The 57,671-nt window shown below is 70.5% G+C and carries 51 protein-coding genes and 1 riboswitch (1 of these 52 running past the window's edge); of the genes, 37 read left to right on the top strand and 14 right to left on the bottom strand.

Translation table 11 applies throughout. The features are described from left to right. The 16 genes from carB to HMPREF2863_RS07100 form a co-directional block, all read left to right on the top strand. A protein-coding gene (gene carB / locus HMPREF2863_RS07175; RefSeq protein ID WP_070639078.1) for a carbamoyl-phosphate synthase large subunit crosses the window boundary here: on the top strand, window positions 1-640 show its 3' portion. 2,687 nt of this gene lie to the left of the window's left edge; 640 of the gene's 3,327 nt are visible here — the last part of the coding sequence; its start codon lies beyond the left edge, outside the window; it ends in the stop codon at window positions 638-640. Further along, complete coding sequence (pyrF, locus tag HMPREF2863_RS07170) at window positions 637-1,602, top strand: orotidine-5'-phosphate decarboxylase (protein ID WP_070639076.1); 966 nt, start codon at window positions 637-639, stop codon at window positions 1,600-1,602. Before carB ends, pyrF begins: the two co-directional genes overlap by 4 nt. A gap of 144 nt (window positions 1,603-1,746) precedes the next feature. Next, window positions 1,747-2,061, top strand: coding sequence for an integration host factor, actinobacterial type (gene mihF, locus HMPREF2863_RS07165; RefSeq protein ID WP_070639075.1), 315 nt, complete (start codon window positions 1,747-1,749; stop codon window positions 2,059-2,061). A 95-nt stretch (window positions 2,062-2,156) separates the two neighbouring features. Beyond that, window positions 2,157-2,774, top strand: coding sequence for a guanylate kinase (gene gmk, locus HMPREF2863_RS07160; RefSeq protein WP_087133392.1), 618 nt, complete (start codon window positions 2,157-2,159; stop codon window positions 2,772-2,774). A gap of 89 nt (window positions 2,775-2,863) precedes the next feature. Continuing rightward, window positions 2,864-3,271, top strand: coding sequence for a DNA-directed RNA polymerase subunit omega (rpoZ, locus tag HMPREF2863_RS11540; protein WP_083315293.1), 408 nt, complete (start codon window positions 2,864-2,866; stop codon window positions 3,269-3,271). Window positions 3,272-3,275: 4 nt separating this feature from the next. After that, complete coding sequence (locus HMPREF2863_RS07150) at window positions 3,276-4,619, top strand: bifunctional phosphopantothenoylcysteine decarboxylase/phosphopantothenate synthase (protein ID WP_070639073.1); 1,344 nt, start codon at window positions 3,276-3,278, stop codon at window positions 4,617-4,619. A 31-nt stretch (window positions 4,620-4,650) separates the two neighbouring features. Then, complete coding sequence (gene metK, locus HMPREF2863_RS07145; RefSeq protein ID WP_083315292.1) at window positions 4,651-5,907, top strand: methionine adenosyltransferase; 1,257 nt, start codon at window positions 4,651-4,653, stop codon at window positions 5,905-5,907. A 96-nt stretch (window positions 5,908-6,003) separates the two neighbouring features. Beyond that, window positions 6,004-8,103 (top strand): primosomal protein N' family DNA-binding protein, encoded by a 2,100-nt coding sequence (locus tag HMPREF2863_RS07140; protein WP_168165771.1) that lies wholly within the window; start codon window positions 6,004-6,006, stop codon window positions 8,101-8,103. Between the two features lie 108 nt (window positions 8,104-8,211). Beyond that, the gene (locus tag HMPREF2863_RS07135) at window positions 8,212-9,219 is read left to right on the top strand and encodes an alpha/beta fold hydrolase (RefSeq protein WP_070639071.1); all 1,008 of its coding nucleotides are present in this window, start codon (window positions 8,212-8,214) and stop codon (window positions 9,217-9,219) included. Window positions 9,220-9,459: 240 nt separating this feature from the next. Beyond that, window positions 9,460-9,529, top strand: a riboswitch (guanidine-III (ykkC-III) riboswitch). A gap of 9 nt (window positions 9,530-9,538) precedes the next feature. Next, window positions 9,539-9,853 carry a DMT family transporter gene (locus HMPREF2863_RS07130; RefSeq protein WP_067191604.1) on the top strand — a complete coding sequence of 105 codons (315 nt, stop codon included), beginning with the start codon at window positions 9,539-9,541 and terminating at the stop codon, window positions 9,851-9,853. Between the two features lie 365 nt (window positions 9,854-10,218). Further along, entirely contained in the window at window positions 10,219-12,726 is a 2,508-nt protein-coding gene (gene leuS, locus HMPREF2863_RS07125; protein WP_070639069.1) for a leucine--tRNA ligase, read from the top strand. A gap of 28 nt (window positions 12,727-12,754) precedes the next feature. Further along, window positions 12,755-13,870: a DegV family protein gene (locus HMPREF2863_RS07120; protein ID WP_070639067.1), complete on the top strand. Its 1,116-nt coding sequence runs from the start codon at window positions 12,755-12,757 to the stop codon at window positions 13,868-13,870. Between the two features lie 39 nt (window positions 13,871-13,909). Next, window positions 13,910-14,965, top strand: a complete 1,056-nt coding sequence (locus HMPREF2863_RS07115; protein ID WP_070639065.1) for a ComEA family DNA-binding protein — start codon at window positions 13,910-13,912, stop codon at window positions 14,963-14,965. Between the two features lie 7 nt (window positions 14,966-14,972). Then, window positions 14,973-17,651 carry a ComEC/Rec2 family competence protein gene (locus tag HMPREF2863_RS07110; RefSeq protein WP_141756386.1) on the top strand — a complete coding sequence of 893 codons (2,679 nt, stop codon included), beginning with the start codon at window positions 14,973-14,975 and terminating at the stop codon, window positions 17,649-17,651. Between the two features lie 17 nt (window positions 17,652-17,668). Further along, window positions 17,669-18,691: a DNA polymerase III subunit delta gene (gene holA, locus HMPREF2863_RS07105; RefSeq protein ID WP_070639144.1), complete on the top strand. Its 1,023-nt coding sequence runs from the start codon at window positions 17,669-17,671 to the stop codon at window positions 18,689-18,691. 247 nt (window positions 18,692-18,938) lie between these two features. Beyond that, complete coding sequence (locus tag HMPREF2863_RS07100; RefSeq protein WP_070639062.1) at window positions 18,939-20,162, top strand: IS110 family RNA-guided transposase; 1,224 nt, start codon at window positions 18,939-18,941, stop codon at window positions 20,160-20,162. A gap of 308 nt (window positions 20,163-20,470) precedes the next feature. Here the strand turns inward: HMPREF2863_RS07100 and rpsT are convergent, their stop codons facing one another. Together rpsT and HMPREF2863_RS07090 are read right to left on the bottom strand one after the other, a co-directional pair. Continuing rightward, window positions 20,471-20,737, bottom strand: a complete 267-nt coding sequence (gene rpsT, locus HMPREF2863_RS07095; RefSeq protein WP_067191612.1) for a 30S ribosomal protein S20 — start codon at window positions 20,735-20,737, stop codon at window positions 20,471-20,473. Window positions 20,738-21,040: 303 nt separating this feature from the next. Continuing rightward, window positions 21,041-21,637, bottom strand: coding sequence for a type II toxin-antitoxin system PemK/MazF family toxin (locus tag HMPREF2863_RS07090; RefSeq protein ID WP_067191613.1), 597 nt, complete (start codon window positions 21,635-21,637; stop codon window positions 21,041-21,043). Window positions 21,638-21,712: 75 nt separating this feature from the next. Between HMPREF2863_RS07090 and lepA the strand changes: the two genes are divergently transcribed. Together lepA and hemW are read left to right on the top strand one after the other, a co-directional pair. Beyond that, window positions 21,713-23,569 carry a translation elongation factor 4 gene (gene lepA / locus HMPREF2863_RS07085; RefSeq protein ID WP_067191615.1) on the top strand — a complete coding sequence of 619 codons (1,857 nt, stop codon included), beginning with the start codon at window positions 21,713-21,715 and terminating at the stop codon, window positions 23,567-23,569. Between the two features lie 3 nt (window positions 23,570-23,572). Next, a complete protein-coding gene (hemW, locus tag HMPREF2863_RS07080) occupies window positions 23,573-24,853 on the top strand; it encodes a radical SAM family heme chaperone HemW (protein ID WP_070639059.1) in 1,281 nt (426 codons plus the stop codon). A 197-nt stretch (window positions 24,854-25,050) separates the two neighbouring features. Here hemW and HMPREF2863_RS12350 read toward each other — a convergent pair whose 3' ends face one another. Beyond that, complete coding sequence (locus HMPREF2863_RS12350; RefSeq protein WP_246828851.1) at window positions 25,051-25,770, bottom strand: DUF4870 domain-containing protein; 720 nt, start codon at window positions 25,768-25,770, stop codon at window positions 25,051-25,053. A 104-nt stretch (window positions 25,771-25,874) separates the two neighbouring features. After that, window positions 25,875-26,744 (bottom strand): DUF3097 domain-containing protein, encoded by an 870-nt coding sequence (locus HMPREF2863_RS07070; protein WP_070639057.1) that lies wholly within the window; start codon window positions 26,742-26,744, stop codon window positions 25,875-25,877. A 184-nt stretch (window positions 26,745-26,928) separates the two neighbouring features. On the opposite strand from HMPREF2863_RS07070, the gene hrcA reads away from it, so the two are divergent. The 11 genes from hrcA (at window position 26,929) to HMPREF2863_RS07015 (ending at window position 38,564) form a co-directional block, all read left to right on the top strand. Continuing rightward, a complete protein-coding gene (hrcA, locus tag HMPREF2863_RS07065) occupies window positions 26,929-27,942 on the top strand; it encodes a heat-inducible transcriptional repressor HrcA (protein ID WP_070639056.1) in 1,014 nt (337 codons plus the stop codon). A 103-nt stretch (window positions 27,943-28,045) separates the two neighbouring features. After that, a complete protein-coding gene (dnaJ, locus tag HMPREF2863_RS07060; RefSeq protein WP_067191909.1) occupies window positions 28,046-29,170 on the top strand; it encodes a molecular chaperone DnaJ in 1,125 nt (374 codons plus the stop codon). A 1-nt stretch (window position 29,171) separates the two neighbouring features. Further along, a complete protein-coding gene (locus HMPREF2863_RS07055; RefSeq protein ID WP_067191911.1) occupies window positions 29,172-29,924 on the top strand; it encodes a 16S rRNA (uracil(1498)-N(3))-methyltransferase in 753 nt (250 codons plus the stop codon). 61 nt (window positions 29,925-29,985) lie between these two features. Further along, on the top strand, window positions 29,986-31,056 hold the full coding sequence (locus HMPREF2863_RS07050) for a PhoH family protein (protein WP_070639142.1): 1,071 nt from the start codon (window positions 29,986-29,988) through the stop codon (window positions 31,054-31,056). After that, entirely contained in the window at window positions 31,046-31,519 is a 474-nt protein-coding gene (gene ybeY, locus HMPREF2863_RS07045; protein WP_067191912.1) for an rRNA maturation RNase YbeY, read from the top strand. Before HMPREF2863_RS07050 ends, ybeY begins: the two co-directional genes overlap by 11 nt. A gap of 10 nt (window positions 31,520-31,529) precedes the next feature. After that, the gene (locus HMPREF2863_RS07040; RefSeq protein WP_070639054.1) at window positions 31,530-32,861 is read left to right on the top strand and encodes a hemolysin family protein; all 1,332 of its coding nucleotides are present in this window, start codon (window positions 31,530-31,532) and stop codon (window positions 32,859-32,861) included. After that, complete coding sequence (gene era, locus HMPREF2863_RS07035; protein ID WP_070639051.1) at window positions 32,858-33,853, top strand: GTPase Era; 996 nt, start codon at window positions 32,858-32,860, stop codon at window positions 33,851-33,853. The genes HMPREF2863_RS07040 and era overlap by 4 nt, the downstream gene beginning before the upstream one ends. Before the next feature lie 159 nt (window positions 33,854-34,012). Continuing rightward, window positions 34,013-34,813: a hypothetical protein gene (locus HMPREF2863_RS12345; RefSeq protein WP_246828850.1), complete on the top strand. Its 801-nt coding sequence runs from the start codon at window positions 34,013-34,015 to the stop codon at window positions 34,811-34,813. 271 nt (window positions 34,814-35,084) lie between these two features. Then, window positions 35,085-36,821: a 2-isopropylmalate synthase gene (leuA, locus tag HMPREF2863_RS07025; protein ID WP_070639046.1), complete on the top strand. Its 1,737-nt coding sequence runs from the start codon at window positions 35,085-35,087 to the stop codon at window positions 36,819-36,821. Window positions 36,822-36,826: 5 nt separating this feature from the next. Continuing rightward, entirely contained in the window at window positions 36,827-37,696 is an 870-nt protein-coding gene (recO, locus tag HMPREF2863_RS07020) for a DNA repair protein RecO (RefSeq protein ID WP_083315291.1), read from the top strand. A gap of 13 nt (window positions 37,697-37,709) precedes the next feature. After that, window positions 37,710-38,564 carry an isoprenyl transferase gene (locus HMPREF2863_RS07015; RefSeq protein WP_070639044.1) on the top strand — a complete coding sequence of 285 codons (855 nt, stop codon included), beginning with the start codon at window positions 37,710-37,712 and terminating at the stop codon, window positions 38,562-38,564. A gap of 3 nt (window positions 38,565-38,567) precedes the next feature. Here the strand turns inward: HMPREF2863_RS07015 and HMPREF2863_RS07010 are convergent, their stop codons facing one another. Then, entirely contained in the window at window positions 38,568-39,644 is a 1,077-nt protein-coding gene (locus HMPREF2863_RS07010; protein ID WP_083315290.1) for an alpha/beta hydrolase, read from the bottom strand. A 62-nt stretch (window positions 39,645-39,706) separates the two neighbouring features. On the opposite strand from HMPREF2863_RS07010, the gene HMPREF2863_RS07005 reads away from it, so the two are divergent. Continuing rightward, a complete protein-coding gene (locus HMPREF2863_RS07005; RefSeq protein WP_070639042.1) occupies window positions 39,707-40,834 on the top strand; it encodes a quinone-dependent dihydroorotate dehydrogenase in 1,128 nt (375 codons plus the stop codon). A gap of 164 nt (window positions 40,835-40,998) precedes the next feature. On the opposite strand, the gene HMPREF2863_RS07000 is transcribed toward HMPREF2863_RS07005, so the two are convergent. Further along, window positions 40,999-41,613, bottom strand: coding sequence for a DUF3043 domain-containing protein (locus HMPREF2863_RS07000; protein ID WP_070639040.1), 615 nt, complete (start codon window positions 41,611-41,613; stop codon window positions 40,999-41,001). A gap of 103 nt (window positions 41,614-41,716) precedes the next feature. Here HMPREF2863_RS07000 and HMPREF2863_RS06995 point away from each other — a divergent pair, with 103 nt between their 5' ends. From HMPREF2863_RS06995 to HMPREF2863_RS06970, 6 genes are all read left to right on the top strand, one after another. Beyond that, a complete protein-coding gene (locus tag HMPREF2863_RS06995) occupies window positions 41,717-43,123 on the top strand; it encodes a dipeptidase (protein ID WP_070639038.1) in 1,407 nt (468 codons plus the stop codon). A gap of 167 nt (window positions 43,124-43,290) precedes the next feature. After that, window positions 43,291-43,683: a HesB/IscA family protein gene (locus HMPREF2863_RS06990; RefSeq protein ID WP_067190617.1), complete on the top strand. Its 393-nt coding sequence runs from the start codon at window positions 43,291-43,293 to the stop codon at window positions 43,681-43,683. A gap of 412 nt (window positions 43,684-44,095) precedes the next feature. Continuing rightward, window positions 44,096-44,947, top strand: a complete 852-nt coding sequence (gene coxB, locus HMPREF2863_RS06985) for an aa3-type cytochrome oxidase subunit II (protein WP_070639136.1) — start codon at window positions 44,096-44,098, stop codon at window positions 44,945-44,947. Next, entirely contained in the window at window positions 44,947-46,659 is a 1,713-nt protein-coding gene (gene ctaD, locus HMPREF2863_RS06980) for an aa3-type cytochrome oxidase subunit I (protein WP_067190613.1), read from the top strand. The genes coxB and ctaD overlap by 1 nt, the downstream gene beginning before the upstream one ends. Next, a complete protein-coding gene (locus tag HMPREF2863_RS06975; RefSeq protein ID WP_067190611.1) occupies window positions 46,656-47,057 on the top strand; it encodes a cytochrome c oxidase subunit 4 in 402 nt (133 codons plus the stop codon). The genes ctaD and HMPREF2863_RS06975 overlap by 4 nt, the downstream gene beginning before the upstream one ends. A gap of 855 nt (window positions 47,058-47,912) precedes the next feature. Continuing rightward, a complete protein-coding gene (locus tag HMPREF2863_RS06970; RefSeq protein ID WP_141756385.1) occupies window positions 47,913-48,917 on the top strand; it encodes a hypothetical protein in 1,005 nt (334 codons plus the stop codon). A 246-nt stretch (window positions 48,918-49,163) separates the two neighbouring features. On the opposite strand, the gene HMPREF2863_RS06965 is transcribed toward HMPREF2863_RS06970, so the two are convergent. From HMPREF2863_RS06965 to HMPREF2863_RS06950, 4 genes are all read right to left on the bottom strand, one after another. Then, on the bottom strand, window positions 49,164-50,843 hold the full coding sequence (locus HMPREF2863_RS06965) for a cytochrome bc1 complex cytochrome b subunit (RefSeq protein ID WP_070639036.1): 1,680 nt from the start codon (window positions 50,841-50,843) through the stop codon (window positions 49,164-49,166). Window positions 50,844-50,846: 3 nt separating this feature from the next. After that, the gene (locus HMPREF2863_RS06960) at window positions 50,847-51,923 is read right to left on the bottom strand and encodes a cytochrome bc1 complex Rieske iron-sulfur subunit (RefSeq protein WP_070639034.1); all 1,077 of its coding nucleotides are present in this window, start codon (window positions 51,921-51,923) and stop codon (window positions 50,847-50,849) included. Between the two features lie 69 nt (window positions 51,924-51,992). Then, on the bottom strand, window positions 51,993-52,799 hold the full coding sequence (locus HMPREF2863_RS06955) for a cytochrome bc1 complex diheme cytochrome c subunit (protein WP_070639032.1): 807 nt from the start codon (window positions 52,797-52,799) through the stop codon (window positions 51,993-51,995). 89 nt (window positions 52,800-52,888) lie between these two features. Then, complete coding sequence (locus tag HMPREF2863_RS06950; protein WP_070639030.1) at window positions 52,889-53,545, bottom strand: aa3-type cytochrome oxidase subunit III; 657 nt, start codon at window positions 53,543-53,545, stop codon at window positions 52,889-52,891. Between the two features lie 191 nt (window positions 53,546-53,736). On the opposite strand from HMPREF2863_RS06950, the gene trpD reads away from it, so the two are divergent. Next, window positions 53,737-54,783: an anthranilate phosphoribosyltransferase gene (trpD, locus tag HMPREF2863_RS06945; RefSeq protein ID WP_371327626.1), complete on the top strand. Its 1,047-nt coding sequence runs from the start codon at window positions 53,737-53,739 to the stop codon at window positions 54,781-54,783. A 47-nt stretch (window positions 54,784-54,830) separates the two neighbouring features. On the opposite strand, the gene HMPREF2863_RS06940 is transcribed toward trpD, so the two are convergent. The 4 genes from HMPREF2863_RS06940 to HMPREF2863_RS06925 form a co-directional block, all read right to left on the bottom strand. Further along, complete coding sequence (locus HMPREF2863_RS06940) at window positions 54,831-56,216, bottom strand: CapA family protein (protein ID WP_070639027.1); 1,386 nt, start codon at window positions 56,214-56,216, stop codon at window positions 54,831-54,833. Then, a complete protein-coding gene (locus HMPREF2863_RS06935) occupies window positions 56,213-56,494 on the bottom strand; it encodes an Lrp/AsnC family transcriptional regulator (protein WP_070639025.1) in 282 nt (93 codons plus the stop codon). Before HMPREF2863_RS06935 ends, HMPREF2863_RS06940 begins: the two co-directional genes overlap by 4 nt. 157 nt (window positions 56,495-56,651) lie before the next feature. After that, window positions 56,652-57,086 (bottom strand): DUF3054 domain-containing protein, encoded by a 435-nt coding sequence (locus tag HMPREF2863_RS06930; RefSeq protein WP_083315288.1) that lies wholly within the window; start codon window positions 57,084-57,086, stop codon window positions 56,652-56,654. Window positions 57,087-57,322: 236 nt separating this feature from the next. Further along, entirely contained in the window at window positions 57,323-57,529 is a 207-nt protein-coding gene (locus HMPREF2863_RS06925; protein ID WP_070639023.1) for a helix-turn-helix domain-containing protein, read from the bottom strand. Window positions 57,530-57,671: the final 142 nt, after the last annotated feature.

Here is a 57,671-nt window from a genome sequence, read left to right as displayed (position 1 = left end):
CAAGGAGGCCGTGCTGCCGTTCACCCGCTTCCGCACCGCGGAGGGCCGCGTGGTCGACTCGCTGCTGGGCCCGGAGATGCGCTCGACGGGCGAGGTCATGGGCATCGACAAGCACTTCGACACCGCGTTCGCCAAGTCCCAGTCCGCCGCCGGCGGCCCGCTGCCCACCTCGGGGCGCGTGTTCGTGTCGGTCGCGAATCGGGACAAGCGCACCCTCGTGGGCCAGGCCAAGCGCCTCGTCGACCTCGGCTTCCAGGTGGTCTCCACCGGCGGCACCGCCGAGGTGCTGCGGCGCAACGGCATCCCCGCGGAGGTCGTGGCGAAGATCGCCGACGCCGGGCACGAGGACGGCGCGGGCACCGTGCTGGAGCAGCTGCACGCCGGCACCGTCGATCTCGTGCTGAACACGCCCTCCGGCGGCGACGCCCGCACGGACGGCTACGAGATCCGTGCCGCGGCCACCTCGCTCGGCGTGCCGGTGATCACGACCACGGCCGAGTTCGGGGCCTGCCTGCAGGCGATCGAGGCCCAGCGCCAGTTCGAGTGGTCCGTGACCTCCCTGCAGGAGCACGAGTCGCGTCTGCAGGCCGCGCTGGACGATCAGGCCGGGGAGCGCACCGCCGCAGAGGCTCGGGCATGACCGCGGAGGCGACCGGGCGCGTCGGCATCGCCGGGCGGGTCCCGTTCGGGGCCCGCCTGGCGGCGGCCATGGAGTCCGTCGGTCCGCTCTGCCTGGGCATCGACCCGCACCCGGGCCTGTTGAAGGACTGGGGGCTCGACGACACGGCGGCCGGCCTCGAGGCGTTCTCCCTGACCGCGTTGGAGGCTGCGGCCGGAGGCGGTTCCCCGCTGGTGGCCGCCCTGAAGCCGCAGGTGGCGCTCTACGAGCGCCACGGTTCTGCCGGCATGGCCGCGCTGGAACGGCTGCTCGCCGAGGCCCGGGAGGCCGGGATCCTCACTATTGCCGACGCCAAGCGCGGGGACATCGGCTCGACCATGGCCGGCTATGCCGCCGCCTGGCTCGCCGACGGCTCTGCGCTGGCCGCCGACGCTGTGACCCTGAGCCCGTTCCTGGGCTTCGAGTCGCTGCGTCCGGCCCTGGACCTGGCGGCGGAAACCGGCCGCGGCGTCTTCGTCCTGGCGCTCACCTCGAACCCGGAGGGCGCCTCCGTCCAGCACGTGGGGCACGACGACGGCTCGGCCGCCCCGTCTGCATCCTCCTCCTCGGCGGGCTCCCGGTCCGCAGAGGCCGCGCGGGGGGCCGCCGGCGGCAGCGTGGCGGCTCGGATCGTCGCCGCCGCGGCCGCGGAGAACGCGCTCAGGGCAGGCGGGGACCGTCTGGGCCCGGTCGGCCTGGTGGTCGGCGCGACGGTCGCGGACCGGGCCCGTGAGCTCGGCATCGACCTGTCCGCCGTGCGCGGTGCCCTGCTGGCACCGGGCTACGGGGCGCAGGGCGCGACGGCCGAGGGCATGCGCAGCGGCTTCGCCGACGCGTGGCCTGCCGTGCTGGCGACGAGCTCCCGGGGCATCCTGAGGGCCGGGCCGACTGTCGCCGGGCTGGCGGAGGCACTCCGCACGAACCTGTCCGACCTTCAGGGATGACATGCACAGGCCGTGGTGCGTGACGGTCCGTGTCCCCGGTGATACTTTTTCGCATCGACATCGGTCTGATGTCTGACCTGAACTACAGTGGCTCTCAGGTTCCGCAAGAACCTGCCACAGCCACAGCATCGAGAGAGGTTTTCCATGGCACTGCGCGAACTCAGCGTGGAAGAGCGGGCCGAGGCCAGGCAGAAGGCGCTGCGTGCCCGTCAGCAGCGCGCGGAGCTGAAGAGCGATTTCGCTGCGGGCAGGGTCTCCCTGCAGGAGGTCTTCGCCCGGGCGGACGAGGACCCGGCCGTCGGACGCCTGCGCACAGTCGACCTGATCCAGGCCCTGCCGGGCGTCGGTGAGATCCGGGCCCGGCGAGTGATGGAGGTCTGCGGCATCTCCCCGGTGCGCCGCCTCAAGGGCGTCGGCCGTCGCCAGCGGGAGGCCCTCACCGCCTACATCGGCCGCTGAGCCGGACGCTCCCTCACCGTCGGGGCAGGGGAGCGGAAACCGCGGCGACCGGCCGCAACGCCACGAAGGAGCACACCGTGACCGAGAACCCCTCCATGGGCCCGCCGCCCGCCGTCCCGGGCGCACGGCCGAGCCGCAAGGATCCGCTGACCGGCCCCGGAGTGACCGTGCTGGCCGGCCCCACCGCCGTGGGCAAGGGCACCGTCTCCGCCTACATCCGGGACAACTACCCTCAGGTGTGGCTCTCGGTGTCCGCCACCACCCGTGACGCCCGGCCGGGCGAGGAGGAGGGCGTCCACTACTTCTTCGTCACGGCGGACGAGTTCGACGACCTCGTCGCGCGGGACCAGATGCTCGAGTGGGCGGTGGTCCACGGGGTGCACCGCTACGGCACCCGCCGGGACAGAGTGCAGGAGGCGGTGGACGCCGGCCGGCACGTGCTGCTGGAGATCGACCTCCAGGGCGCACGCCAGGTGCGGGAGGCGATGCCGGAGGCGACCTTCGTGTTCCTGTCCCCGCCGAGCTGGGACGAGCTGGTCAGCCGCCTGACCGGCCGCGGCACGGAGTCGGCGGAGGAACAGCGCCGCCGCCTCGAAACCGCTAGACTGGAGCTCGCCGCCGAGCCGGAGTTCGACGCCGTCGTGGTCAACGACCGCGTCGAGAGCGCCGCCAAGGAGCTGGTCCGCCTGATGGGACTGGACCCGCGCGCCTGAGGGCCCCGCCCGGACAGGACCGCCCCGGCTCGCCCCGAAGACCCCATGCGCCCCGCGCGCATCCACGCCACGCAACGACTGGAGAATCCGTGACCGATCAGTACGCCGGCATCGTCAACCCGCCCCTCGACTCCCTGCTGGAGCGGGTCGACTCCAAGTACGCCCTGGTGCTCTTCGCCGCGAAGCGCGCCCGTCAGATCAACGCCTACTACTCCCAGCTGCACGAGGGCCTGTTCGAGTACGTCGGCCCGCTGGTGGACACCGAGCTGAACGAGAAGCCGCTCTCCATCGCCCTGCGCGAGATCGAGTCGGACCTGCTGGTCTCCCGCGAGGCCACCGAGGAGGCCGCCGCCGTGGACTTCGCCGCCGAGGAGTTCGGTGATTTCACCCTCCCCGGTGAGGAGGACCCGTTCGGCGCCGCCGAGGAGGACCCGTTCGGCGCCGCCGAGGACCTCGAGACCGCCGAGGAGTCCTCCGAGGACTCCGAGAACGCCTGATCCCATGCGGATCGTCCTCGGCGTCGGCGGTGGGATCGCCGCGTACAAGTCGGCCTCGCTGCTGCGCCTCATGACGGAGGCGGGACATGAGGTCACCGTGGTGCCCACCGTCCATGCCGAGGAGTTCGTCGGCCGCGCCACTTGGGAGGCGCTCTCCGGCCACCCGGTGAGCACGGACACCTTCGACGACGTCGACCAGGTCCGTCACGTCCGTCTCGGACGCGAGGCCGAGCTGGTCGTCGTCGCACCGGCCACCGCGGACCTGCTGGCACGCACCGCCGTCGGCATGGCACCGGACCTGCTGGGCAACGTGCTGCTGACCGCCACCTGCCCGGTCCTGGTGGCCCCGGCGATGCACACGGAGATGTGGCTGCACCCGGCCACCCAGGAGAACGTCGCCGTCCTGCGCCGCCGCGGCGTCACCGTGCTGGAACCGGCCGTCGGCCGGCTGACCGGCAAGGACTCCGGCCCCGGTCGCCTGCCCGAGCCCGAGGACATCTGGGCCGCAGCCCAGGCCCTCGCCGCGGACGCCCCGGCCTTCTCCCGCGGCCGTGCCGTCACCCAGGAGGGCGCGACGACGGCACCGGCGTCCGCCATCTCCGTCGCCACGTCGGACCCCACCGTTCCCGACGCCCCAGCGTTCCTGGGCATCCCGGGCGACCGACCGTCGTCGGGACCCCTGAGCGGGCGTCGTGTGGTGATCACCGGCGGCGGCACCCGGGAGCCGCTGGACCCGGTGCGCTACCTGGGCAACCGGTCCTCCGGCAAGCAGGCCGTGGCCATCGCCGAGCAGGCCCTCGCCGCCGGTGCCGACGTCACCCTGATCGCCGCCGCCATGACCGCACAGCCACCGGCCGGCGCCGAGGTCGTGGACGTGGAGTCCACGCAGGAGCTGCTCGAGGCCGTGCTGGAGCATGCCCCGGGCGCGGACGTGCTGGTCATGGCCGCCGCCGTGGCGGACTTCCGGCCGGTGGACGTGGCCGAGACCAAGATCAAGAAGGGCGAGGACGGCTCCTCGCCGACCCTCGTGCTGGAGCGCACCCCGGACGTGCTGGCCACCGCGGTGGCCGAGCGTGCCGCGGGCGCGGACATGCCGGGGCTGATCGTCGGCTTCGCCGCGGAGACCGGGGACGGCGAGTCCTCCGTGCTCGAGTACGCGCAGGCCAAGCTCGCCCGCAAGGGCTGCGAGATGCTCGTGGTGAACGACGTCGGCGCCGGCAGGGTCTTCGGCAGGGACGAGACCGAGGTGACCGTGCTCTTCGCCGACGGTCGCGAGCCGGTCTCCCGCGCGGGGGACAAGACGGATGCCGCACGACTCGTCGTGGAGCAGATGACGCTCGCGCTCTAGCGCGTCCTCAGCGGACACTAGAATCGTCCGCATGACCGATTCGACCTCCACCACGTCTGCTCACGCCCCCTACCGCGGAGTCGGCGGCGGCGACCTGCGCCTGTTCACGTCCGAGTCTGTGACCGCCGGTCATCCGGACAAGATCTGCGACCAGATCTCAGACGCCATCCTGGACGCCTTGCTCGCGGCGGACCCGTCCGCCAAGGTCGCCGTGGAGACGTTGACCACCACGGGACTGGTGCAGGTGGCCGGAGAGGTCAACACCAGCGCCTACGTCGAGATCCCGCAGATCGTCCGCAAGACGATCCTGGACATCGGCTACGACTCCTCGGCCAACGGCTTCGACGGCGCCCAGTGCGGTGTCAACATCTCCATCGGCCAGCAGTCCTCGGACATCCACAGCGGCGTCATGACGTCGCTGGAGACCCGCGAGTACGGCTCCGCGGACGCCGTGGACGTGCAGGGCGCCGGGGACCAGGGCATCATGTTCGGCTACGCCACCAACGAGACGCCGACCCTCATGCCGATGCCCATCTACCTGGCCCACCGGCTCTCCGCACGGCTGACCGAGGTGCGCACGATGGTGGACTCGCCCATGCCCTACCTGCTGCCGGACGGCAAGACGCAGGTGACCATCGGCTACGACGCGCACCACCGCCCGAAGACCATCGAGGCCGTCGTGGTCTCCACCCAGCACCATGACGTGGTGGACCAGCCGACCCTGCGCCGGGACGTGGAGCAGCACGTGGTGCGTCCGGTCATCGAGGCCGCGGGACTGGACGTCTCTGCGACCCGCATCATCATCAACCCCGGCGGCAAGTTCGTCATCGGCGGTCCCGTCGGCGACGCCGGCCTCACCGGCCGCAAGATCATCGTGGACACCTACGGCGGCATGGCACGCCACGGCGGCGGCGCCTTCTCCGGCAAGGACCCGTCCAAGGTGGACCGCTCCGCCGCCTACGCCATGCGCTGGGTGGCCAAGAACGTGGTGGCCGCAGGCCTGGCCGACCGCGCCGAGTTCCAGGTCGCCTACGCCATCGGATCCGCCCGCCCGGTGGGCCTCTACGTGGACACCTTCGGCACGAACACGGTCCCGGAGGCGACGATCATCGACGCCGTGAACGAGGTCTTCGACCTGCGCCCGCTGGCGATCGTGAACGAGCTGAACCTGCTGCGGCCGATCTACCGCAAGACCGCCACCAACGGCCACTTCGGCCGCGAGGACGCGGACTTCACCTGGGAGCGCCTGGACCGCGTGGACCGGCTGCGCGCCGCCGCCGGCCTCTGACGGGAGTCCGCCATCAGCGAGGCCCTGTTCGCCCTGCCCGACCCTCCGGAGCGCAGCGCGCTGCCGGAGTCCGCCGAGGGCTGGCCGCGGCTGCCGGTGGCGAAGGTGGTGCTGGACTCCGCCGTCCCGCACCTGGACAGGGGGTTCGACTACCTCGTGCCGCCGTCGCTGGACGAGGCGGCCGTGCCCGGATCCAGGGTCACCGTTCGCTTCGGCGGCCGTGACCTCACCGGCTGGCTCATCGAGCGGGTCGAGGAGCCTGCCACCGGAGCCCAGCTCATGCCGCTGCGCACCGTGGTGACGAAGGTCCCGCCGCTGACCCCACCGGTGCTCGCGCTGGCGAGGGCCGTGGCGGTGCGCCAGGCCGGCGTCCTCTCGGATGTTCTCCGCGTGGCCGTGCCGCCGCGTGTGGCCCAGGTGGAGAAGGAGTTCCTCGCCGAGCCGGAGCTGGATGCGCCGGTGGCGACGCGGGCGAAGGGTGAGGCCGACGTCGAGGCGGCCGACCCTGCCGAGGCGGCGGGGGAGAGCGGCGATGCCGTACACGAGGAGACGGACGCGGCGGAGGCCGGTGCCGACGTCGGGACGCCGGTGCTCTCGCGCCTGGCGGGCGGGCATGCCTTCGTCTCCGCCGTCTGTGCCGGAGACGCCCCACGGGCGGCGGCTGTGCTGCCCTCCCGCGTGGGGGACTGGGACGAGGCGGCGGTGTTCGCGGACCTGGCGAAGACCGTGGCGGCCGCCGGACGCTCCGTGGTGCTGGTGGTCCCCGACCAACGCGACCTCACCCGGCTGTGCGCGGCGTTGGATGCGACGGTCGGCGAGCACGCCTACGCCCGGCTCACCGCCGAAGACGGCAACACGCCGCGGTATCGGGCGCACCTGCGTCTGCTGACCGGTCGGGCCCGGATCGCGGTGGGCACGCGGTCGGCGATCTGGGCGCCCGTGGAGGACCTGGGGCTGATCGCGGTGTGGGACGAGGGCGACGACGCCCTGGCCGAGCCGCGCGCTCCCTATCAGCATGTGCGGGAGGTCGCCCTTCAGCGGGCGCGTCAGGAGGGCGCCGGTGTGCTGTTCGCCGGCCTTGGCCGGACCGCCGCCCTGCAGCGGCTCGTGGACGCCGGCTGGGTGCAGCACCTCGCGGTGGACCGCGCCGAGCAGCGTCGGCTGGCCCCGCGCGTGCTCTCCACCGCGGACTCGTGGGAGTCCGCCCGCGACCCCTTCGCCCGGAGGGCACGGCTGCCGCAGGCCGCCTGGCGGGCCGCGCGTGAGGCCCTGGACGGGCGGACCCCGGGCCCGGTGCTGGTGCAGGTCGCCCGGGCCGGCTTCATCCCGGCGCTGGTCTGCCAGCGGTGCCGCACACCCGCCCGCTGCCGCCACTGCTCCGGGCCGCTGTCCTTCCGCGACCGCGCCGCCGCCCAGACCGGTGAGCTGTCCTGCCGCTGGTGCGGCGTGCGCGAGCGCGGCTTCCGCTGCCCGGAGTGCGGAACCCAGCAGGTGCGGGCAGGTTCCCGCGGCGTGGACCGCACCGCGGACGAGCTGGGCCGGGCCTTCCCCCAGGTGCCGGTGCTCTCGAGCTCCTCGGAGCACATCCTCACGGAGGTCGGGGACGATCCCGCCCTGGTGGTGGCGACGGTCGGGGCCGAGCCGGTGGCCCGCGGCGGCTATGCCGCGGCGCTGCTGCTGGACGGCGACTCCCAGCTCGCGCGTGAGGGCCTCGACGTGCCCGGCCGCGTGCTGTCCCGGTGGCTGGCGGCCGCCGCACTGGTGCGCCCGGCACAGGACGGGGGAGTGGCGGTGGTGACCGCCGACCACCCGGAGACCGTGGGCGCGCTGATCCGCTGGGACCCGGACGGCTTCGCCTCCCACCAGCTGCAGGAGCGGCGCGAACTCCACCTGCCGCCGGCCGGGCGACTGGCGGAGGTGACCGGCGAGGCCGCGGCGGTGGCCGAGTACCTGGAGCTGGTCGAGGAGGCCCGCCGGGAGGAGCAGCCGACCGGTGCGCACGCGCCGGAACCGCTGCCGTGGATCGGGCCGGTGCCCGAGGTCGCCGACGAGGCCCGGCATCGCGCCCTGCTGATCTTCCCGTGGTCCGCCGCCGAGGCCACCGTGCGCGTGCTCCGCAAGGCGAAGTCGGCGGCGTCCACGCGTGCCGAGCAGAAGCCGATCCGGCTCCGGCTCGACCCGGCCGGCATCCTCTGAGCCCGCTGAGGCCCACGCTCTGCACGGAAGCGGGCGACGCGGAACCGGCCCCTGCACCCGGCGAGGCGGGAGCCGGAGGAGGGTGCCGTCGTCGTTAGGCTGACGGGCATGCAGACCCACGGAGCCCGCCCGAGCGAGGCGCCCCCGGTGCGCCTGCGCGACCGCCTGCGACCGCCGAGCGCCGGCGACCCGTCCCTGTTCACCGGGGCCGCGGTGCGCGAACCGGTGCGCCACACCGTGCAGGTCACCGACCCGACCAGCGGTGCCGGCCTGCCGGTGGCCGTGTTCGAGTACCTTCCCGAGGGCAGGACGACGGCACGCACCGTCGTGTTCGTGCACGGCTTCCGCGGGGATCACCACGGGCTCGCCCTGCTCGCCGACTGCCTGCCGGGCGATCGGATCCTCGCCGTCGACCTGCCGGGGTTCGGGGCATCCGCGGCGTTCCCGGCGGCCGAGCACAGTGTGGCCCACCACGCCGGTGCGGTGGCGGAGGCCGTCGATCAGCTGCAGGTGCCGGGGGACGCGGTGCTGCTCGGTCACTCCTATGGGTCGATCGTCGCGGCGCACCTGGCGGGCCAGGACCCGTGCCGGTGGTCCGCCCTTGTGCTGCTCAACCCGATCTCCGAGCCGGCGCTGTCCGCGAACGGCTCCGTGGTGGACCGGCTGACAGCCGGGGTGGCGCAGGGCTACTACGAGGTGGCCGCGAGACTGCCGGAGCGGCTCGGCGACGCGATCCTGCGGGCCCGGCCGATCACCTGGCTCACCACGCTGCTGATGTCCGAGACCGCGGACGTGCGCATCCTCGCCCACACCCACGACCAGCACCTGCGCCACTTCAGCCGGTTCGCCACCCGCGCCTCGCTGGCGCAGGCGTACCGGGCCAGCACCACCGGCTCCGTCGTGGACAGCGCGGACCGGCTCGCCCTGCCGGTGCTGCTCGTGGCGGGCACGGAGGACCCGATGGGCTCGCCCGCCTCCCAGCAGGCCCTGGCCGAGCGGATCGGTGCCGTGTCCCCGCGGGTGTCCCTGGCGATGCTGCCGGGCGTCGGGCACCTGCTGCACTACGAGAAGGCGCCGGAGTGCGCCGCGCTGCTCGAGGGGTTCCTGGCCGGCTGAGGCCGCCGGTCCGGTGGGCCGTCCCCGCCGCGCCGGCGGCCGCCTCGTCTCACCGCCTCGTCTCACCGACTCGTCTCACCGACTCGCCGACTGGTGAGGACTCACCGTCTGGAGCGCCGCCAGGTGGGCGGATGAGTGCGTGTCCTCACCAGTTGTCGTCGGGGGGTGGGGACGTCCCCGTTCCACCGGCGGTCGCCTCGGGCCGGGTTGCCCGCACCGGCCCTGCGTGCGACCCTCGATCTCGGTCCGCCGATCCGCGCGGGCCCCGGACGAGGGGTGCCGTACCCGGACAGCGACAAGACGGCCCAGAGGAGCAGACATGTCCTGGATCGTCCTCATCCTCTCCGGTGCGCTCGAAGCCGTCTGGGCCACCGCGCTGAGCAGGTCGGAGGGCTTCACCAGACTGGGCCCGTCGCTCGTCTTCCTCGTCGCGCTGATCGCGTCCATGGGCGGCCTCGCCTTCGCGCTGCGCGAGCTGCCGGTCGGCACCGCCTACGCGATCTGGGTGGGCATCGGCGCCGCGCTCACGGTCGTCTACGCCATGTCCACCGGAGCCGAGCCCGTCTCCACACTCAAGATCCTCTTCCTGCTGATGATCGTCGGCGGCGTGATCGGACTGAAACTCGCCCACTGAGCCCCTCGGGTGTCTGCCGCCGCCGGCGGGGCTGAGACCCGTCGAGTCAGGCCCGACGACGGCCGGGCACCTGCCGGGACCGCCTCGCCTCACCGCCTCGTCGACTGGTGAGGACTCACCGTCTGATGCGCCGATACGGGGGCGGATGAGTGCGTGTCCTCACCAGTTGCCGTCGGAGGCAGGGCCGAGACCCGTCGAGTCAGGCCCGACGACGGCCGGGCACCCCGGTCTCGCGTCCGTCGTCGGGGGCGGGCTCAGGCGGGCAGAGCGCATGCGGACCTGAGCGGAGAGGCGAAACCGCTGGCCCGGACGCGTAGGATGGGCAGGCTTGACCCCTGACCCCATCGACGAAGGACCCCACGAGCGTGACCGCATCCAACCCCACTCCGGACACCCCGCAGATCCCGGAGGACGCCGAGTACTCGTTCCGCGAGGTCGAGGCCCGCTGGGCCGGCTACTGGGAGGCCGCGCGCACCTACGCGCCCCTCGAGGACGGACGTGAGCGCCGCACCGTGGTGGACATGTTCCCGTACCCCTCCGGCGACCTGCACATGGGCCACGCCGAGGCGTTCGCCATGGGAGACGTGAAGGCCCGCCACTGGATGCAGCAGGGCTATGACGTGCTCCACCCGATCGGCTGGGACTCCTTCGGCCTGCCCGCCGAGAACGCCGCCATCAAGCGCAACGCACACCCGGCGGAGTGGACCTACGCGAACATCCAGACGCAGAAGAACTCCTTCCAGCGCTACGGCATCGCCGTGGACTGGGATCGCGAGCTGCACACCTCGGACCCGGAGTACTACCGCTGGACCCAGTGGCTGTTCCAGCAGTTCTACAAGCGCGGCCTGGCGTATCGGAAGGACTCGCCGGTCAACTGGTGCCCGCAGGACCAGACCGTGCTCGCCAACGAGCAGGTCGTGGACGGCGCCTGTGAGCGCTGCGGCGCCGAGGTCACCAAGCGCACGCTGAACCAGTGGTACTTCAAGATCACCGAGTACGCGGACGCCCTGCTGGACGACATGGCCCAGCTGGAGGGCCGCTGGCCCGAGCGCGTGCTCGCCATGCAGCGCAACTGGATCGGCCGCTCGACCGGTGCCCACGTGGACTTCCAGGTGGACGCGGATGGCCCGGTCGTCACCGTGTTCACCACCCGCCCGGACACTCTGTTCGGTGCGACCTTCATGGTGGTGGCCGCGGATTCGCAGCTGGCCCTGGACCTCGTCACCGAGGACAGGCGCGCCGAGTTGGAGGCCTACCGCGAGGACCTGAAGAAGGTCTCCGAGATCGAGCGCCAGGCCACGGACCGCACCAAGACCGGTGTGGACCTCGGCCGTACCGCCGTGAACCCGCTGACCGGGCAGTCGCTGCCGATCTGGGCCTCGGACTACGTGCTGGCGGACTACGGCACCGGCGCCATCATGGCCGTGCCCGCGCACGACCAGCGCGACCTGGACTTCGCCCGCGCCATGGACCTGCCGGTCCGCATGGTCGTGGACACCGGCGAGGAGGACCCCGCTGTCTCTGGCGTCGCCACCGCCGGCGAGGGCATCCTGGTCAACTCCGGCGAGCTGGACGGCCTGACGAGCACCGACGCGATCGCCAGGGCCATCGAGATCCTCGAGGCCAAGGGCACCGGCCGCGGCACCACCAACTACCGCCTGCGCGACTGGCTGCTGTCCCGCCAGCGCTTCTGGGGCACCCCCATCCCCGTGGTGCACTGTGAGGACTGTGGTGAGGTGCTCGTGCCGGAGGAGCAGCTGCCGGTGACCCTGCCGACCGACCTCAAGGGCGAGCAGCTCGCCCCAAAGGGCCAGTCCCCGCTGGCCGCCGCCGACGCCTGGGTCACCGTGGACTGCCCGGACTGCGGGAAGCCGGCCCGCCGCGACTCGGACACCATGGACACGTTCGTGGACTCCTCCTGGTACGTGCTCCGCTATGCCTCCCCGCGGGACGACACCGCCGTGTTCGACGCGCAGGCCGTGGCCGACTGGATGCCGGTGGACCAGTACGTCGGTGGCGTGGAGCACGCGATCCTGCACCTGCTGTACGCCCGCTTCTTCACCAAGGCGCTGCATGACATGGGCCTGGTGCCGTTCACCGAGCCGTTCACGGCGCTGCTGAACCAGGGCCAGGTGCTCAACGGCGGCAAGGCCATGTCCAAGTCCCTGGGCAACGGCGTGGACCTCGGCGAGCAGCTGGACACCTTCGGCGTGGACGCCGTCCGCCTGACCATGGTGTTCGCCTCGCCGCCGGAGGACGACGTGGACTGGGCCGACGTGGCCCCCGCCGCCGCGGGCAGGTTCCTCGCCCGCGCCTGGCGACTGGCGCGCGACGTGCGCGCCGGCGGCGCCCCGGTGGGCGCGGACCTCTCCGCCGCGGAGGCCACCGCGCTGCGCTCGGCCACCCACAAGACCATCGCCGAGTCCTCCAAGCTTTTGGACGAGGGCAAGTTCAACGTGGTCATCGCCAAGACCATGGAGCTGGTCAACGCCACCCGCAAGGAGATCGACAACGGCGCCGGCGCCGGCGATCCGGCCGTCCGCGAGGCCGCCGAGGCCGTCGCCAAGCTGCTCAGCCTGTTCTCCCCGTACACCGCGGAGGACATGTGGGTCATGCTCGGCCACACCCCGTCCGTGGTGCGCTCCGGGTGGCCCGAGGTGGACGAGTCCCTCCTGGTGGAGGACACCGTCACCGCCGTGGTCCAGGTCAAGGGCAAGGTCCGCGACACCCTCGAGGTGCCGGCCGACATCTCCGAGGCCGACCTCGAGGCCGCCGCCCGCGCCTCCGAGAAGGTCCAGCGGTTCATCGGTGACGCCGAGATCGTCAAGGTGATCGTCCGCGCGCCGAAACTGGTCAACCTCGTCATCCGCTGATGGAGGCCGGCCGAGGAGAGGAGCCGCGGTGACGTCCGTGCTGCAGTGGCAACAGGACTACCAGGCGCGTGTGCGTGCCCGCCGGTCCCGGCTGGCCGGGCGGGTGCGCTACGGTCTGAAGCCGCCGCGCCGCGACCGCACGGCGATCGTCACCGACTCCTCGGCCGCCATCCCGTCGTCGGTGCTGGAGCACCCGCTGGCCGCGGGGCTGCGTCAGATCCCCATGCCCGTCATGGTGGGGGAGCAGATCTACACGGAGGGCTCGGAGGAGCTGCACCAGGAGCTGCCGTTCGCCCTGGCCGCCAACCTGCCGGTGCGGACCTCCCGCCCGTCCCCGGGCGGGTTCGAGGAGACCTACCGCGAGCTCGAGGCCGCCGGGTACGCGCGGATCGTCTCGGTGCACATCTCCGGAGGCCTGTCCGGGACGGTCGAGGCCGCGAAGATGGCCGCGACGCGTGTGTCGATCCCCGTCGAGGTGGTGGACTCCCGATCCGCAGGCATGGCCCTGGGCTTCATGGTCATGGAGGCCGCCGTCCGGGCCGGCTTCGGGCTGCCGGTCGAGGGGATCGTCGAGTACCTGCAGGGCGCCGGCGAGCAGTCCCTGGTGATGTTCACCGTGCCGAACCTCGAGCAGCTGCGCCGCGGCGGCAGGATCAGCGCGCTGAAGGGCCTGATCGGTTCGATGTTCCAGGTCAAGCCCGTGCTGGCGCTGCGCGACGGGACGATCTGCCTGGTGGAGCGGGGCCGATCCTTGGACGCCGCCGTGGACCGCATCGCCGCCGCCGCACAGGCCAAGGCCGAGGCGGAGCCCTGCGGGATCGCCGTCCACGGCTACGGCAATCGGCCTGCCGCGGAGGCACTGGCCGCACGCCTGCAGCCGTTCTCGCAGACCCCGATCCCCGTGGTCGACTTCCCGGCTGTGCTCGCCGCCCACCTCGGCCTCGGCGGCCTCGGCGTGATCGCCACCCCGTTGCTTGAGGGGGACGACGCGGCCGACGTCGGCGGCTCCGGGGCCGGCGGTGCGGGCGCTGTCGACGCCAGTGCCGAGGGCGCGTCGGTCGCGACGAGGGAAGACACGCCCAAGGAGCCGTCCGTTCCTGCACAGGCGACCGACCCGGCCGAACCATCCACAGAAGAGGCCTGAGCCCGGCAGAGGGGCAGTCCGGGAGGGCACCGTGGACGCATGAGTCCACAGCCGCAGCAGTCCGCACCCGCATCCGAGCAGGGCCTGATTCCCGACGACGGGCCCTCGCCTTCCCCGGATCCCTCACCCGGCGCTGTGCGCACCGGGTTCGTCGACGACCCCGTGGCGGCCTCGGCCTGGGAGGAGGAACCGCCGCGGGTCCCCGTGTTCCGCTGGCGCATGGTCGGCAGCGCGGTCATGGTGCTGGTGGTGGCGGTGGCCGCGTGGTGGGCGGTGACCTGGCTGATGCGTCCGTCCGCGCCGGAGCCGGTTCCGGTGGACACGCAGGCGCGGCATGGCGTCGGGGCCGAGGGCCATGCCGGGGAAGGAAGGACCGGTGACCGCGACGGGCCCGGTGGAGGTGAGGATCCGTCGTCGTCAGGCGCAGGCGGTGAGGCCGAGGGCGCCGCAGCAGGCGGCGACCGAGCCACGGGGGAGCAGCCGAGAAAGGCCGCAGACGGCGAAAGGGAGACGACCGACAAGGACGGTGGGCGACAGAGCCGGGTGCGGGTGCACGTGATCGGCGAGGTGCGGTCGCCGGGGGTGGTGACCGTGCCTGCCGATGCGCGGACCGCCGATGCCATCGCCGCCGCGGGCGGGACCACGCCTGCCGCACAGGCCGAGCGGATCAACCTGGCGGCTCCGCTTCTCGACGGGCAGCAGGTGCTCGTGCCGTCGGAGCAGACGTCCGAGGAACAGCTCGAGTCCGTGCAGGCCCAGGCGCATGCGGTGGCCGGTGGGGTGGACTCGAACGCCCGCGACGCTGCGGTGGTGGGCGGTGCCGACGGGGAGGAGGGAACCGGTGCTGTCGCGGACGGGACCACGGGCCCGGGACCAGAGGCGCAGCACGGCGGTGCGGGTGAGGGGGCGGTTGACCTGAACACCGCGGACAGCAGTGCGCTGCAGACACTGCCCGGGGTCGGGCCGGCCACGGCGGAGAAGATCATCGCGCACCGGGAGCAGGTGGGGGATTTCCAGTCCCTGACGGACCTGGACGCGGTCTCCGGCATCGGCCCGGCGACGCTCGAGCGGCTCGCGCCGCTGGTGACCTGGTGAGCAGCGCGTGAATCGGCGACTGCCCGCCGCGATCGACGCCCGCTGGGCGCCGGCCCTGGTGACGGCGTTGGCGGTCGGGAATCTGGCGCCGCAGTGGACGTCGACGGGGACCACGCTGGTCTCGGTCGGGCTGGTCGCGGTCGCGATCGCCGCAGCGGTGACGGCGGTCGGGCTGAGGGGTCGTGCGAGGACTGCCGTGCCGCCGGCGACGCCGCAGGAGCGTGGGGCGGCTGCGACGCCGCAGGAGCGTGGGGCGGCTGCGGCGGCGCGGACGGCGGCCGGGGCCCTCGCGGTGGCGGCGGCCGTCGGAGCGCTGGTCTCGCAGTCGGTGGCGCTGCGCGTGGGAGAGGAGGAGCGCATCGGCTGGGCGCAGACCCTGCAGGCCGAGCAGCCCGTGCGCGTGGCCCTGCAGATCAGCACAGACCCGCGGGAGCTCGCCTCCGCCTACGGTGCCCGGCGTGCTGCGGTCACCGTGGACGTCACCGCCTTCGGACCGGACCAGCAGGGCATGGCGGAGACCGCCTCCGCCGTGCTCACCGGGCCAGAGGGCTGGCTGGAGGCCGCACCGGGGGAGTCCGTCTGCGCGGTGGTCGAGCCGCGGCGTGAGGACGGCACCGTGTTCCTGCGCGCCACCGCCGACCCCCGCCCGGCTCCCTGTGTCCGTGAGAACCCCGACGGCGAGCGCCCCGGCTCCCGCCCGGCCGCCCATGGCGGGGACGGCGTCGTGTCGCCTGACGCCGGCGGCGGCCGAGAGCGCCTGCGTGCCGCCTTCCGGGACCAGGCCGACGGCACCCTCGGCACCGCCGGCGAGCTCATCCCCGGCCTCGTTCTGGGTGACCGCAGCGCCCAGAGCCCGGAGACCGACCAGGCGATGAAGGACGCCGGGCTGAGTCACTTGAGCGCCGTCTCCGGTGCGAACTGTGCTCTTCTGGCGGGCGCCGTCACCGGCCTGCTCCGCCTGCTGCGCGTGAACCGGGCGGCCGTGTTCGCCGCGGTCATCGCAACGCTGGTCGTGTTCGTGGTGATCGTCGGGCCCGAGCCGTCGGTGCTGCGCGCGGCGGTCATGGGCGGACTCGGGGCCCTGGCGCTGTTCGGCGGGCGCTCACGTCATGCGTTCACGCTGCTCTGCCTGGCTGGGACGGCGGTGGTCGTCGCCGTGCCGGGGCTGGCGACGGAGCCGGCGCTCCAGCTGTCCGTCGCGGCCACGGCCGGCATCATCCTCGGCGCGCGGCCGGCGGAGGCACACCTCTACCGCTTCTTCGGCCATGTCCTGCCGGGCTGGGCCGCCCGCTGGCTCTCGGTCACCCTCGCCGTCACCACCTGTGCCCACCTGGCGTGTCAGCCGATCCTGCTCGCCATGACCGGCGCCGTCTCCGCCTACGCGATTCCGGCGAACATGCTTGCCGCACCGGCCGTGGCTCCGATCACCGTGCTCGGCACCGCGGCCGCAGGGCTCGTCCTGGCGCTGCCGCCCGTCTCGGCGGCCCTCGTCTGGGTGATCCAGTTCCCGGCCGCCTACATCGGTCTGGTCGCCCACGTCTGTGCCGGGCTGCCCGGCGCGCTCAGGCCCTGGCCCGAGAGCGGTCTCGGCCTCGTCCTCGCAGTCCTCACCGTGGCCGCGACCGCCGCCCTGTACGCCGTCCTGCTCCTGACCGAACGACGGCGGCACGCCCCCGTGCGCAGGCAGGGCCTCTCCGCTCCCCGGCGGGGTGGGAGGCTGACCGTGTCCGGTGTGCTCGTCGCCGTGCTCATCGCCTCGGGGGCCGGCGGCTACTCCGCCGTGGTCCTGCCCGCCCCCGCCGGTCAGGCTCCCGCAGACTGGGCGGTGGCGTTCTGCGATGTGGGCCAGGGCGACATGGCCGTGTTGCGCAGCGGCCCCGAACGTGCCGTGGTGGTGGACGTCGGTCCCGAGCCGGAGCCGGCGGCAGCCTGCCTGGAGGCGCTCGGCATCGCGCGGGTGGACGCCGTGCTCCTCACCCACCTGCACGCCGACCACACCGGGGGACTGGACGCCGCCATCGCCCTGGGAGCACCCGCCCTGCGCCATGCCACCCGCGGCGAGGGCGTCCGGGGCCTCGGGCTGCCCGCTGCCGCCGGTGAGGAGGCAGGCACCGTTCCGCCGCCGGGCTCCCGCCGCCTGCGCACCGGAGACCGGGAGAGCTCCGGAGACGTGACCTGGCAGGTGCTGCTCGCAGATGAGGACGCCGCCACGGAGAACGACGCCTCCGCCCAGATCCTCGCCACCGTGCAGACCGGCCGCGGTCCGCTGCGCGTCTTCTTCACCGGGGACATCGAGCAGGATGCCGCCGATGCCTGGATCGCCGGACGCCATGAGGATGCCGCGGCGCCGCCGGCGCACGCGCACCTGTACTCCGTCGCCCACCACGGCGCCCGCAACGGCGGGGCCGCCCTGCCCCGGGCCGTCGATGCCGACGCCTACGTGGTCTCCGCCGGACGGGACAACCCCTACGGCCACCCGCACCCGCAGACCCTGCAGGTCCTGGCCCCGCTGGGAGCGGTGCTGCGCACGGACGAGGCGGGGACCGTCGTCGTGAGCCTCGAGGCGGGCACCGCGCAGGACCTGGAGCACCCCGCCGACGACGGGACGAGCCCGGCGGGGGCGCAGACCACGGCGCGGCTGCGCTTCCACGCGCTGAGCACAGGGCCGGAGGGCGGGGGCCGATGACCCGTAGGATGGACCGCATGGCCGCAGCCCGCTCCTCCCGCACCGCCCGGTCTCGCGCCGCCGCGAACCCGCTGGCCTGGCGACAGGCCCGGCCCGGGCCGCTGATGCTGCTCAAGGGCCCCGAGGACTACGCCGCCCGCTGGGTCACCGACCAGGTGGTGAAGGGGCTCAAGCAGCGCCACGAGGCCATCGAGACCCACCGCTTCCGCGCCGCCGAGTACCAGCCGGGCCAGCTGGCCATGGCCGCGAGCCCCTCCCTGTTCGCCGAGCCCACGCTGATCATCGCCGAAGGCCTGGAGTCCATGAACGACGCGTTCCTCACGGACGCCCTGGACCTGGTGACCTCCGGCCCGCCGGCCGACGACGTCACCGTGGTCCTCCGCCACACCGGCGGCAACCGCGGCAAGAAGCTGCTGGACGCCGTCGCGACGGTGGGCACCGTGGTGGAGTGTGCGGCGCTGAAGAAGGACGAGGACAAGATCGCCTTCGTCTACGCCGAGTTCAAGGACCACCGGCGCCGCATCGACGAGGAGGCCGCTCGCGCGCTCGTGCAGGCCACCGGTGCCTCGCTCACCGACCTGGCCTCCGCCTGCCACCAGCTGCTCGCGGACACCGAGGGCGCGGTGACCAGGCAGGTGGTGGACCAGTACTACGGCGGCCGCGTGGAGGCCACCAGCTTCGCCGTGGCCGATGCCGCGCTGGAGGGGCAGGCCGCCCGCGCCGTCGCGCTGACCAGGCACGCCCTGGCCACGGGCGTCCACCCGGTGATGCTGACCACGGCGCTGGCCATGAAGGCCCGTCAGGTCGCCCGCGTCATCGACTCCCGGGACGCCCCCAACGAGCTCGCCGCCGCTCTTGGTGTGGCCCCGTTCCAGATGAAGTTCATCCAGCAGGCCGCCCGCCACTGGAGCCCCGCCGGGATCGCGCACGCGATGGAGTGGATCGCCCAGGCCGATGCCGAGGTCAAGGGCGGCTCCCGCAACCCGGACTTCGCCGTCGAGCGCGCGGTGATCCGCGTCTCCACCGGCACCCGCCGCTGAGCCGGCCGGCGCAGCCCCGTTACCTTGTGAGCACCCCCGAACGTCGGGGGTCTGGTCGCTCGGCCGGGTATGGCTCTGTTGCCCTGCCATCAATGGTCCGGGGGGTGTTGCCGCCCGGTCGAGAGACACGCGTTGACCGCTGATAGGGACACGGCCCACCAGCTGGTGAGGTCTCTTCGTAACGTGGGTGCCGGCATCGGGTGTCAAGACTGCGACCAGTAGTGATGCTCCAAGGAAGGACAGCATCATGGAAACCAGATTCGCGGTCGTCATCGGCCTAGACGTCGGGAAGACTGCCCACCACGCGTGCGCGCTCGACCCGGACGGGAACAAGCTGTTCGACAAGCCTCTACCGCAAGACGAGGCCGAGCTCAGGGAGCTGTTCACCAGCATGCAGGCCCATGGAGAGGTGCTCATGGTGGTCGACCAGCCCAACACCATCGGGGCACTGCCGATCGCTGTGGCCCGCGACGTCGGCTGCACCGTCGCCTACCTTCCCGGGCTAGCGATGCGCAAGGCAGCGGATCTGTATCCGGGCAGGTCAAAGACCGATGCGCGCGATGCGTTCATCATCGCTGACACAGCCCGCACCATGCCCCATACCCTCCGGCAGGTCGATCGTGACAGCGAGGTCCTCTCCGCGTTGAAGGTCCTTGCCGGCTTCGATGAGGACCTCGCCCACGAGACCACCCGGGCACTGAACCGGATCCGATCTCTGCTCACGCAGATCCACCCCTCGCTCGAGCGCATCTTCGCCGGCGGCAGCCTTTCAACAGCGCTGGTGCTGGATCTGCTGGAAAAGTTCGGCGGCCCCACTGGGTTCAAGAAGGCTGGGCGGAGCAAGGTTCTGCGCTTCGCCCGTTCCCACTCCCGCCGCGATCCGGAAGCACTGGTTGACCGGATCTTCACCGCTTTGGGTGAGCAGACCGTAGTGGTGCCGGCGACCACAGCAGTCGAGCTCGTGATCCCCCGAGTCGCTGGTCAAGTCAAAGAACTGAAGGAACAACGGGCGACCGTGGCGCAAGAGGTCGAGGCCATGCTGGAGGACTTCCCTCTCGCCTCGGTCTTGATGAGCATGCCGGGGATCGGCATCAAGACCGCCGCTCAGATCCTCCTGACCATCGGAGACGGCTCAGCGTTCGAGACCCCAGGCCACCTCGCGGCCTATGCCGGAATCGCGCCGGTCACGCGAAGATCCGGGACCTCGATCCGTGGTGAGTTCCCGGCTCGTTCGGGCAACAAGCGGTTGAAGAACGCCCTTTTCTACTCGGCCTGGGTCGCCTCGAACTCGGACCCGCTCTCCAAGGCCTACTACGACCGCAAACGCGCCGAGGGCAAGCGCCACAACGCCGCCGTAATCTGCCTAGCCCGCCGACGCTGCAACGTCATCTTCGCGATGCTCCGCGACGGCACCTACTACCAAGCCCCAGAACCCGCCCCTGCCCCCGAGCCAGCCGCCCTCGCGGCTTGACTCGCAACATAGGGACACCCCCCAGTTCTGCATCGTGGGGATACAACACGGTGGTGAGATCGCGTCAGGAGGCCGTGTTGAGCCCTCACTTGAGAGGGGCGCCCTCACTTGAGGGGGGCAGAGAGTTTGCTGCAGTGCAGGCTGGGCTCCCCGGTACCTCACCCTCCAGAGCTGGTCTCTCCGGAACCCCCACCCTGCCGGAGGCAGGTGGCGGCGTCGTCGAGATGACGGAGCCGGATGACTGGGCCACAGACACGAAGGCCCCGTCACCGACCGGTGACGGGGCCTTCGTGTGAAGCTTCAGCAGCTCAGGCGTCCATGCCGTTCACGCGTGCGGCGATGCCGGACTTGCGGTTCGCGGCCTGGTTCTTGTGGATGATGCCCTTGGACGCGGCCTTGTCCAGCTTGCGGGAGGCGACCTTGAGCGCCTCCCCGGCGGCGGCCTTGTCACCGGCGGCGACGGCCTGGTCCACAGAGCGGACCGCCGACTTCAGTGCAGACTTCACCGCAACGTTGCGCTGGCGGGCCTTCTCGTTGGTGAGAATGCGCTTCTTCTGAGACTTGATGTTAGCCAAATCAGGTCCTTCATGTTGTCGGTGCCGGCTCGTGGCCGCACCGTCTGTACAGGGGTCGTAGAGGGCATCTCGGGTGCGGCGACTGAGCGGCGTGGGGAGTGCCTTGGTTCTCCGCCCCGAGGGTGTCCGTCGACCGACCGGACACAATGACCACCACCTTACCAGCCAATGGACATCGGGCGGAACCGGGCCGGCTGCGTGTCACAGATTCCTGCGTGTCCCCTCACGCCTTCCGACGACGGCACCCGCCGACGACGGCACTCGCCGCCGGCATGCTCACCGGGCCTCGTCCGGTCAGACAGGTCAGCGGCTCCAGCCCCGGCGGTCGGCCAGCGCCTGTGCGACGGCGTCGAACCGTGAGCGGTCCAGCACGCCGCCCTCGCGGCGGACGTCCTGCGGATCCACGCGGACGATGCGGTCCAGCTTGGCCTCGGACGGGCGGCCCTTCGAGTCCCACGCGCCCGAGCCGATGTCCACGTAGTCCGGGTCGGAGACGTGGTCGTTGTTGCGGTCCTTGGAGGTGAGCATCAGGCCGAGGAGGTGGCCGTCGTCGTGGCCCACGATCAGGACGGGGCGGTCCTTGCCGCGGCCGTCCAGCTCCTCGAACGGGACCCAGGTCCACACGACTTCCCCGGGGCCTGCCTGCGGGCCGGGGACCGGCGCGTACTCCACGCGGGTGCGCCCGGTGAAGTCGCCCGGGTAGCGGGACACGCGCTGCTGATCGGTCTGCGCGCCGGTGCCGCGTTGACTCTGCGTGCCGGCGCCGCGCCGACGGGGAGCGGGGGCCGTCCCGCGTGGGTCCGGGCCCTGCCGGCGTCCGCCGTCGGCTCGCCGGCGCTGCTGGACGGTGCGGTAGATCCGGCGGGCGAGGGTGACGGCTCGCATGAGGTCGATTCCCATGGAAGCGAGCCTACCGACTCCGCACATGGAAGAATGGGCGGTTGATCCTGGTTCCGCTCGTGAAGGAAGTGCCCTGTGTCGCCTCTGGCGTCTAACCCGCCCGTGCCCTCGCGTACCGATCCCTCGGTGATCCGCAACTTCTGCATCATCGCGCACATCGACCACGGCAAGTCCACCCTGGCCGACCGCATGCTGCAGTGCACCGGTGTGGTCCAGCCGCGCGACATGAAGGCGCAGTACCTGGACCGCATGGACATCGAGCGGGAGCGCGGCATCACCATCAAGTCACAGGCCGTGCGCATGCCGTGGGAGGTCGACGGCGTCGACTACGCCCTGAACATGATCGACACGCCCGGCCACGTGGACTTCAGCTACGAGGTGTCCCGCTCCCTGGCCTCCTGCGAGGGGGCGATCCTGCTGGTGGACGCCGCCCAGGGCATCGAGGCGCAGACCCTGGCCAACCTGTACCTGGCCATGGAGCACGAGCTCGAGATCATCCCGGTGCTGAACAAGATCGACCTGCCTGCCGCAGACCCGGACCGCTATGCCGCGGAGCTCGCCCAGCTGATCGGCTGCGAGCCGGAGGACGTGCTGCGGGTCTCCGGCAAGACCGGCGTGGGCGTGCCCGAGCTGCTGGACCGGGTGGTGACGTCCCTGCCGGCCCCCGTGGGTCAGGCGGATGCACCGGCCCGCGCCATGATCTTCGACTCGGTCTACGACACCTACCGCGGCGTGGTCACCTATGTGCGCGTGGTGGACGGCAGGCTGACCCCGCGCGAGAAGATCCGCATGATGTCCACCGGTGCCGCCCACGAGCTGCTGGAGATCGGCGTGTCCTCCCCTGAGCCGCAGCCGACCGAAGGCCTCGGTGTCGGCGAGGTGGGCTACCTCATCACGGGTGTGAAGGACGTGCGCCAGTCCAAGGTGGGCGACACCGTCACCCTGGAGTCGGACCCGGCCGAGCAGGAGATCGGCGGCTACCGGGACCCGCAGCCGATGGTGTTCTCCGGCCTCTATCCCATCGACGGCTCGGACTACCCGGTGCTGCGCGACGCGCTGGACAAGCTCAAGCTCAACGATGCCGCCCTGAACTACGAGCCCGAGACGTCTGTGGCGCTCGGCTTCGGCTTCCGCGTGGGATTCCTGGGCCTGCTGCACCTGGAGATCGTCCGCGAGCGGCTGGAGCGCGAGTTCGACCTGGACCTGATCTCCACCATGCCGAACGTGGTCTACCAGGTCACCACCGAGGACCGCACCGTGGTGGAGGTGACCAACCCGTCCGAGTTCCCGGAGGGCAAGATCCACGAGGTCCGTGAGCCCATGGCCGCGGCGACGATCATCGTGCCGGCCGAGTTCATCGGCGCCGTCATGGAGCTGTGCCAGTCCAAGCGCGGCCACCTGCAGGGCATGGACTACCTGTCCGAGGAGCGCGTGGAGATCCGCTACCGCATCCCGCTGGCGGAGATCGTGTTCGACTTCTTCGACTCCCTGAAGTCCCGCACCAAGGGCTACGCCTCCCTGAACTGGGGCGCGGACGGCGACCAGGCCGCGGACCTGGTCAAGGTGGACATCCTCTTGCAGGGCGACCAGGTGGACGCGTTCTCCGCGATCACCCACCGCGACTTCGCCTACTCGTACGGCACCATGATGACCGCGAAGCTCAAGGAGCTGATCCCGCGGCAGCAGTTCGAGGTGCCCATCCAGGCGGCCATCGGCTCGCGCATCATCGCCCGCGAGAACATCCGCGCGATCCGCAAGGACGTGCTCTCCAAGTGCTACGGCGGCGACATCTCCCGCAAGCGCAAGCTGCTGGAGAAGCAGAAGGAGGGCAAGAAGCGCATGAAGATGGTGGGCACCGTGGAGGTCCCGCAAGAGGCGTTCATCGCCGCGCTGTCCTCGGACTCCTCGTCCGCGGACAAGGGCAAGAAGTAACGCGTGCCCGCCGTCCTGCCGCTCGGTGACCCCGTCCCCGACGACGGACGCCTCCCCTCCTCGTGCGGGGAGGCGGTCCGCCGGTCCCTCGCCGCGGGCGTACCGAGGACCTTCAGCCTGTACGTGCACGTGCCCTTCTGCACGGTGCGCTGCGGCTACTGCGACTTCAACACGTACACCGCCCCGGACCTCGGCCCCGGCGCCTCGCGCGGCGACTACGTGGACACGGCCCTGGCGGAGGTGGGGTTCGCACGCAGAGCGCTGGAGGACTCCGAGGTGCCGGCAAGGCCGTTGCACACCGTGTTCTTCGGCGGTGGCACGCCGACGCTGCTGCCGGCGGCGCACCTGGTGCGGATCCTGGACGCCGCGCGCGAGGCGTTCGGGATGGTCGACGGAGCCGAGGTGACGGTGGAGGCCAATCCCGACACCGTCGACGAGGCCTATCTGCGTGAGCTGGCCGCCGGGGGCGTGACCCGCGTGTCCGTGGGGATGCAGTCTGCGGTCCCGCACGTGCTCGCCACGCTCGAGCGGACCCACCGACCGGAGAACATCCCGGCCGCCGTGGAGGCGGCGCGGGCCGCCGGCCTGGACGTGTCCCTGGACCTGATCTACGGCACGCCGGGGGAGTCGCTCGGGGACTGGCGGACCACCGTGGAGACGGCGATCGACTGCCGCCCGGACCACATCAGCGCCTACTCGCTGATCGTGGAGGAGGGCACCAAGTTCGGCGCCCAGGTGGCGCGCGGGCAGGTGGCCGACGTGGACCCGGACGACCAGGCGGACAAGTACCTGCTGGCGGACGAGCTGCTGGAGGCTACCGGCTTCCGCTGGTACGAGGTCTCCAACTGGGCGCACGACCCTCAGGAGACCGGGGCACACCGCGCGGAGCACAACGTGGCCTATTGGCGGGACATGGACTGGTGGGGCATCGGCCCCGGCTCCCACTCGCACGTGGCCGGCGTCAGGTTCTGGAACGCCAAGCACCCGGCGGCCTACGCGCAGCGCCTGGCCACCGGCGTGACCCCGGCCGTGGGACGCGAGGTGCCGGACGCCGAGGCACGCCTGCTGGAGCAGGTCATGCTCCACGTCCGCATGGTCGAGGGCCTGGACGTGCGGGTGCTGGAGCAGGCCGAGGACGGGGGTGCGGCCGCCCGTGCCCGCATCCCGCAGCTGATCGCCGCGGGCCTGATCGACGGCGGCCTGGCCCAGGCCGGCCGGATCGTTCCGACCCTGCAGGGGCGGCTGCGCAACGACCACATCGTGCGCGAGCTCGCCGGCTTCTGAGCGGCCGAGTCGCCGTCCCCGCCCGGCCTTGCGATGTGAGGCAAGGTCTCACCCGCCCCGCCCCGCCCCGGCGATGTGAGGGCAAGACACGGTGTTGAGATCGAAGAACGTGGCCGTGTTGCATCCCCACAACGCCGTGGCCGTGTTGCATCCCCGCAACGCCGCGGGCGGGCGCCGTTCGTCTCTGGCCGGCGCGGTCAGCGCAGGATGCGCAGGTTGAACGGGTACCTGTAGGGGCGGCCCTTGTTCACCTGGGAGCCGCCGAGGATGCCGTAGAAGGCCATGACCATCCAGAGCAGCGCACCGATGACGGCGAACACCGGGCCGAGGACGGGCAGCTGTCCCAGGAAGAAGAACACGCCCATGAGCAGGGTCGGCGGGACGGAGAAGTTCAGCGCCTCCTTGGCCTCCTGGGCGGTGAAGGGGCCGCGGTCACGGTAGAGCAGCCAGACGGCCAGCGGGACCATGAAGCCGACGGCCACGCCGAAGTGGGCCAGGGTCGCCCGCTCACGGTCCTGCTTGGCGGTCAGCGGGGCGCCGGGGCCGGAGGAGGCCTCCACCCACGACGGACGGCGGGCGGCCCGCTGCTTCTTGGCCGGGCGCACGGGACGGGCGGGGCGCGGCTCGTCCGGAGCCTCGGTCTTGGTCTTCACGGCAGTGCCCCCACCGGCCACGGCAGCGGCGTGCTTGGGCGCCGGTGCCTCGGGCGTGGCCCGTCGGGAGTCCTCGGCGGCGGCAGGGCCCGCGGCGTGGCGGGCGGAGGCGGGCTTGGGGCGGACGCGGCCGCTGGGGGCGCGGTCCGGCTGAGGGGCCGAGCACGCCGCTGCGGTCTCCGCCTGCTCCGCGCCGCTGGCCGGGCCCTGCTCGGCAGCAGGCTCGGGGAGGCGTCGGGGTGCGCTGCGGTCGGGCTTCGCCACGGTACTCCTCGAAGGGTCGGGGGCTGGCCGGAGACCGACGGTGCGCCCCTGTCTGCCGGCCGGGCGCCCCGCGGTCAGGGGCCGATTCTGCGTCAGTCTATCGCTCAGGCGGTCCCGGGCTCGGTGAGGAAGTCGATGAGTTCCTCCACACGTCCCAGCAGAGAGGGCTCGAGGTCGGCGTAGGTGCGGACCTGGGCCAGCAGCCGCTTCCAGCCCAGGCCCACGTCCTCCTTGGTGCGATGCGGCCAGCCCAGTGCCTTGAGGATGCCGGTCTTCCAGTCCTGCCCCTTGGGCACCACGGGCCAGGCCTGGATGCCGATGACCTGTGGCTTGATGACCTGCCAGACATCCACGTAGGGGTGGCCGAGGATCAGCACGTTGCCGGCCGCTCCGGGCGTCCGCATCGCATCGGCCGCGATGCGCTCCTCCTTGGAGCCGGGCACCAGGTGGTCCACCAGGATGCCCAGGCGGCGCCGGCCGGACGGCCCGAAGTCGGCGATGGCCCCGGCGAGGTCGTCCACGCCGTGCAGGGGCTCCACCACGATGCCCTCGTGGCGGAGGTCCTCGCCCCAGACCTTCTCCACCAGCTCGGCATCGTGTGCGCCCTCGACCCAGATGCGCGACGCCCGCGCCGTGCGCGCCCGGCTGTTCCCGACGCGCACTGATCCGGATGCGGTGCGCTGCGGGGTCCTCTTCGCCGGCCCGTTGGCACGGGCTTCCGGCACGAGCGTCACGGGTTCGCCGTCGATCCAGAAGCCGCCGCCCAGCGGGAAGGACCTGGTCTTCCCGTGGCGGTCCTCCAGCACCACCACGTGCACGCCGCCGGCGCGCTCCACACGCAGCACGCCTCCGACGAATCCGGTGGCGACGTCCTCCACCACGGTGCCCGGCGCGGCGCCGACGGTCTTGGCCCGCGTGCCGGCGGGTCGCTTCAGTGCGTCGGCGGGTCCGGGTCCCCAGCTGTTCCAGTCCATGCCAGCAGACCCTAGCCACGTCACTGCCCGCTGTGAGCGAACCCGCGCCGACGCGCCGTGAACTCGCGGCCGGATCGCCGTAGGATCAGCACTTGAACCCGGAGAGTGCCAGCCGGTCGGCCATGCCGAGGCACCAGGCGCCTGCACCCCGAGCCCACCAGATCAGGAGAGGAGTCCGGTCCCGATGAGCGAACAGCCGCGCCGCATGCAGGTGCTGCAGGCCATCGTGGAGGACTATGTCGCCCTGCGCGAGCCGGTCGGCTCGAAGGCGCTGGTGGAGCGTCACGGCCTGGGCGTCTCCTCGGCCACGGTCCGCAACGACATGGCGGCCCTGGAGGAGGAGGGCCTCATCATGGCTCCGCACACCTCGGCCGGCCGCATCCCCACGGACAAGGGCTACCGCGTGTTCGTGGACCGCCTCTCCGAGGTGAAGCCCCTGTCCGCCGCCGAGCGCCGTGCCGTCAAGGCGCTGCTGGAGCCGGAGGCGGACATGGAGCAGATGATGGACAACGCGGTCCGGCTGTTGGCGCAGCTGACCCAGCAGGTGGCCATCGCACAGTTCCCCCATGAGGACGGCTCCACCGTACGGCACCTGGAGCTGGTCTCCCTGGCGCCGGCCCGCGTGCTGGTGGTCCTGATCCTCTCCACGGGGCGGGTGGACCAGCGTGTGGTCGCCACGGAGCACGAGGCCGAGGACGCCACCCTCGCCGCGCTCAAGCAGGTCCTGCTGCAGTCGCTGGACGGGCTCACGCCTGCTCAGGCCTCCGCCGTCCTGGACACGGCCGTGCTGTCCGTCCCGCCGGAGGACCGTCCGCTGGCGGACACGCTCACCGCCGCCGTCCGCCAGCTGCTGGAGGCGGGCCGCCAGGACCGCATCGTCATGGCGGGCACCGCCAACCTCGCGCGGACCCACGGCGACTTCCCGCAGTCCATCGGCCCCATCCTCGAGGCGCTGGAGGAGCAGGTGGTGCTCCTGCGGCTGCTCACGGAGATGGAACAGGACGTGTCCGGCCTCTCGGTCCGCATCGGCTCGGAGAACGCCGGCTCGCTGGCCGACACCTCCGTGGTGGCCGCCTCCTATGGGCCCGGCGCGGTCGCCAAGCTCGGGGTCGTGGGCCCCACCCGCATGGACTATCCGGGCACCATGGCCGCGGTCCGTGCGATCGCCCGCTACCTCTCCCGGATCCTCAGCACCTGAGGGTCGCCGCCTCATCGGGGGGGCCTCGCCGCGTCCCGACGACGGCCCCTCACCGCATCCTCGAAACCCCATCTGAAGTCTTCTGGAAGGAAGAGTCCCCACCGTGTCCGACCACTACGAGACGCTCGGCCTGTCCCGCGACGCCTCCCAGGAGGAGATCCGCCGCGCGTACCGGAAGCTGGCCCGCAAGTACCATCCGGATGTGAACCCGGGCGAGGAGGCTGCGGACCGGTTCAAGCAGATCTCCCACGCCTTCCAGGTCCTCAGCGATCCGGACAAGCGCCGCAACTACGACTCCACGGGCAACGAGAACGGCAATGCCGGGTTCGGTGGCTTCGGCCAGGGCTCCGGGGGCTTCGGCTTCGCGGACATCTTCGAGACGTTCATGGGCGCCGCCGGCGGCCAGCGCGGCCCGGCCTCCCGCACCCGCCGCGGCCAGGACGCGCAGATCCGCGCGCAGATCTCCCTCAAGGACGCCGTGTTCGGCGCCGAGACCACCCTGCAGGTGGACACGGCCGTGACGTGCGAGGCCTGCAACGGCTCCTGCTGCGAGCCCGGCACCTCGCCGGAGACCTGCTCCACCTGCCACGGCCAGGGCATGATCCAGCGCCCGGTGCGGTCCGTGCTGGGCACGATCATGACCACCGAGGCCTGCCCCGGCTGCCAGGGGATGGGCACCACCCTGCCGAGCCCGTGCCACGAGTGCCACGGCCAGGGCCGTGTGCGCGCCCGGAAGCCGCTGACCATCAAGGTCCCGGCCGGCGTGGACACCGGCACGCGGATCCACCTGGCAGGCCGCGGCGAAGCCGGCCCCGGCGGCGGTCCCCACGGTGACCTCTACGTGGAGATCGTCGTGGCCCCGGACGCCACCTTCGCCCGTGAGGGTGACAACCTGTCCACCACCGTCACCGTTCCGATGGCCGCCGCGGCCCTCGGCACCACCGTCACCCTGGACACCCTGGACGGCCCCCAGACCGTGACCCTGGCCGAGGGCACCCAGCCCGGCCACGTGGAGGTCCTCAAGGGCCTGGGTGTGGGGCGACTGCGCGGCGTCGGCCGCGGAGACCTGCGCGTGAACGTCCTCGTCGCCACGCCCACCGACCTCACCTCGGAGCAGCGCGAGCTCATGGAGCGCCTGGCCGAGCTGCGCGGCGAGGAGGTCGTCCACGGCGCCAAGCACCAGAAGTCGATGTTCGCCCGGATCCGCGAGAACCTGAAGAACCTCTGACGTGACTGCGCACCTGTTCTACGTGGCGCCCGGGGACCTCGACGACGGCCGCCCCGGCTCGTCCGTGACTCTCACCGGGGCCGAGGCGCGCCATGCCGCCGGCGCCATGCGCCTGGGACCGGGGGATCCGATCCTCGTGGCCGACACCGTGGGCCGGCGCGCCCACGGGACCGTGGCCGCGGCGGAGAAGGACTCGGTCACCGTCACCGTGGACCAGGTCGAGGACGTCCCGGCACAGCGCCCGGAACTGGTGCTCGTGCAGGCTCTGGCCAAGGGGGACCGGGACACCCTTGCGGTGCAGACGGCCACGGAGCTCGGCGTGGACGCCGTGGTCCCGTGGGAGTCCGAGCGGGCGATCGTGCGCTGGCGCGGCCCCAGGGAGGCCAAGGCCCGGCAGAAGTGGGCCGATGCCCTCCACGCCGCCGCCAAGCAGGCCCGCCGGGCCCGCATTCCTGTCTTGGAGCCCACCGTCACCGGCGCCTCGGTGAGGGACCTCGTCACGGAGGGGACCGTCGTCGTGGTCCTGCATGAGGACGCGACGCAGGGGCTGACCGCCGCGGACGCGGCGGACTGGTCCGAGGCGGAGCGGATCGTGCTGGTGGTGGGCCCGGAGGGCGGGATCTCCGCCGGCGAGCTCGATGCGCTCACGGACGCCGGCGTGCAGCTGCGGCTTCTCGGGACCAACGTGCTGCGGTCCTCCACGGCGGGACCGGCCGCCATCGCCGTCCTCCAGCACCTGCTCGGACGCTGGTGACGCACGTAGAATGAGCGGACGCGCCACGTTGCCGCCTGCGGCACAGGCGTCCTGCATGCCCCTGACAGCACCTGCGAACCCCGAGGTGATGAACCCCATCGTGACGTCCTCTCACGCCGAGACCCGTCCCACCGTCCCCACCGGCCACCACAGCGTCCACTTCGCGTCCTCGGACCTGATGGTCCGCACGCTCGGACCCCAGGACGCCCTGCTGCGGATCCTGGCCGGCGTGTACCCGCAGGTCGAGGTCTCCGTCCGGGACCAGGAGCTCGGGCTGGACGGCCCGCCCGCCGAGGTCGCCGGGGTGCGCCGGATCGTGGAGGACCTGCGCGGCATCGCCCACAAGGACATCCCCGTCACCGCGGACACCATGGAGCAGGTGGTGACCCTCGTGCGCGGCGGCCGCGCCCCGGCCACCGCCGTCTCCCGCGCCTCCATCCTGTCCGGCCGCGGCCGCACGATCCGGCCGAAGACCGTGAACCAGCAGGAGTACGTGGACGCCATCGACGGCAGCACCATCGTGTTCGGCATCGGCCCGGCCGGCACCGGCAAGACCTACCTGGCCATGGCCAAGGCCGTGCAGGCGCTGCAGGCCAAGGAGGTCAACCGGATCATCCTCACCCGCCCCGCGGTGGAGGCCGGCGAGCACCTGGGCTACCTGCCCGGCGGGCTGTCCGAGAAGATCGACCCCTACCTGCGCCCGCTCTACGACGCGCTGCATGACATGGTGGAGCCCGAGTCCATCCTGCGGCTGATGGAGGCCGGGACCATCGAGGTGGCTCCGCTGGCCTACATGCGCGGCCGCACCCTGAACGACGCGTTCGTGATCCTCGACGAGGCACAGAACACCACCGGCGAGCAGATGAAGATGTTCCTCACCCGCCTCGGCTTCGGCGCGCACATGGTCATCACCGGAGACACCTCCCAGGTGGACCTGCCGCGCGGGACCGCCTCCGGCCTGGCCCAGGCCGTGGAGGTGCTGGAAGGAGTGGACGGGATCGAGATGGTCCGCTTCGACTCGTCGGACGTGGTGCGCCATCGGCTGGTGACCGCGATCGTGGACGCCTACGACACCCTGCGCCCGGAGACCGGCCGCGGCGCCCAGCCCGGAAGGAGCCGCCGTGGCCGTTGAGATCGTGAACGAATCCGGCATCGACGTGCCGGAACAGGACCTGCTCGCCATGGCGAAGCACGTCTACGCGCGCATGCACGTCCACCCGCAGGCCGAGACCGCGGTGACCGTGGTGGACGCCGCCCGCATGGCCGAACTGCACGTGGAGTGGATGGACCTGGAGGGCCCCACCGATGTGATGAGCCTGCCCATGGACGAGCTCGCCCCCGGCACCGAGGACGCCCCGTCCGAGGGCGTGCTCGGAGACGTGGTGCTGTGCCCGGAGGTGGCCGCCGAACAGGCGGCCCGCGGCGGCCACAGCCGCGACGACGAGCTGATGCTGCTGCTCACGCACGGCATGCTCCACCTGCTGGGCTACGACCACATGGAGCAGGACGAGCGCGCCGAGATGTTCGCGCTGCAGGACCGCCTCGTCGCCGAGGTCCTCGGCCGCCCCGCCCCCGCCCCGACCACTGAGGACTGAGCGAACCGCCGTGATCACTCCCGTCATCCTGGTCGTCGCCTTCGTCCTGTTCATCATCCTCACCTGGGTGCTGGCCCTGGCGGAGTCGGCGTTCACCTACCTCTCCCGCAAGGACGCTGAGGAGATCGCCCGCGCCAGTGGGAAGTCCACGGCCCTGGAGGTGTTGGCCGAGCTGCCGGCACACATGGGCTCGCTGCGCTTCTGGCGCCTGCTCACCGAGTCGTTGGCCGCCGTCTGCATCACCATCGCGATGGTGGAGTTCACCGGCATCTGGTGGGCGGCGCTGCTGTCCGCGGCGCTGCTGGTGGTGGTGGTCGCCGGCCTGCTGGGCGTGTGGTCTCCACGGCCGATCGGCTCCCGCAACGAGGCCGCCGTGGCCAAGCGCACCGGCGGCATGGTCCGCGGCCTCACCAGGGCCCTCGGCCCGCTGTCCCGCCAGCTGGGACGGGACCGCCGCCGTCCTGAGCTCGAGGTGGACGACGAGGACGACTTCCAGGAGCGCCACCTGCGCGAGGTGGTGGCCCGGGCCCACGACGCGGACGTCCTGGCAGACTCCGAGGCCGAGCTGATCCAGTCCGTCTTCACCATGGGGGACACCCTCGTGCGCGCCGTGATGGTGCCGCGCACGGACGTGGTGACCATCGACGTGGAGCACAACCTCCGCCAGGCCATGCAGCTGTTCCTGCGCTCGGGCTTCTCCCGCGTGCCTGCGGTCGGGGAGGACGCGGACGACGTGCGCGGCATGCTCTACCTGAAGGACGTCACCCGCGCCCTGCACAAGGACGGTGTGGACCCGGAGACCTGCGTGTCCGAGCGGATGCGGGACGTGCGCTTCGTGCCGGAGTCCAAGTCCGTGGCGTCCCTGCTGCAGGAGCTGCAGCGCGAGTCCACCCACGTGGCGATCGTGGTGGACGAGTACGGCGGCACCGCTGGCCTGGTGACGCTGGAGGATCTGATCGAGGAGATCGTCGGCGAGATCTACGACGAGGACGACCGCCAGGACCAGCCCGAGGTGGAGAAGGTCGAGGACGGCGTCTACCTCGTGGACGCTCGCATGAACGTCTCGGACTTCGCGGAGGAGTTCGACGTGGACCTGGACGACGAGGAGGACGTGGACACCCTCGGCGGCCTGCTGGCCAAGCACGTGGGCCGCGTCCCGATCCAGGGCTCCGAGGTGACCGTCCAGGGCATCGTCCTGCACGCCGAGGCCCTGGAGCCGCGCCGCAACCGCGTCTCCCGGCTGCGCGTGACCGAGACCGAGGACCGCCCGCTGCGCTTCCGCCAGCGTGAGGACGAGCAGGACACCGAACCCGGCCAGACCGCGACGAAGGAGCACGCATGAGCCGCAGGGACCGCAGGCAGGACCGTGAGGCTCCGCTGCTGGATGTCAGCGGGGTGGACCCGGAGTTCCGCTCCGGCTTCGTCTGCCTGGTGGGCCGGCCGAACGCCGGCAAGTCCACACTCACCAACGCGCTGGTGGGGGAGAAGGTGGCGATCACCTCCTCGAAGCCGCAGACGACGCGACACACCATCCGTGGCATCGTGCACCGGGACGAGTTCCAGCTGGTGCTGGTGGACACTCCCGGCCTGCATCGTCCGCGCACCCTGCTGGGGGAGCGGCTCAACGACCTCGTGGCGGAGACCCTCAACGAGGTGGACGCCGTGGGCATGTGCATCCCGGCCGACGAGGCGATCGGCCCGGGCGACCGCTTCATCGCCCAGCAGCTGAGCTACCTCAGGCGCACGCCTGTGGTGGCGATCGTGACGAAGACGGACAAGGTCTCCCCGCAGCAGCTCGCTGAGCAGCTGCTGGCCGTGACGGCCCTGGGCGACGAGGTGATCGGCCCGGAGAACCAGGGTGAGGGCTTCCGCGCCGTCGTCCCCGTCTCCGCCGTGCAGGGCCGGCAGGTGGCGGACGTGGAGACGGTCCTCGGCGACCTGCTGCCGGAGGGTCCGCCGCTCTACCCGGACGGCGAGCTCACCGACGAGCCCGAGGCCGTGATGGTGGCTGAGCTGATCCGCGAGGCTGCCCTGGAGGACGTCCGGGACGAGCTGCCGCACTCCGTGGCCGTGGTGGTCGAGGAGATGGCCCCCCGCGAGGACCGGCCGAAGGACCGGCCGCTGGTGGATGTCTGGGCCTCGCTCTACGTCGAGCGGGACAGTCAGAAGGGCATCATCATCGGCAGGAAGGGCGCTCGCCTGCGCAAGGTCGGCCAAGACGCCCGCGCCGGCATCGAAAGGATGCTCGGAACCGACGTCTACCTGGATCTCAGGGTCAAGGTCGCGCGCGACTGGCAGCGCGACCCGAAACACCTGCATCGACTCGGCATGTAGAGGCATATGTGAAAGACGACACGCTTGGGCGGCGCAGTCGCGCCTGGCCCAGGGAGCTGTTATCCTCTCACTGGATAGAACAGGCGTCACACAGCTTGATCCGCAGTTCACTCCAGAACTCGACCACCAGTCACTCCAGCCTCCGAGGAGGGGTTCCCCTTGACCAACGAGCAGTCGCGGTCGATTGATCGCCGAACCGTCACCGCGGGCATGGCCTGGGCCGTTCCGGCCGTGGCTACCGCCGCCGCCGCGCCCGCCTTCGCCGCGAGTCAGGATCCTACCCATTGTTACCGCTTCCGCGGTTCAGTGTTCTCCCGGGTAGAGTCGTGGGGCGAGCAGTCTTGCTACAACGGCACCTATGGCGGCCATGGGTTCCCCCTCGCCGACCTCCGCTTTGACAACCAGACGCCTGTCGGTACGTCGCCGCTCGGTTTCTCGATCGTCGAGATGCCCCTCAGTGACGGCTCCGGTCAGTCGGAGCGCACCCTGGCTACCCTGGACTCACCCGTGGAGTTCGTCATCGCCTACCCCGCCGGCATGGTGGACATGAGCCGCGGTGTCAACGGATTCACCTTCAGCAACGGCACCGACGCAAACTGGTCGGGCCCTTCGTGCCGCCAGTCCACCGCCACTGATCCCCGGGGCGTCACGCAGACCTACGACGTTTTCACTTTCACTTGGTCCGGTTCGCTGACGCAGGAGACAGTGGAGGACCAGACTGACGCCGGCACCCGCCCCATCAGCTGGTCCGACACCGCCCTGAGCGGCAGTTGGAACGTCAACACCGGCTACTGCTTCGTGGATGATTCGGAGTACGTCTTCTCCAACTACTACGCAGGTGGCACAGCCGAACAGCTCAACGGCCCCTTCGGCACTTTCACCACGGCAAACGGATTCGCAGGCGAAGTCGTATCCAACAGCCCGTCGACTGGCGGCTGGATCCTTTTGCAGAGGGACTGAGGTCGAATCTCCGACAGTCTCGGCGCCCCTCCCTAGGCGAAGCTCTCTCGCCAAGGGAGGGGCCGTCGTCGTCTTTACCCACTTTCCGGACGTGTCCGTCCACCCAGTGAGACCCCCGCGTGTCACAGGCGCGACGGACGCCGCGGATGGGTGTGGAATGGGATCAGGAGAGTGGGGCGGCCCATCCGCGCCGTCCACCCGCCCCGTCACCGGCACACCCGCCGGCGGCGGCCCACAGGCCACCAGACACCGAGTCGAGAGGTGAGGCGCCATGCGCAACGTCCAGAAGCCGTCCGGCATGAAGTTGGGCAAGTACGCCCCGTACCTGGATCAGTTCACCATCGACCTTCCGGACCGCACCTGGCCGGACAAGGTCATCACCTCGGCACCCCGCTGGTGCGCCGTGGACCTCCGCGACGGCAACCAGGCCCTCATCGATCCGATGGGACCCGAGCGAAAGCTGCGCATGTTCCAGCTCCTCGTGTCCATGGGATACAAGGAGATCGAGGTCGGCTTCCCGTCCGCCTCGCAGACCGACTTCGACTTCGTCCGCCAGCTGATCGAGGGCGACCACATCCCGGACGACGTCACCATCCAGGTCCTCACCCAGGCCCGCGAGCACCTGATCGAGCGCACCTTCCAGTCCCTCGAGGGCGCCAAGCAGGCCATCGTCCACCTGTACAACGCCACCTCGGTGCTGCAGCGCCGTGTGGTGTTCCGCCAGGACGAGGACGGCATCGTGGACATCGCCACCCAGGGCGCCCGCCTGGTGAAGAAGTTCGAGGAGCAGCTCACCGGCACCCAGATCACCTATGAGTACTCGCCCGAGTCCTACACCGGCACCGAGCTCGAGTTCGCCCGGCGGATCTCCGACGAGGTCGCCACGGTGCTGGAGGCCTCCACGGACCGCAAGATGATCCTCAACCTGCCGGCCACCGTGGAGATGGCCACCCCCAACGTGTACGCCGACTCCATCGAGTGGATGCACCGCAACCTCGAGTGCCGTGAAAACGTCATCCTCTCCCTGCACCCGCACAACGACCGGGGCACCGGCATCGCCGCCGCCGAACTCGGCTACATGGCCGGCGCCGACCGGATCGAGGGGTGCCTGTTCGGCAACGGCGAGCGGACCGGCAACGTGGACCTCGTGGCCCTCGGCATGAACCTGTTCAGCCAGGGCATCGACCCGCAGATCGACTTCTCGGACATGGACCACATCAAGCGGACGGTGGAGTACTGCAACCAGCTGCCCGTGCCCGAGCGCACCCCCTGGGGCGGCGACCTCGTGTTCACCGCCTTCTCCGGCTCCCATCAGGACGCCATCAAGAAGGGGTTCGAGGCCATGGAGCAGGATGCCGCGGCTGCCGGGAAGGACCTGGACGAGATGCTCTGGCAGGTCCCGTACCTGCCCATCGATCCGAAGGACATCGGCCGTTCCTACGAGGCCGTCATCCGGGTCAACTCGCAGTCCGGCAAGGGCGGTGTGGCCTATCTGCTCAAGACGGAGCACAACCTGGACCTTCCGCGCCGAGCGCAGATCGAGTTCTCCCACGTCATCCAGTCCCTCGCGGACTCCCAGGGCGGAGAGGTCTCCGGCGACGACCTCTGGGACGTCTTCCAGGACGAATACCTGCCCGCCGAGGACGAGGCCGGCCGCTGGGGTGTCTACCACCTCGGCGCGGTCCAGACCGAGTCCCCGGCCGAGGGCGTGTTCTCCATGACCGTGGAGGTGGAGCGGGCGGGACAGTGGTCCACCCGCACCTCCACCGGCAACGGCCCGATCGCCGCCTTCCTCAGCATGCTGGCGGAGGACGGGGTGGACGTCCGGGTCCTGGACTACTCCGAGCACGCCCTGTCCGAAGGCGGCTCCGCCATGGCCGCCGCCTATGTGGAGGCCGCCATCGGCGACCGCGTCCTCTGGGGAGTCGGGCTGGACCACAACACCACCCAGGCTTCCCTGAAGGCCGTGGTCTCCGCCGTCAACCGCGCCCTGCGCGACCAGGCCTGAGCCCCATGAGGACAGGCTCCTCCGCCGCCGCACCGGGTGAGGGCGGCGGCGGAGCCGCGTCTCGGCGCGGCAGTGCACGCAGCTCCCGCGGACCCGGAGGCGGCTACACCGCCAATTCCTTCCGCACCGAGGGCATCGTGCTGCGCACGCACAGGCTCGGCGAGGCAGACCGGATCCTGGAGATCCTCACCCCGGACCACGGCATCGTCCGTGCCGTCGCGAAGGGGGTGCGGCGCTCCACCTCCCGCTTCGGATCCGTGGTGGAGCCGTTCATGCACTCCACCCTGCAGATCGCCCGTGGCCGCAAGGACCTCCACACCGTCTCCCAGGCCCAGCTGATCACGCCCTACGCCACCTGGTTGGCCGCGGACTATGAGCTGTTCTCCCTCGCCGCGGCCATGGCCGAGACGGTGGAGCGCGTCACGGCCGTGGACGCCGACGGCGCACAGGCCCAGTTCCGTCTGTTCCACGGCGCCCTGGCTGCCCTGTCCCGACGACGGCACACGCCTTCCCTGATCCTGTCCAGCTTCCTGCTGCGCACGCTGAGCGCAGCGGGCTGGGCACCGTCCTTCACCGACTGCGCCCGCTGCGGGGCGCCGGGCCCGCACCGCTCGCTGGCCATCGCCCTGGGCGGCATGGTCTGCGAGGACTGCCGGCCGTCCGGCTCGTCCCGGCCGGCCCCCGAGACCGTCGGGCTGCTGGCGGCGCTCCAGGTGGGGGACTGGGGCGTCGCGGACGCCGCGTCGGACCTCGCCGTGCGGGAGGCCGCCGGTATCGTGGGCGCGTACCTGCAGTTCCACGTCGAGCGCCGGCTGGTGTCCCTCACCGTGCTCGAGCAGATGGCTCAGGCCGCACCACCTGCACCGCCTCGATGAAGGACCAGCACCGATGAGCCCCGTCCGCCGCGACCCCACCGTCTCCAGCCCCGTCGGACGGGAGCGGGCCATCGTGGCTCCTCCGGCGCACCCCTCCAGAGTGCAGCCGCCGGCACTGGACCGGAGGTTCGTGCCGCAGCACGTGGCGATCGTGATGGACGGCAACGGCCGCTGGGCGAACGAGCGCGGCCTTCCGAGGACCGAAGGCCACCGGGCGGGTGAGGCCGCCCTGCTGGATGTGGTGGCCGGCGCCGTGGAGCTGGGCATCGGCCACGTCTCCGCCTACGCCTTCTCCACGGAGAACTGGAAGCGCTCCCCGGAAGAGGTCCGCTTCCTCATGGGCTTCTCCCGGGACGTGCTCCGCCGTCAGCGGGACACCCTGCACTCCTGGAACGTGCGCATCCGCTGGAACGGCCGCACCCCGCGGCTGTGGAAGTCCGTGATCAAGGAGCTGCGGACCGCCGAGGAGCTGACGAGGCACAACACCGGCACCACCCTGCACATGTGCGTGAACTACGGCGGCCGCGCCGCCATCACCGACGCGGTCAGGGCGATCGCCGAGCAGGTGGCTGCCGGCGACCTCACACCCGAGGGCATCCGCGAGGAGACACTCACCCGCTACCTGGACAAGGACATCCGCGCAGGGGTGCGGGGGAGCCGGCCGACCCCGGACGTGGACCTGTTCCTGCGCACCTCCGGCGAGCAGCGCCTCTCCAACTACCTGCTCTGGGAGTCCGCCTACGCCGAGCTGCTGTTCATGGACATCCTCTGGCCGGACGTGGATCGCCGCACCCTCTACGAGGCCGTCGAGCTCTATGCCCGCCGTGACCGCCGCTACGGCGGCGCCGTGGACAAGTCCGGGACGTGACCGTCAGCCCCCGTAGGCCCGCAACCACTGCAGGACATCTGCAAACGCCTGGTTGCGGATGGCCTCGGGTGAGGCGAAGACGTCATGCAGGGCGTCCGGGTAGCGGTTGATCGTCACTCGGCGGCCCAGGCGCAGGGCACGTTCTGCCATGGTCTCAGGCTCCAGCACGATGTCCGCGGTCTTCATCTCCTCGGAGAACTTCGCGCCGCGGAAGCCGCGCTCGGACACCAGGGTCAGCACCGGCTCCTGGATGTCCAGCCCGGCCTTCACCTGCGCGTGGCCCACCAGCACCGCTCCCAGCCAGGCGGCGGGCACCTCGAAGGAGGTCTTCGGCCGCCACAGCGGGTGCAGGTCCCACTCACCCTCCGCCTCCGAGGACAGCGTGCGCCAGTAGAAGTCGATCTTCGGCAGCTTGAGCATGGCGTAGGGCTGACGACTCGCCACCGGGTCCACGATCGTCTTGGCCAGATGCCGCACCCACGTGGAGCCCTGCATCTCCAGCCACGGGCTGTTCAGCACCAGCGCCCGGATGCGCCCGGGGTTGCGCTCGGCCCACAGCGAGGCGACCAGCCCGCCGGTCGAGTGCGCCACGATGATCGGCTTGTTCTCGTAGGTCCGGCCGATCTCGCCGAGCGCGGTCTCGATGTCCGCGTCATAGTTCAGCAAGGAGTCGGTCCACCCGGGGGTCTGCCCCTCGCGCAGGGAGCGTCCGTAGCGGTGAAGGTCCATGGCGTGGAACGCGTAGCCGGCATCCTCGAAGGCCTTCGCGGCCGGCTCGTTGTAGAAGTAGTCCGCCCACCCGTGGATGAGCAGCACCGGGGTTCGCGAGCGGTCCCGCTCATCAGCCACAGGACGGACGATCGTGACGAGGTTCGTACCCTGGTCGTCCTCGGACACCGCGAAGGTCTTCGCCTCGAAGCCGTCGATGACGTCCGGCTCCCAGTCGCCGCCCGGCTCCGTGGTGAGCAGGGCCGGCAGCTCCGGCGCGCCGGCATCCGATTCGCGCGGATCGGCGGAGGCCGGCACCGCAGCCGGGGTGGAGGAGGAGTCGGGGCGGCGGTCGTCGTCGGGAAGGGTCATGGGATCCAGCCTAGGTGCGGCACGCCGCCGCGGCCCGGGGCAGGTCGTGGGATGATGCACACATGCAGATGCCTTCCGTGAAGACCGGGATCGAGACCCTGCTGAGTTCGAGACTGCCGCGTGCGTACCCGCCCTTCTTCAACGCCGTCTTCTCCGGCATGGACGCCGAGCAGGCCCACGAGAAGGGCGTGATCGGCATCCGCGCCGCCGAGCGCACCGGCGCCTCCGCCGTGCTCCGCTCCGCCTTCCGCCCGGACCCGTGGCTCGCCCGCACCGTGATGGGCCTGCGCTTCCCGTCCCCGTTCGGCCTCGCCGCAGGATTCGACAAGCACGGCCTGTGCACCACGGCCCTGGCAGACCTCGGCTTCGGTCACATCGAAGTCGGCACCGTCACCGCCCAGGCCCAGCCCGGCAACGACAAGCCCCGCCTGTTCCGCCTGGTGCAGGACCGGGCGGTGGTCAATCGCATGGGCTTCAACAACGAGGGCGCCGCCGCGGTCGCCCCGCGCCTGGCCGCCTCCCGCGCCACCCTTCAGCGGCGCTTCGGCCAGATCCGCCCGGTCCTGGGTGCGAACATCGGCAAGACCAAGCTGGTCGGGCTCGCCGACGCCGCCGCGGACTACCGCATCTCCGCCCGCCTGCTCTCCCCGCACGCGGACTACCTCGCCGTGAACGTCTCCTCCCCGAACACCCCCGGCCTGCGCCAGCTGCAGGAGATCGCCACCCTCGAGCCGCTGCTGCGCGCCGTCCGCCAGGAGGCCGACGCCGCCGTCACCGACCGCCACCTGCCGCTGCTGGTGAAGATCGCCCCGGACCTCGCCGACGAGGACATCGTGGCCGTCGCGGACATGGCCCGTCAGCTGCCGCTGGACGGCGTCATCGCCACCAACACGACCATCGGCCGGGAGGGTCTGACAACCGATGCCGCCGAGGTCGAGAGACTCGGTGCCGGCGGGCTGTCCGGCGCGCCGCTGAAGCAGCGGTCCCTTCAGGTGCTCCGCCTGCTCCGGACCCAGCTGCCGAAGGACGTCGCCCTGGTCAGCGTCGGCGGGGTCACCACCGCTGACGACGTGGCCCAGCGCCTCGAGCTCGGCGCCGACCTGGTGCAGGGCTACACGGCCTTCCTCTACGAGGGGCCGTTCTGGGCCGGCCGCATCAACGCCGGCCTGGGACGGCGCCTGCGCGTCTGAGCCTCACCGCCCGGGGGTGGAGGGCCGGTCCCGCCGGTCCGGCACCCACGGAGAGCAGCCCCGGAAGGGGGAGCGGCCGTCGTCGGGAAGCCGGCAGAGACAGACCGAGGGGCGGCCCGTTCTCTCGGGACCGCCCCTGGGTCTGCGGCGTCGGCCGGGAGGAATCAGGCCGGGTAGTGGCCGCGCGTGACCTGCGGCTTCGGCAGCCGCAGACGACGGAACTGCAGCGCACGCATGATCGCGTACATCTTGGTGCCCGGCTCGGCCGTGCCGAACTTCGCCTCCAGCGCCTTGCGGACCTTGGAGCCGAGGATGATCGAGTCCACGATCACCAGCGCCACCAGGGCGTACAGCGAGTACATCAGCACCAGCTGGAACTCACGACCCGGGATGAACATCAGCAGGATGTAGAGGAACACCACCGGCAGCAGGAACTCGCCGATCGACCAGCGGGCGTCCACGTAGTCGCGCACGAAGCGCTTCTGCGCGCCGCGGTCCCTCACGGGCAGGTGCCGCTCGTCGCCGGTCTCCAGCGCCTGGCGCATCTTCGCGCGCTCGGCGGCCATCGCCTCCCGGTCCGCCTTCTTCGCGGCCTTCCGGTCCTGAGGCACCAGCGGTCGACGGCGGGCCGCCTCCTGGTCCTTGCGACGCGGGGTCGGCACACCCTTGGGCTTGGAACGGTCGCGACGGGCGGGCGACTCGTCCGTGACGCCGGCCGGCTCGGTGCCGTGCGTCGGGGCAGTGCTGGACTTCTCGGAGGTCTTCTTGCGGCTGAACACGGGCCCCAGTCTAGGCGCGCGGTGCGCACGGGCCGCGCAGGGGCACGCGGCAGCGGCGGCGGGTGCACCGGCCCGGCGGCCCCGTTTCGATAGTGTGAGCCCCATGACCGCTCAGATTCCGGCCGCCTCCGAGCTCGATCCCGCGCTCGTCGAGAAGATCACCGCCGCCGTCGACGCCCAGTTCGACGAGACCGTCACCACTCTGTCCGACCTCGTGTCCATCGGCGGCATCGCCTGGGACTCCTTCGACCGCTCGCTGCTGGAGCAGTCGGCCGAGAAGGTCGCCGAGCTCGTCAGCGAGCTGGGCCTGGAGAACGTGCGCATCGTCACCGAGGACCGTGAGGACGGGCAGCCCGGCGGCCCCGCCGTCCTCGGCCACCGTCCCGGTGCCGAGGGCAAGCCCACCGTGCTGCTCTACGCCCACCACGACGTGCAGCCCACGGGCGATGAGTCCCTGTGGAACACGCCGCCGTTCGAGGCCACCCGCGAGGGCGACCGCCTCTACGGCCGCGGAGCGGCGGACGACAAGGCGGGCATCATGCTTCACCTGGCCGCGCTGAGGGCCCTGCAGGCCGCCGCCCCTGAGACCGGCGTGGGCGTGCGCGTGTTCTTCGAGGGGGAGGAGGAGGCCGGCTCCCCGACGTTCCGCACCTTCCTGGAGAACCAGAAGGCGGACCTTCAGGCCGATGCGATCGTGGTGGCCGACTCCGCCAACTGGGCCGTGGGCGAGCCCGCCCTGACCACCTCGCTGCGCGGCGTCGCCGACGGCACCGTCACCGTCCGCGTGCTGGACCACGCCGTGCACTCCGGCATGTTCGGCGGCCCCGTCCTGGACGCCGTCACGCTGCTCTGCCGCCTGATCGCCACCCTGCACGACGAGCAGGGCAACGTCGCCGTCCCGGGCGTGGCGGCGCAGGTCCACGCGGACGTGGACTACCCCGAGCAGACCTACCGCAACGACGCCGGCGTGCTGGACGGTGTCCGGCTGGCCGGCTCCGGCTCGCTCGCCGACCGGCTCTGGAACGGCCCGGCCCTGTCCATCATCGGGATCGACGTGCCGAGCGTGGACACCTCCTCCAACACGATCCAGCCGCAGGCCCGCGCCAAGTGGTCGCTGCGCGTCGGCCCCGGCGTGGACCCGGAGCAGGCCTACGAGGCGGTGGTGAAGCACCTCTCCGAACAGGCCGAGGCCGTGTTCGGCGCCGAGATCACCTTCGAGAAGGGCCACTTCGGCCAGCCGTTCTCCACGGACACCTCGGACCCGATGGCCGCCGCCATGATGGAGTCCTTCCACCAGGCGTGGGGCGTGGAGCCGAAGGCCACCGGCCTGGGCGGCTCCATCCCGTTCACCGCGGACCTCAAGGAGGTCTTCCCGGAGGCGACCATCCTCATCACCGGCGTGGAGGACCCGGACTCCCGCGCCCACTCCGCCAACGAGTCGCTCCACCTGGGCGACTTCCGCAACGCCATCGTCGCCGAGGCCCTCTGGCTCGCCCGCCTGGGCGCCTGAGCACCCCCGCGCACGCCTTCCCGTGCGGTCGCACGGACCGCGTGAGGCGGTGCGCGGAGGGCGAGGTGTCGTCGTCGGGAATCAACCGACGGCCGGTAGTGTTCGCCCTGGAAGAGGACCCGACCACAGTCCCGTCAGACCACGTCCCCCACACGAGGAGGCCACCCATGGCACTGTCCGCTGAAGAGACCGGCGTCGAGATCGGCGCCACCCAGCCGGCCGACGGCCTGCCCCCGCACGAGGTCGAGCTCACCGACGTCGCGGTGGCGAAGGTCCGCGCTCTGCTCGAGCAGGAGGGCCGCACCGACCTGCGCCTGCGCATCGCCGTGCAGCCCGGCGGCTGCTCCGGCCTGATCTACCAGCTCTACTTCGACGAGCGCGTCCTCGACGGCGACACCGTCCGGGACTTCGACGGCATCGAGGTCATCGTGGACAAGATGTCCGTGCCGTACCTGATGGGCGCCACGATCGACTTCGAGGACACCATCTCGAAGCAGGGATTCACCATCGACAACCCCACCGCCTCCGGCTCCTGCGCCTGCGGCGACTCGTTCCACTGATCGGCCGAGGGCCGCGCCGCTGCTGACCTTCCTGCGGGAAGGGGCGGGCAACGACGACGGCCGCTTGCCGCACGCTTCCGGGCCGGCACCCCGACGGGGGCCGGCCCGTGGCGTGTCCGGAGCCTGTCCGGCGCGGGGACCACGCGGTCTCGAGCCGGGTCCGCCCGTGCGTCCAGAGGCGGAGACACGCAGATCAGGACGGTGTCATGGTCAGCAGGATTCGCCGGAAACGATTAGAGTGGAGGGGAATCACCCGGGCACCCCTGCCCGCTGTGAGGGAGATCCGCAGTTCTCTGCGGTTCCCGGCGGTGGAGAGGGAGGCCCATCGCACACGAGATGAAGAGGAAGGCCGTCTGTGAGAGCACAGAATGACGCCGGACGTCGGACTCGACGCATGCTGAAGGCGGGCGCCCTGGGGGCGGCCGCCACACTGGCGTTGACCGGCTGTTCGGAAGAGGTCAAGCGTGGTTGGTATCCCGGCACGAACGAGACGACCAACCACAATGAGGTGCTGACGAACCTCTGGGTCAACTCCTGGATCGCCGCACTGGTCATCGGGCTGGTCGCCTGGGCCGCCATGATCTGGTGCATGGTGGCCTACCGCCGCCGCAAGAACGACCAGGGCTTCCCGAAGCAGACGGCGTACCACATGCCGCTGGAGACCATGTTCACGGTCATTCCGCTGGTTCTGGTCTTTGGCCTGTGGGGCTTCACCGATCGTGTGCAGACCGAGGTCGACACCCCCGTGGACGACTCCCCGCTGACCGTCACCGTGTACGGCAAGCAGTGGGCCTGGGACTTCAACTACGAGTACGAGGGCCAGGAAGCGCACTACATGGGCGTGCAGGCCCAGCTGGACACCGACGGCAACGCCGGCGTGCAGGACACCCTGCCGACCCTGTACCTGCCGGTCGACGTGCCCGTGCACTTCGAGCTCAAGTCCCGTGACGTCGCCCACTCCTTCTGGATTCCCCAGTTCCTGCAGAAGCGCGACATGCTTCCCGGCAAGACCAACCACCTCTACCTGACCCCGCAGGAGGAGGGCCGCTTCGACGGCAAGTGCGCCGAGCTCTGCGGCGAGTACCACTCCGAGATGCTCTTCAACGTGGAGGTCGTCTCCGAGGAGGAGTTCAAGCAGCAGCTTGACCGGATGGAGCCGGGCCTGGTCGGGGACGAGTACAACCGCAACCCCAACGAGAACCCCGACGGTGCGCGCGAGATGGAGGACGACCTCCAGACCCCGCGCGGTGGAGGTAGCCACTGATGACCACGTATGAGTACACGACGGAGGAGACCACGCGCACGGCGGCGCCGCGCGTCGTGCCCCGCTCCCTCGGAAAGATCGCTGTCAGCTGGTTGACGACCACGGACCACAAGGTGCTCGGGTACATGTACCTGATCGTCTCCTTCGCGTTCTTCTGTGTCGGCGGCGTGATGGCCCTGCTGATCCGTGCCGAGCTCTTCGAGCCGGGCATGCAGATCCTGCAGACCAAGGAGCAGTACAACCAGCTGTTCACCATGCACGGAACGATCATGCTGCTGATGTTTGCGACCCCGCTGTTCGTCGGGTTCGCGAATGTCCTCGTCCCGCTGCAGATCGGCGCCCCGGATGTGGCGTTCCCGCGCCTGAACGCCCTGGCATTCTGGTTCTTCCTGTTCGGCTCGCTGATCGCCTGCGCCGGCTTCCTCACCCCGCAGGGCTCGGCCTCCTTCGGCTGGTTCGCCTACGCGCCGCTGTCCAACACCACCTACTCGCCGGGAGTCGGGGGAGACCTCTGGGTCTTCGGCCTTGCCCTGCAGGGCTTCGGCACCATCCTGGGCGGCGTCAACTTCATCACCACCATCCTGTGCATGCGTGCACCGGGCATGACGATGTGGCGCATGCCGATCTTCACCTGGAACACGCTGATCACCGGCATCCTGATCCTGATGGCCTTCCCGCCGCTGGCGTCCGCACTGTTCGCGCTGGGCCTGGACCGTCGCTTCGGTGGACACATCTTCGACCCGGAGAACGGCGGTGCCATCCTCTGGCAGCACCTCTTCTGGTTCTTCGGCCACCCCGAGGTGTATGTGATCGCGTTGCCGTTCTTCGGCATCGTCTCTGAGATCATCCCGGTGTTCTCCCGCAAGCCGATCTTCGGCTACAAGACCCTGGTGTTCGCGACCACCGCGATCGCGGCGCTGTCCGTGACCGTGTGGGCGCACCACATGTACGTCACCGGCTCCGTGCTCCTGCCGTTCTTCTCCCTGATGACCATGCTCATCGCGGTTCCGACCGGCGTGAAGTTCGTGAACTGGATCGGCACCATGTGGCGCGGCTCGATCACCTTCGAGAACCCCATGCTGTGGACCCTCGGCTTCATGGTGACCTTCCTGTTCGGCGGTCTGACCGGCATCATCCTGGCCTCCCCGCCGCTGGACTTCCAGGTGTCCGACACCTACTTCGTGGTGGCGCACTTCCACTACGTCATCTTCGGCACCGTGGTGTTCGCTATGTTCGCCGGCTTCTACTTCTGGTGGCCCAAGTTCACCGGCAAGATGCTGAACGAGCGTCTCGGCAAGATTCAGTTCTGGATGCTGTTCGTGGGCTTCCACGGCACCTTCCTGGTGCAGCACTGGCTGGGCGTCATCGGCATGCCGCGCCGCTACGCGGACTACATGCTGGAGGACGGCTTCGCCGCCATGAACGCGTTCTCCACCGTGTTCTCCTTCATCCTCGGCGCGTCGCTGATCCCGTTCTTCTGGAACGTGTACGTCACCGCGCGCCACGGCAAGAAGGTGACCGTGGACGATCCGTGGGGCTTCGGCGGCTCCCTCGAGTGGGCGACCTCCTGCCCGCCGCCGCGCCACAACTTCCACTCGCTGCCGCGCATCCGCTCGGAGCGTCCGGCGCTTGACCTCCACCACCCGGAGCTCTCGCCGTACTCCCCGCAGCACACCACTGAGGCTTTCGGAGAGAAGGTGACGGCCAAGTGAAGGCGACCGCAAGCATCTTCTGGATCATCGGCACGTTCTTCGTGATCGTGGGAACCGTCTACGGGTTCTGGGTGAAGTGGACCGAATGGGCCGGGATCCCCGCGATCTACGCCCTGGGTGCCATGTCCCTCATGATCGCGTGGTATGTCCAGGCGACGGACAAGCGCTTCAAGCAGGGGCCTGCCGATGACGAGGACGGAGAGATCGTCTCCTACTCCGGCACCTATGGCACCTTCGCCCCGTGGTCCTGGTGGCCGCTTCCCCTGGCGACCGCCTGCGCACTCGTAGCCCTCGGCCTGGCCATCGACTGGTGGATCTTCATCGCCGGCGCCGCACTGGCTGCCTTCGGCACCGCCGGCTGGGTCTACGAGTTCTCGCGCGGCAAGTACGCGCACTGACCTCACAGCCCTGAGCCGCTGAGACAGAGGCGGGCCACATCCCTTCGGGGGTGCGGCCCGCCTCTGTCTTGTGTGTGAGTGGATGCGTTGGCTGCCGCAGCAGGCGCGGCCACGGATCTGGGGCCGGCACGGATGTGGGGCCGGCACGGATGTGGGGCGGGCACGGGTGTGGGGCCGGCAAGGATAGGCGTGGGCATGGACAGGCGCGGGCATCGGTCTCGGTCGCGGGGGTGCGTTTTCGCTAGTGAAATCGGAGGCGCGCTGGGAGCGGCGACGTCGACGTTTTCGCTAGCGACGTCGGAGGCGGTTTCGACGCGCACGGCACAGAGCTCAGCCACGTCGTGGTGGTGTACTCAGACTGAAACACGGTCAGTTCTCGATGTCTCAGGGCGAGACATCACGCCTCGATCGTCACCATGTCGAGCTGACCGATCAGCGCCGCCCGAAAATCTGATCCGCGCCCGAAGCCAGAGGTGACTCTGCCGATCGTTCTTGGGAAAGGAGTACCGACAAGCCCAGCCTGCCCGCATGGGTCCCAACAGTCAGACGTAGCGGTGGAGCGTGAGATCCCGGTTCATCAGCTGGGCTGATGCATCGTGAATGGTACTGGCTCAGCGGCTGGGCGGGAGCTGACGACGTTCGGGCGGATGTGCGCCGATACGGTGTGCCGTGGGCGCGTCTCGCAGGGACTCGGAGCGAGCGCCTCCCATTTCGCTAGCGAAAGTGCAGAGGGGGCCGTGGGGAGGCGTCGATCGGACGTGATCCTCTCCTGCACAACGGACGAAAGATACCAAGCGGTCCACAGCTGACGATCCAGGCGATCCAGCAGATGCTTGCGCGCGGAAGAGTCGGTGCATGGCCACAGGTCTCATTCCACTCGTTCCGAGCAATCGACGACCCCTTCCGGAGCACCTCCGCGATCAGGTCTTCGACAGACATGCCCTCCACCAGGCTCACATACCTGGTGACCGCCTCCGAGCCGCGGACATCCTGCAGGTCACCCACGGCGCCCACCGGGCGCTCACGATGCCCCTGACAGGCTGGGAGACGCTGGGCTACCCCACGCCTCCGGTGAGCCGACCGCCGGAGGAGGTCGCCGTCGTCGTGAAGCGGGCCCGGGCGGTGGCCTCACACCAGACGGCTTTGCGGCTGCACGGGTTCATTCTCCCGTCGTGGCTGCAGGACGACGACGGACTGATCCACGTGTCTCGGCCGCACGTGCGCGGCGTGGCGAGCAGGCGTGGGGTCGTGACGCATGGCCGGACGGTGCCCGCTGAGGACGTGGAGGTGATGCACGGGATCCCGGTGACATCCATCGAGCGCACGTGGGCAGACCTGGCTGCACTGCTGCCGATGGGGATGGTGGACGAGCTCGTGGTGGCCGGGGACGGCATCGTGAAGCGACCCTGGACACCGCAGGGGAGGCTGGAGCCGCTCACGACCGTTGAACGCCTGAGAGCCGCGGTGAACCGTGCAGGACGGTACAAGGGGGTCAGGACGGCACGAGCAGCGTTGGACCTGATCCGGGTGGGCTCGGACGCGGTCACAGAGACGAAGATGCGGTTGGCGTTGATCCATGCGGGCCTGCCGGAGCCGGAACTGCAGCTCATCCTGGACCCCTCCAGGCCGGTGAGCCCTGACGGGGACATGGGCTACAGACAGTGGCGGCTGGTGCTGCACTATGACGGCGCGCCTCACGACGACGAAGCACAGAAGCTCGTGGACGCCTGGAGAAACAAGGGCTGGGACGACGCCGGCTGGACACAGATCTGGGCGACGGTCGAGGACTATCGGAACGACTTCCGCCGGGTGATCCACGAGGTGCGGTGTCGCCGTGACGAGGTCGAAGGGCAGGGCTGAGCGGGGGACTCTGCCTCCCTTTCCACTAGCGAAGGCGAGTGGGACAGGGGAGTTGGTCGGTCGGCGCCTCCCTTTTTACTAGCGAAAACCCCCAGGCGCGGGAAGGGACGGGGGAGTATCGGTCGGTGCTGCCTCCGATGTTGCTAGCGAAAGCGCCAGGGGGAGGAGCGGAGCCCCAGACAGCGGAAGGCCCGCAGCACATGAAGTGCTGCGGGCCTTCCGTCCGTGTGGCGTTGAGCCTGTCGATCAGTGACCGAGCTGGTTGCCCTGGTCGCCCTCCACGGCGCCGTGGCCGTGGTGGCCGTGGAGCTGCGCCTCGACGAGCTCCTCGCGGGTGACCGGCTCGACGCGCTCCTCGAAGAAGAGACGGGAGACGCTGGCACGGACCTTCTCCATGGTCGAGACCTTGCCCTTGCGACCCGGGGTGGCCGGGATCGGGCGCGGGGACTCGAAGGAGACCAGGCGGTACATCTCGTAGTCGGTCAGGTTGCGGTGGCGCTCGGAGAAGCCGCCCTCCGGGGACATCTCCACCACGCCGGACTCGTGGCCGTGCAGCACCAGCTCGCGATCCTTGCGCTGGAGGGACAGGCAGATGCGGCGGGTCACGATGAAGGCGATCACCGGGCCGAGGAAGAACAGCACGCGCAGCAGGTACAGCACGTCGTTCAGCGACACCTGGAAGTGGGTGGCGATGAGGTCCGAGGAGGCCGCGGCCCACATGACGCAGTACCAGGTGATGCCGGCGACACCGGCGGCCGTGCGGCCCGGGGCGTTGCGCGGGCGGTCCAGGATGTGGTGCTCGCGGTTGTCCTTGGTCACCCAGGCCTCGATCCACGGCCACGCGATCATGCCGAGGATCAGGATCCCGACCGGCATCAGCGGGAACAGGACTCCCATGGGCAGCGAGACAGAGGAGCCCCACGGCATCGGGATGTTCCACAGGAAGGAGAAGTCGCCGATCTGCCCCGGCATCAGACGCAGGGCGCCGTCGAACCAGCCGATGTACCAGTCAGGCTGGGTGCCGGCCTGCACCGGGGACGGGTCGTACGGGCCGTAGTTCCACATCGCGTTGATGGTGACGGTGCCGGCCATGAGGGCCAGAACGCCGAACACGATGAAGAAGAAGCCACCGGCCTTCGCGGCGTACACCGGGCCCACCGGGTAGCCGACCACGTTGTTCTCCGTGCGGCCCGGGCCCGGGTACTGGGTGTGCTTGTGGGTGACGACCATGAACAGGTGGATCACGATCAGCAGCAGGATGACCGCCGGGACGATCATGATGTGCAACGCGTACAGGCGACCCACGATGGAGTAGCCCGGGAACTCACCGCCGAACAGGAACATCGACAGGTGGGTGCCCACCAGCGGCAGGGACTTCAGGATGCCGTCGATGATGCGCAGACCGTTGCCGGAGAGCACCTCGTCCGGAAGCGAGTAGCCGGTGAAGCCGGCGGCCCAGCCCATCATCAGCAGGCCGCAGCCGACCACCCAGTTGAGTTCACGCGGGCGGCGGAAGGCGCCGGTGAAGAACACGCGCAGCATGTGCACGGACATCGCGGCGACGAACAGCAGCGCGGCCCAGTGGTGCAGCTGACGCATGAACAGGCCGCCGCGGATGTCGAAGCTGATGTCCAGCGTCGAGGCGTAGGCGGCGGACATCTCGATGCCGTAGAGCGGAGCGTAGGCACCCTCGTAGGTGACGTGCGCCATCGACGGATCGAAGAAGAAGGTCAGGAACGCGCCGGACAGCAGCAGGATGACGAAGCTGTAGAGCGCGACCTCGCCGAACATGAAGGTCCAGTGGTCCGGGAAGATCTTGCGGCCGAACTCCTTGACGATGGGGGACATGCCCACCCGGGTGTCGAGATAGTTCGCCAGGCGGCCGGTGCGGGTGGCCGGCTGAAACTCTTTCACAGTGGTGCTCATGGGTCAGCCACGCTCCCAGTAGACAGGTCCGACAGGCTCATGGAAGTCGCTCTGGGCGACGAGGAAGCCCTCGTCGTTCACAGCGATCGGCAGCTGCGGCAGCGCGTGGCTGGCCGGGCCGAAGATCACCTTGCACTCCTGCGTCAGGTCGAAGGTCGACTGGTGGCAGGGGCACAGCAGGTGGTGGGTGTGCTGCTCGTACAGCGCGATCGGGCAGCCCACGTGGGTACAGACCTTGGAGTAGGCGAAGATCCCGTCCACGTTCCAGTTCTCTCGACCCGGGGTGATCTTCACCTTGGCGGGGTCGAGGCGCATGAGCAGGACGACGGCCTTGGCCTTCTCGTTCAGCTTGCCGTGGTGCAGGTCGTTCAGGCCCTCGGGGATGACGTGCACGGCGGAGCCGACGGTCACGTCAGAGGCCTTGATCGGGGCACCGGTGGGATCACGGACGAGACGCACGCCCTCGGCCCACATGGTGTGGCGCAGGCGCTCGACGCCGAAGTTCTCGGTCTCCTTGTCGGAGAAGTTGTCCGTGTTGTCCAGATCGCGGAACACAGCGATGAACGGCAGCGGGGCCAGGACGGCGGCACCGATCAGGGTGTTGCGCAGCAGCGGGCGGCGCTTGATCTGGGTCTCGTCGATGATGTCCTGCATCATGCCGGCGGCGACCTGACGATCGGCCTCGGTGCGCACCTCGTGACGGCTTTCGACCATCTCGTGGTCCGGCATGAGGGTCTTCGCCCAGTGGACGATGCCCACGCCGATGCCCAGCATCGCGAGGGCGGTGCCGACGCCCAGCAGCATGTTCTGCAGGAAGATGACATCGAACGACTCGTTGTTGCCGATCTGGCCCACGCCGAAGTAGCCGATGAAGAAGACGACGGTGCCGATGATCGAGATCAGGAACAGCACCGAGACCTGGCGCTCAGCGCGCTTGGCGGCCTTCGGGTCCTCGTCCGCCAACCGGGGGCGGTGCGGAGGCAGCCCAGGGTTGTCGATGGCGTACCGGGGAGCGTCCTCACCGGCGTGCTCGAGGGCGTCCGAGGGGCGCTGGGTCCCTCCGTTGCCGTGCTCGCCCATATGACTCATTTCCTTTGCTTGAGTGAGTGATGCAGTGTCTTGCGTCCGGCGCGCGGGGCGCCGGCGGGGTCAGGAGGACCGGGAGGTCAGCCAGACCATGAAGCCGATGATGACGGCCAGGCCGGCAGTCCAGATGAAGAGGCCCTCGGAGACCGGACCCAGGGAGCCCAGGGAGAGACCGCCGGGCGAGTCGTTGCTCTCGATGGTCTTGAGGTAGGCGATGATGTCGCGCTTGTCCTCGGGCTTGAGGTTGGCGTCGGAGAACACCGGCATGTTCTGCGGGCCGGTGGCCATCGCCTCGTAGATGTGCTTCTCGGACACACCCTCCAGGGTCGGGGCGAACTTGCCGCGGGTCAGGGCACCGCCGGCCGCGGCGGCGTTGTGGCACATGGCGCAGTTGATGCGGAACAGCTCGCCGCCCTTGGCGATGTTCACGTCCTCGTGGTCCGCATCGAGGTACTGCTCCTCCGGCACGGAGGGACCGGCACCCAGGGAGGCCACGTAGGCGGCCATCTGTGCGGTCTGCTCCTCGCTGAACTGGACCGGCTTCATGCGGGCCTGCGGGCCGTGCATCTGCATCGGCATGCGGCCCGTGCCGACCTGGAAGTCGACGGAGGCGGCGCCCACGCCGATGAGCGACGGTGCGGCGTCGGTGCCGGCGGCACCCATGCCGTGGCAGGAGGCGCAGTTCGCGTTGAACAGCTTCTCACCCTCGGCGATGTCATCGCTCGAGGCGGCCGTCGTGACCTGGGTGGCCGCCTGGGCCTGGTTGACCGTGCTGGCGGCGGAGTAGAGGCCGCCGGTCACCAGAAGCCCCAGCAGAAGCAGTGCCAGCCCCATGAGCGGGTGGCGGCGGTGCTGCGATAGTGCCTTCACAGTGGGTTCCTTACGTTGTCTGCCGAATCGACACCATCATGCCTGGTCGATTCGCCTCGGGTGCGGAGTGGGTCCTGGTGTGCCGTCCGTCAGAGCGGGGCGACGATGTCCAGGAAGTAGACGATGAAGAAGAGTGCGATCCACACGACGTCGACGAAGTGCCAGTAGTAGGACACGACGATCGCGGAGGTCGCCTCATGGTGGCCGAAGCGGCGGGCCAGGTAGGCGCGTCCGATGATGAACATGAACGCGATGATGCCGCCGGTCACGTGGATGGCGTGGAAGCCGGTGGTGATGTAGAACGCCGAGCCGTAGGCGTTGGCGGCGATGGTGACACCCTCCGACACGAGCACGGCGTACTCGTAGGCCTGGACGGCCACGAAGACCGAGCCCATGATCGCGGTGAGGATGAACCACTCGACCATGCCCCAGGACTTGATGGCGAAGAGGCCTCCGGTCCGGCGCGGCTGAAGACGCTCTGCGGCGAACACGCCGAACTGGGCGGTCACGGAGGACAGCACCAGGATGGTCGTGTTGACGGCCGCGAGCGGGATGTTCAGGATCTCGGAGTGGGTCGCCCAGAGCTCCGGCGAAGTGGAGCGCAGGGTGAAGTACATGGCGAAGAGCCCGCCAAAGAACATGAGCTCACTGGCCAGCCACACCATGGTTCCGACCTGGACCATGTTGGGGCGGCTCGGGAGCCCGGTGGGCGCGGGCTGCTGGAGAGCGGGAGTTGCAGTGGTCACCTGGCCATTATGGCCCTAAACCGTGTCCTGTGCCCAACCGGACGCTACCGTGTCGCAGCCTGCATGTCCCCGGTAGGGCGCATGTTCAACGTGATTGCAGGGCATACGGTCAGCGAACGTCCAGCGTCACACCGTGACCGCCGGATGTCCCCGGGCGTGCGCCGGGCGATAGGGTCGTCCATGTGAACGCCATCTCCAGCACCGCATCGACCCCGTCCACCTGGCCCGAGATCCTCGGCGACCTCACCTCGTCCGTCGACCTGACGCTGGCGCAGGCGGCCTGGGCCATGGAGGAGATGATGGGCGGCACCGCCTCCGAGGCCCAGGTCGGCGGCTTCCTCACCGCCCTGGCCGCCAAGGGCGTGACCGTGCCTGAGTTGCTCGGCCTGACCGAGGTCATGGTCCGGCGCGCCCGGCCGGTGTCCGTTCCGGGGCAGACCCTGGACATCGTCGGCACCGGTGGTGACCGCCTGGGGACCGTCAACATCTCCACCATGTCCTCGCTCGTGGCCGTGGGCGCGGGTGCACGTGTGGTGAAGCACGGCAACCGTGGCGCCTCGTCCACCGCCGGTGCGGCCGACGTCATCGAGGCGCTCGGCGTGGACCTGTCCATGCCGGCTGAGAAGGCGGAGGAGTGCGCCGAGGCGGTCGGCATGACCTTTCTGTTCGCGCAGAACTATCACCCGTCCATGAAGCACGTGGCCCCGGTGCGCCGTCAGCTGGGCGTGCCCACGGTCTTCAACTTCCTGGGCCCGCTCTCCAATCCGGCCAAGGTCACCGCACAGGCCCTGGGCTGCTCCGATGCCACGATGGCGCCGCTGCTGGCCCAGGTGCTCGCCGACCGCGGCGTCCGCGGCTTCGTCTTCCGCGGCTCCGACGGCAGGGACAAGGTCACCACGTCCGGCCCGTCTGCCCTCTACGAGGTGCGTGGTGCAGTGACGGAGCATGAGATCGATCCGCGCGACTTCGGCCTCGAGCTGCAGTCCGTCGAGGCGCTGGCCGGCAAGGACGGCGCCCACAACGCTCAGATCGTCCGCGCTCTGCTGGCGGGGGAGAAGGGGCCGATCCGCGACGCCGTCCTGCTCAACGCCGCCGTCGGCCTCGTGGCCGACGACCCCGACGCCTCCCGCCCGCTGGCCGAGCGCATCACGGACAAGATGGCGGTGGCCGCCGAGTCCCTCGACTCCGGTGCCGCACAGGACGTGCTGGACCGCTGGGTGGCCTTCTCGCGCTCCTGAAACGCGCGGCTGCCTCTGCCGGAAGAACGACGTCGGCCGTCTCACCTTCAACGTGAAGGTGAGACGGCCGACGTCGTCCCCCTGGGGACGTCAGGTCCCTCGAGGGGCTCGGTGCGTTCCACGAGGCCTTCAGGTGCGTGCGCGCCGACCACGGAGCGGGTCCTAGCCGCCGAGTCCTGCAAGGCCTTGCGCGTCGGCCCCGATGCTTCGGGCAGCGCATCCGGGATGACGCGCACGCGTGGGATCCCGTCCGCATCCTCGCCGGGTCGGCTGATGTGGGTGGGTGCCCACTGGACCCGGTCGACGGTGAAGCGCCCGGACGGCGTCTCCCGGAAGGAGACGTCCACGAGTATGCCGTCGTCGGTCTGAGGGGTGTCACGGCGCTGTGCGGCCATCAGGTTGCCGGTGTTGAAGACCGTCCAGACCCCGTTGACCTTCTCGATCGGTTGGACGACGTGGGGATGCTGGCCCATGACCAAGTCGAACTCACCGGATGCGGTCACCATGGCCGCCATGTACCGCTGGTTGCTGTCCGGCTCCTGCTCGTATTCGGTGCCGGCATGCATGTGGAAGATGACGATGTCCGCACCGGCGGCGCGGGCACGGCGAGCCTCGGCGACGGCCTTGCCCGGGTCCAGGAGGTCAACGGACCACTCTCGTCCGGGTGTCTTGGGGGTGCCGTTGAGACCATAGGTCTGGGACACGATCGCGACCTTCACCCCCTGATCGGTGGTGAACAGGTGCGGTGACTGGGCCTCCGAGCGCGTGGTGTAGGTGCCGACGGCGCCGAGCCCGGCGGCCTCCAGGGTCTCGCGCGTGCGCACCAGGCCGTCCCAGCCGTCGTCCATCGTGTGGTTGGAGGCGGTCGTGCAGAGGTCGAAGCCGGCGGCCGCGACGGCGTCCACGGTCTCGGCGAGGGAGCGGAATGTCGGGTAGTCGGAGTAGGGGCCGCCGGGGCGCGCCACCGGCACCTCCTGGTGGCAGACGGCGAGGTCCGCGTTCGCCAGGGCGGGTGTGAGTCCATCCAGCTGCGTTCGGAAGTCGAAGCCGTCGTCCGTGCGGGCCGCCTCCCAGAGGGGTTCGTGCCACAGCAGATCTCCGGAGACGGAGATCGTGGCCGTGCGTGCCGGGGCCGTCGACGGAGGAGCGTCGGACGAGCCGGAGGAGGTGCCCGAGGCGGTCGGCGAAGGGTTCTGCGTGCTCGGCGTCGAGTGGGTCGATGCGGACCCGGAACCGGGCCGGACGTCCGAGGGCGACGGCGTCGAGGCGTGCGTCCGCGACGGGACCGTCTCAGAGGCAGCGGCGGAACCCGATTCCGACGCAGACGTGGCTCCCGAGGACGGGGGAGTGGCCGCCGGGTCGGGGCTGCATCCACCGAGCACACCCGCCAGCAGCAGCGGAGCGGCGGTGAATGCGACGCCGCGGCGGCTCATCCTTCGAAACCGAGGGCCCAACCCTCACCCAGGTCGGCCTGCGAGTAGGTCCGGAACGCCAGCATCGTCTCCGTCTCCTGGATCCCGGGCACCTTGGACAGCTGGTCGGCGATGGTGTCAGCGAGCTGGTCGTATTCGCGCAGCTTCACCATGGCCACCAGGTCCCAGCCGCCGGTGACGGAGTAGACGGCGGAGACTCCCTCGAGGCCGGCGATCCTCTCTGCGGTCTCCGGGATGGTCGACTTGTCTGTGCGGATCATGACGATGGCGGTCACCATGGGGGCCGTCCTTCCGTTGGCGGGGGAGCAGGGGTGCGCCCCTGCGGGGCGTGGCCCCACTGTACGACGACGGCACGCACCTCAAGCTGAGGCAGTGCGCCGATCGCTGTGGCCGGCCGCCGACGTCCACCGACATGTCGGCTGCGCTCGGACAAGCTCAGCGGCGACGCAGCAGCAGGCCGGTCAGGGCGCGACGACCGAGCAGGAACAGTGCCAGCGAGCCGGCGGCGACGAGGATGAACGGCAGGGGAGCGCCGCCCTGGTCGAGCGCGACGCGCAGAAGCATCCCGAGCGCCAGGGTGCCGAGCCAGACGCCGATGCCCGCCGGCCATACCTGGATCCACCGATGTGCCCTGGCCCGGCAGAACCCGAACGAAGAGACCAGCAAACCGATGAGGAACGGGGAGGCCGTGACGAGCAGGCCCAGGAACCCGTTCTGTGTGGTGTGCTCACGCTGGCCGATCGCCACGAAGACGGTCACGAGCACGATGTCGATCAGCAGCACGACGGGGATCGTCCAGCCCGGCAGGGCGCGCTGGGCGTGCGGGTGCGGTCGGTGGGTTGTGTCTGCGGTGTCGACGGCGCGGCTCATGGCCTCATTGTCCCATCGGTATGGAGGCACGTGGCGTCCCTGGCGCTCGGCCGGTGTCGCGTCTCAATCGAAGTGTCACAACGGACAAGGGGTGTGACAGGTAAGTGAGACAAATGGGGTTGCGATCATTCTCAACACACTTGTCACTTTCCGTAGTCGTCTCACTCGACCTGTCGCTTTGTGCTGAGCGAGATGTGCGCTGAGTGTGGGGCGTGAGCGCTCGCGGGCCCTCTGCGTTAGCGCCAGACGTCCTTCGTGAGGTCGTCCAGGCGGACGCCCCAGACCTTGGCGAGGATGAGCCAGGTGCGGAAGTCTCCGTAGGTGCGGCCCGCGGCGAGGTTGAGGAGGGTCTGGCGGGCGAGTCCGGTGGCGGCGGCGAGTTCGTCGTAGGTCATGCCGGAGTTGGCCTTGTGCACCTTGAACGCGTGGGCCAGTTGGGCCATGTCGGGTTCGGGTGGGGTGCGCACCCTGCGCATACAACGGGGTTGTACAACTTTCCGCAGTACACGATCTTGTACCGCAACTGTGTTCGATGCCAAGAGGGCGTGTCAGATAGTCTGTGTAAGCCGTACCGAGAGGAACGGT

This window comes from Micrococcus sp. HMSC067E09 (genome assembly GCF_001812555.1).
In the GTDB taxonomy this organism is placed as follows: Bacteria; Actinomycetota; Actinomycetes; order Actinomycetales; family Micrococcaceae; genus Micrococcus; species Micrococcus lylae.
The sequence above is the reverse complement of the archived record's forward strand: the minus strand, read 5'-3'. Positions and strand labels throughout refer to the sequence as shown.

Coding starts and splice junctions, on each gene's coding strand:
- HMPREF2863_RS07115 (WP_070639065.1), top strand. CDS start 13,910: ATGAGTCCACAGCCGCAGCAGTCCGCACCCGCATCCGAGCAGGGCCTG.
- ctaD (WP_067190613.1), top strand. CDS start 44,947: ATGACCACGTATGAGTACACGACGGAGGAGACCACGCGCACGGCGGCG.
- recO (WP_083315291.1), top strand. CDS start 36,827: ATGAGGACAGGCTCCTCCGCCGCCGCACCGGGTGAGGGCGGCGGCGGA.
- HMPREF2863_RS07150 (WP_070639073.1), top strand. CDS start 3,276: ATGCGGATCGTCCTCGGCGTCGGCGGTGGGATCGCCGCGTACAAGTCG.
- HMPREF2863_RS06965 (WP_070639036.1), bottom strand. CDS start 50,843: ATGAGCACCACTGTGAAAGAGTTTCAGCCGGCCACCCGCACCGGCCGC.
- holA (WP_070639144.1), top strand. CDS start 17,669: ATGGCCGCAGCCCGCTCCTCCCGCACCGCCCGGTCTCGCGCCGCCGCG.
- HMPREF2863_RS07070 (WP_070639057.1), bottom strand. CDS start 26,744: ATGGACTGGAACAGCTGGGGACCCGGACCCGCCGACGCACTGAAGCGA.
- HMPREF2863_RS06940 (WP_070639027.1), bottom strand. CDS start 56,216: ATGAGCCGCCGCGGCGTCGCATTCACCGCCGCTCCGCTGCTGCTGGCG.
- HMPREF2863_RS07100 (WP_070639062.1), top strand. CDS start 18,939: ATGGAAACCAGATTCGCGGTCGTCATCGGCCTAGACGTCGGGAAGACT.
- HMPREF2863_RS06995 (WP_070639038.1), top strand. CDS start 41,717: ATGACCGCTCAGATTCCGGCCGCCTCCGAGCTCGATCCCGCGCTCGTC.
- HMPREF2863_RS06925 (WP_070639023.1), bottom strand. CDS start 57,529: ATGGCCCAACTGGCCCACGCGTTCAAGGTGCACAAGGCCAACTCCGGC.
- era (WP_070639051.1), top strand. CDS start 32,858: ATGAGCCGCAGGGACCGCAGGCAGGACCGTGAGGCTCCGCTGCTGGAT.
- mihF (WP_070639075.1), top strand. CDS start 1,747: ATGGCACTGCGCGAACTCAGCGTGGAAGAGCGGGCCGAGGCCAGGCAG.
- HMPREF2863_RS06990 (WP_067190617.1), top strand. CDS start 43,291: ATGGCACTGTCCGCTGAAGAGACCGGCGTCGAGATCGGCGCCACCCAG.
- HMPREF2863_RS07135 (WP_070639071.1), top strand. CDS start 8,212: ATGCAGACCCACGGAGCCCGCCCGAGCGAGGCGCCCCCGGTGCGCCTG.
- HMPREF2863_RS06930 (WP_083315288.1), bottom strand. CDS start 57,086: ATGAGCCGCGCCGTCGACACCGCAGACACAACCCACCGACCGCACCCG.
- pyrF (WP_070639076.1), top strand. CDS start 637: ATGACCGCGGAGGCGACCGGGCGCGTCGGCATCGCCGGGCGGGTCCCG.
- HMPREF2863_RS06970 (WP_141756385.1), top strand. CDS start 47,913: ATGGCCACAGGTCTCATTCCACTCGTTCCGAGCAATCGACGACCCCTT.
- HMPREF2863_RS07015 (WP_070639044.1), top strand. CDS start 37,710: ATGAGCCCCGTCCGCCGCGACCCCACCGTCTCCAGCCCCGTCGGACGG.
- gmk (WP_087133392.1), top strand. CDS start 2,157: ATGGGCCCGCCGCCCGCCGTCCCGGGCGCACGGCCGAGCCGCAAGGAT.
- HMPREF2863_RS06960 (WP_070639034.1), bottom strand. CDS start 51,923: ATGGGCGAGCACGGCAACGGAGGGACCCAGCGCCCCTCGGACGCCCTC.
- HMPREF2863_RS07010 (WP_083315290.1), bottom strand. CDS start 39,644: ATGACCCTTCCCGACGACGACCGCCGCCCCGACTCCTCCTCCACCCCG.
- HMPREF2863_RS06935 (WP_070639025.1), bottom strand. CDS start 56,494: ATGGTGACCGCCATCGTCATGATCCGCACAGACAAGTCGACCATCCCG.
- HMPREF2863_RS07130 (WP_067191604.1), top strand. CDS start 9,539: ATGTCCTGGATCGTCCTCATCCTCTCCGGTGCGCTCGAAGCCGTCTGG.
- leuA (WP_070639046.1), top strand. CDS start 35,085: ATGCGCAACGTCCAGAAGCCGTCCGGCATGAAGTTGGGCAAGTACGCC.
- hrcA (WP_070639056.1), top strand. CDS start 26,929: ATGAGCGAACAGCCGCGCCGCATGCAGGTGCTGCAGGCCATCGTGGAG.
- HMPREF2863_RS07005 (WP_070639042.1), top strand. CDS start 39,707: ATGCAGATGCCTTCCGTGAAGACCGGGATCGAGACCCTGCTGAGTTCG.
- HMPREF2863_RS07090 (WP_067191613.1), bottom strand. CDS start 21,637: ATGGGAATCGACCTCATGCGAGCCGTCACCCTCGCCCGCCGGATCTAC.
- metK (WP_083315292.1), top strand. CDS start 4,651: ATGACCGATTCGACCTCCACCACGTCTGCTCACGCCCCCTACCGCGGA.